This window comes from Luteitalea sp. (assembly GCA_009377605.1).
Classification (GTDB): Bacteria; Acidobacteriota; Vicinamibacteria; order Vicinamibacterales; family Vicinamibacteraceae; genus WHTT01.
In genome coordinates this window covers 1-57,671 of record WHTT01000022.1, presented here as the reverse complement: position 1 = coordinate 57,671, position 57,671 = coordinate 1, and the positions used below count along the sequence as shown (strand labels likewise).

At 64.6% G+C, this 57,671-nt stretch carries 44 protein-coding genes; 15 read left to right on the top strand and 29 right to left on the bottom strand.

Annotated features, from left to right (window positions below):
• Nucleotides 1-18 precede the first annotated feature (18 nt).
• The gene (locus GEV06_09690) at nucleotides 19-1,923 is read left to right on the top strand and encodes a CocE/NonD family hydrolase (protein MPZ18169.1); all 1,905 of its coding nucleotides are present in this window, start codon (nucleotides 19-21) and stop codon (nucleotides 1,921-1,923) included.
• Nucleotides 1,924-1,936: 13 nt separating this feature from the next.
• Here GEV06_09690 and GEV06_09685 read toward each other — a convergent pair whose 3' ends face one another.
• The gene (locus GEV06_09685; GenBank protein MPZ18168.1) at nucleotides 1,937-2,488 is read right to left on the bottom strand and encodes a response regulator; all 552 of its coding nucleotides are present in this window, start codon (nucleotides 2,486-2,488) and stop codon (nucleotides 1,937-1,939) included.
• Nucleotides 2,489-2,510: 22 nt separating this feature from the next.
• The gene (locus GEV06_09680; GenBank protein ID MPZ18167.1) at nucleotides 2,511-3,809 is read right to left on the bottom strand and encodes a sensor histidine kinase; all 1,299 of its coding nucleotides are present in this window, start codon (nucleotides 3,807-3,809) and stop codon (nucleotides 2,511-2,513) included.
• Nucleotides 3,810-3,932: 123 nt separating this feature from the next.
• Here GEV06_09680 and GEV06_09675 point away from each other — a divergent pair, with 123 nt between their 5' ends.
• Together GEV06_09675 and GEV06_09670 are read left to right on the top strand one after the other, a co-directional pair.
• Nucleotides 3,933-6,263, top strand: a complete 2,331-nt coding sequence (locus GEV06_09675; protein MPZ18166.1) for a TonB-dependent receptor — start codon at nucleotides 3,933-3,935, stop codon at nucleotides 6,261-6,263.
• Nucleotides 6,264-6,414: 151 nt separating this feature from the next.
• A complete protein-coding gene (locus tag GEV06_09670) occupies nucleotides 6,415-6,978 on the top strand; it encodes a Uma2 family endonuclease (protein MPZ18165.1) in 564 nt (187 codons plus the stop codon).
• 66 nt (nucleotides 6,979-7,044) lie between these two features.
• Here GEV06_09670 and GEV06_09665 read toward each other — a convergent pair whose 3' ends face one another.
• Entirely contained in the window at nucleotides 7,045-7,374 is a 330-nt protein-coding gene (locus GEV06_09665) for a PadR family transcriptional regulator (protein ID MPZ18164.1), read from the bottom strand.
• 259 nt (nucleotides 7,375-7,633) lie between these two features.
• Between GEV06_09665 and GEV06_09660 the strand changes: the two genes are divergently transcribed.
• The gene (locus GEV06_09660; protein ID MPZ18163.1) at nucleotides 7,634-9,850 is read left to right on the top strand and encodes an FtsX-like permease family protein; all 2,217 of its coding nucleotides are present in this window, start codon (nucleotides 7,634-7,636) and stop codon (nucleotides 9,848-9,850) included.
• 16 nt (nucleotides 9,851-9,866) lie between these two features.
• On the opposite strand, the gene GEV06_09655 is transcribed toward GEV06_09660, so the two are convergent.
• The 6 genes from GEV06_09655 to GEV06_09630 form a co-directional block, all read right to left on the bottom strand.
• Nucleotides 9,867-10,616: an SDR family oxidoreductase gene (locus tag GEV06_09655; protein MPZ18162.1), complete on the bottom strand. Its 750-nt coding sequence runs from the start codon at nucleotides 10,614-10,616 to the stop codon at nucleotides 9,867-9,869.
• A gap of 90 nt (nucleotides 10,617-10,706) precedes the next feature.
• Entirely contained in the window at nucleotides 10,707-11,942 is a 1,236-nt protein-coding gene (locus GEV06_09650) for an efflux RND transporter periplasmic adaptor subunit (protein ID MPZ18161.1), read from the bottom strand.
• Nucleotides 11,943-11,946: 4 nt separating this feature from the next.
• Nucleotides 11,947-12,183 carry a hypothetical protein gene (locus GEV06_09645; protein MPZ18160.1) on the bottom strand — a complete coding sequence of 79 codons (237 nt, stop codon included), beginning with the start codon at nucleotides 12,181-12,183 and terminating at the stop codon, nucleotides 11,947-11,949.
• A gap of 285 nt (nucleotides 12,184-12,468) precedes the next feature.
• Entirely contained in the window at nucleotides 12,469-13,206 is a 738-nt protein-coding gene (locus GEV06_09640) for an ATP-binding cassette domain-containing protein (GenBank protein ID MPZ18159.1), read from the bottom strand.
• Nucleotides 13,206-14,252: a TetR family transcriptional regulator gene (locus GEV06_09635; protein MPZ18158.1), complete on the bottom strand. Its 1,047-nt coding sequence runs from the start codon at nucleotides 14,250-14,252 to the stop codon at nucleotides 13,206-13,208. Before GEV06_09635 ends, GEV06_09640 begins: the two co-directional genes overlap by 1 nt.
• Entirely contained in the window at nucleotides 13,937-15,436 is a 1,500-nt protein-coding gene (locus GEV06_09630; protein MPZ18157.1) for a hypothetical protein, read from the bottom strand. Before GEV06_09630 ends, GEV06_09635 begins: the two co-directional genes overlap by 316 nt.
• A gap of 97 nt (nucleotides 15,437-15,533) precedes the next feature.
• Between GEV06_09630 and GEV06_09625 the strand changes: the two genes are divergently transcribed.
• A complete protein-coding gene (locus GEV06_09625) occupies nucleotides 15,534-17,933 on the top strand; it encodes a DUF1553 domain-containing protein (protein ID MPZ18156.1) in 2,400 nt (799 codons plus the stop codon).
• 18 nt (nucleotides 17,934-17,951) lie between these two features.
• Nucleotides 17,952-19,433, top strand: coding sequence for a DUF1501 domain-containing protein (locus GEV06_09620; GenBank protein ID MPZ18155.1), 1,482 nt, complete (start codon nucleotides 17,952-17,954; stop codon nucleotides 19,431-19,433).
• 13 nt (nucleotides 19,434-19,446) lie between these two features.
• Here GEV06_09620 and GEV06_09615 read toward each other — a convergent pair whose 3' ends face one another.
• The 8 genes from GEV06_09615 to GEV06_09580 all read right to left on the bottom strand — a co-directional run bounded on the left by GEV06_09615 (nucleotide 19,447) and on the right by GEV06_09580 (nucleotide 24,540).
• Entirely contained in the window at nucleotides 19,447-20,118 is a 672-nt protein-coding gene (locus GEV06_09615) for an FCD domain-containing protein (GenBank protein ID MPZ18154.1), read from the bottom strand.
• A 50-nt stretch (nucleotides 20,119-20,168) separates the two neighbouring features.
• Entirely contained in the window at nucleotides 20,169-21,479 is a 1,311-nt protein-coding gene (locus GEV06_09610; protein MPZ18153.1) for a hypothetical protein, read from the bottom strand.
• A gap of 325 nt (nucleotides 21,480-21,804) precedes the next feature.
• Nucleotides 21,805-22,008: a hypothetical protein gene (locus GEV06_09605; protein ID MPZ18152.1), complete on the bottom strand. Its 204-nt coding sequence runs from the start codon at nucleotides 22,006-22,008 to the stop codon at nucleotides 21,805-21,807.
• Between the two features lie 24 nt (nucleotides 22,009-22,032).
• Nucleotides 22,033-22,278, bottom strand: coding sequence for a hypothetical protein (locus GEV06_09600; GenBank protein ID MPZ18151.1), 246 nt, complete (start codon nucleotides 22,276-22,278; stop codon nucleotides 22,033-22,035).
• A gap of 229 nt (nucleotides 22,279-22,507) precedes the next feature.
• Nucleotides 22,508-23,251 carry a hypothetical protein gene (locus tag GEV06_09595; protein ID MPZ18150.1) on the bottom strand — a complete coding sequence of 248 codons (744 nt, stop codon included), beginning with the start codon at nucleotides 23,249-23,251 and terminating at the stop codon, nucleotides 22,508-22,510.
• A gap of 34 nt (nucleotides 23,252-23,285) precedes the next feature.
• Nucleotides 23,286-23,789, bottom strand: coding sequence for a hypothetical protein (locus tag GEV06_09590; protein ID MPZ18149.1), 504 nt, complete (start codon nucleotides 23,787-23,789; stop codon nucleotides 23,286-23,288).
• 192 nt (nucleotides 23,790-23,981) lie between these two features.
• Complete coding sequence (locus GEV06_09585; protein MPZ18148.1) at nucleotides 23,982-24,230, bottom strand: hypothetical protein; 249 nt, start codon at nucleotides 24,228-24,230, stop codon at nucleotides 23,982-23,984.
• A 79-nt stretch (nucleotides 24,231-24,309) separates the two neighbouring features.
• Entirely contained in the window at nucleotides 24,310-24,540 is a 231-nt protein-coding gene (locus tag GEV06_09580) for a hypothetical protein (GenBank protein MPZ18147.1), read from the bottom strand.
• Between the two features lie 1,005 nt (nucleotides 24,541-25,545).
• Between GEV06_09580 and GEV06_09575 the strand changes: the two genes are divergently transcribed.
• The 5 genes from GEV06_09575 to GEV06_09555 all read left to right on the top strand — a co-directional run bounded on the left by GEV06_09575 (nucleotide 25,546) and on the right by GEV06_09555 (nucleotide 33,765).
• Nucleotides 25,546-26,634: a hypothetical protein gene (locus GEV06_09575; GenBank protein ID MPZ18146.1), complete on the top strand. Its 1,089-nt coding sequence runs from the start codon at nucleotides 25,546-25,548 to the stop codon at nucleotides 26,632-26,634.
• A 119-nt stretch (nucleotides 26,635-26,753) separates the two neighbouring features.
• Nucleotides 26,754-28,211, top strand: coding sequence for an aldehyde dehydrogenase family protein (locus GEV06_09570; protein MPZ18145.1), 1,458 nt, complete (start codon nucleotides 26,754-26,756; stop codon nucleotides 28,209-28,211).
• A gap of 1 nt (nucleotide 28,212) precedes the next feature.
• Entirely contained in the window at nucleotides 28,213-29,556 is a 1,344-nt protein-coding gene (locus tag GEV06_09565; protein ID MPZ18144.1) for a glycosyltransferase, read from the top strand.
• 68 nt (nucleotides 29,557-29,624) lie between these two features.
• Nucleotides 29,625-30,311: an ATP-binding cassette domain-containing protein gene (locus GEV06_09560; GenBank protein MPZ18143.1), complete on the top strand. Its 687-nt coding sequence runs from the start codon at nucleotides 29,625-29,627 to the stop codon at nucleotides 30,309-30,311.
• Nucleotides 30,304-33,765 (top strand): FtsX-like permease family protein, encoded by a 3,462-nt coding sequence (locus GEV06_09555; GenBank protein ID MPZ18142.1) that lies wholly within the window; start codon nucleotides 30,304-30,306, stop codon nucleotides 33,763-33,765. The genes GEV06_09560 and GEV06_09555 overlap by 8 nt, the downstream gene beginning before the upstream one ends.
• Before the next feature lie 175 nt (nucleotides 33,766-33,940).
• Here GEV06_09555 and GEV06_09550 read toward each other — a convergent pair whose 3' ends face one another.
• On the bottom strand, nucleotides 33,941-34,414 hold the full coding sequence (locus GEV06_09550; protein MPZ18141.1) for a transposase: 474 nt from the start codon (nucleotides 34,412-34,414) through the stop codon (nucleotides 33,941-33,943).
• 22 nt (nucleotides 34,415-34,436) lie between these two features.
• Here GEV06_09550 and GEV06_09545 point away from each other — a divergent pair, with 22 nt between their 5' ends.
• The gene (locus GEV06_09545) at nucleotides 34,437-35,177 is read left to right on the top strand and encodes a PQQ-binding-like beta-propeller repeat protein (protein MPZ18140.1); all 741 of its coding nucleotides are present in this window, start codon (nucleotides 34,437-34,439) and stop codon (nucleotides 35,175-35,177) included.
• A gap of 80 nt (nucleotides 35,178-35,257) precedes the next feature.
• Nucleotides 35,258-36,553, top strand: coding sequence for a PQQ-binding-like beta-propeller repeat protein (locus tag GEV06_09540; GenBank protein ID MPZ18139.1), 1,296 nt, complete (start codon nucleotides 35,258-35,260; stop codon nucleotides 36,551-36,553).
• Nucleotides 36,554-36,560: 7 nt separating this feature from the next.
• Here GEV06_09540 and GEV06_09535 read toward each other — a convergent pair whose 3' ends face one another.
• Nucleotides 36,561-37,016, bottom strand: coding sequence for a hypothetical protein (locus tag GEV06_09535; protein ID MPZ18138.1), 456 nt, complete (start codon nucleotides 37,014-37,016; stop codon nucleotides 36,561-36,563).
• 128 nt (nucleotides 37,017-37,144) lie between these two features.
• Nucleotides 37,145-40,420 carry a TonB-dependent receptor plug domain-containing protein gene (locus GEV06_09530; protein MPZ18137.1) on the bottom strand — a complete coding sequence of 1,092 codons (3,276 nt, stop codon included), beginning with the start codon at nucleotides 40,418-40,420 and terminating at the stop codon, nucleotides 37,145-37,147.
• A gap of 41 nt (nucleotides 40,421-40,461) precedes the next feature.
• Between GEV06_09530 and GEV06_09525 the strand changes: the two genes are divergently transcribed.
• Nucleotides 40,462-41,787, top strand: a complete 1,326-nt coding sequence (locus tag GEV06_09525; protein MPZ18136.1) for an MFS transporter — start codon at nucleotides 40,462-40,464, stop codon at nucleotides 41,785-41,787.
• 108 nt (nucleotides 41,788-41,895) lie between these two features.
• Here GEV06_09525 and GEV06_09520 read toward each other — a convergent pair whose 3' ends face one another.
• The 9 genes from GEV06_09520 to GEV06_09480 all read right to left on the bottom strand — a co-directional run bounded on the left by GEV06_09520 (nucleotide 41,896) and on the right by GEV06_09480 (nucleotide 55,889).
• Nucleotides 41,896-45,060: a hypothetical protein gene (locus GEV06_09520; protein MPZ18135.1), complete on the bottom strand. Its 3,165-nt coding sequence runs from the start codon at nucleotides 45,058-45,060 to the stop codon at nucleotides 41,896-41,898.
• 189 nt (nucleotides 45,061-45,249) lie between these two features.
• Entirely contained in the window at nucleotides 45,250-47,448 is a 2,199-nt protein-coding gene (locus GEV06_09515) for a molybdopterin-dependent oxidoreductase (protein MPZ18134.1), read from the bottom strand.
• A gap of 9 nt (nucleotides 47,449-47,457) precedes the next feature.
• A complete protein-coding gene (locus GEV06_09510) occupies nucleotides 47,458-47,955 on the bottom strand; it encodes a 2Fe-2S iron-sulfur cluster binding domain-containing protein (protein MPZ18133.1) in 498 nt (165 codons plus the stop codon).
• 209 nt (nucleotides 47,956-48,164) lie between these two features.
• Complete coding sequence (locus tag GEV06_09505) at nucleotides 48,165-49,307, bottom strand: PQQ-binding-like beta-propeller repeat protein (GenBank protein MPZ18132.1); 1,143 nt, start codon at nucleotides 49,305-49,307, stop codon at nucleotides 48,165-48,167.
• A gap of 5 nt (nucleotides 49,308-49,312) precedes the next feature.
• Nucleotides 49,313-50,770, bottom strand: a complete 1,458-nt coding sequence (locus GEV06_09500) for a PQQ-binding-like beta-propeller repeat protein (GenBank protein MPZ18131.1) — start codon at nucleotides 50,768-50,770, stop codon at nucleotides 49,313-49,315.
• Complete coding sequence (locus GEV06_09495; protein ID MPZ18130.1) at nucleotides 50,742-53,081, bottom strand: PQQ-binding-like beta-propeller repeat protein; 2,340 nt, start codon at nucleotides 53,079-53,081, stop codon at nucleotides 50,742-50,744. Before GEV06_09495 ends, GEV06_09500 begins: the two co-directional genes overlap by 29 nt.
• 128 nt (nucleotides 53,082-53,209) lie before the next feature.
• The gene (locus GEV06_09490; protein MPZ18129.1) at nucleotides 53,210-54,571 is read right to left on the bottom strand and encodes a hypothetical protein; all 1,362 of its coding nucleotides are present in this window, start codon (nucleotides 54,569-54,571) and stop codon (nucleotides 53,210-53,212) included.
• Nucleotides 54,549-55,205 (bottom strand): response regulator, encoded by a 657-nt coding sequence (locus tag GEV06_09485; protein ID MPZ18128.1) that lies wholly within the window; start codon nucleotides 55,203-55,205, stop codon nucleotides 54,549-54,551. The genes GEV06_09490 and GEV06_09485 overlap by 23 nt, the downstream gene beginning before the upstream one ends.
• 9 nt (nucleotides 55,206-55,214) lie before the next feature.
• A complete protein-coding gene (locus GEV06_09480) occupies nucleotides 55,215-55,889 on the bottom strand; it encodes a hypothetical protein (protein MPZ18127.1) in 675 nt (224 codons plus the stop codon).
• A gap of 111 nt (nucleotides 55,890-56,000) precedes the next feature.
• Here GEV06_09480 and GEV06_09475 point away from each other — a divergent pair.
• Nucleotides 56,001-57,671 (top strand): hypothetical protein (locus tag GEV06_09475; GenBank protein ID MPZ18126.1); only part of this gene is annotated, 1,671 nt, incomplete at its 3' end.

Genomic DNA, 57,671 nt, shown 5'->3' with positions numbered 1-57,671 from the left:
ATCCATCAGGAGGACTGGATGACCATCCGGCGACTGCATCGTCTGTGGATCGCTTCGATTATCGCGTTGGTGCTCGGCGGTGGATTTGCCGCCCATCATGGGCAGCGCCCAGCGCTGGCCGCCCAGGGGCTGGAGGAGGTCAAGACCGACTACACGAAGCATGAGTACTACGTCCGGATGCGCGATGGCGTTCGCCTGTTCACTGTCGTCTACGCCCCGAAGGATCGGTCAGAGCGTTATCCCATACTTCTCAGTCGCACGCCGTACAGCGTGAGGCCCTACGGCGCTGATCGGTACCGCACGGAGATCGGTCCGTCTCCGCTCATTGCGAAGGAAGGGTACATCTTCGTGTACCAGGACGTGCGCGGACGCTGGATGTCGGAAGGTTCCTTCGATCATCTGCGGCCACACAAGGACGTGAAGAAGGGACCGCGCGACATCGACGAGAGCACTGATACGTACGACACCATCGACTGGCTGATCAAGCACGTACCGAATCACAACGACCGCGTGGGGATGTGGGGCATCTCGTATCCGGGCTTCTACGCCGCGGCGGGGATGATCGACGCACACCCCGCGTTGAAGGCGGCGTCGCCGCAGGCGCCGGTGGCCGATTGGTTCGCGGCGGACGACTGGCACCACAATGGCGCCTTCCTGCTCGCGCACGCCTTTGGGTGGTTCTCAGGAGCAGGATGGCCGTTCACGAAGCCGACGAAGGAGTACCCCGGGCCGCCCTTCGAGCAGGGGCTCGAGGACGGGTACGAGTTCTTCCTGCGTCATGGCACGGTGCGCAACCTGACCGCGCGGTTCTTTCAGGACAAGATTCCCTTCTGGAACGAGATCATGACGAACGACGCGCGCAACGAGTTCTGGAAGGCGCGTAACATCCGTCCCCACCTGAAGGACATCAAGCCGGCGGTGATGACCGTGGGCGGGTGGTTCGACGCGGAAAACCTGTTCGGGGCGCTCGAAGTGTATCGAGCCGTGGAGACGCAGAGCCCCAGCACCCAGAACATCCTCGTCATGGGCCCGTGGGTGCACGGCGGATGGGCTCGCGGCGAGGGAGACGAGTTGGGCGATGTTCGCTTCGATTCGTCCACCTCGAAGTTCTATCAAGAGCACATCGAGCTCCCGTTCTTCAATGCCATGCTGAAGGGAGACGGCAAGGACGGGCTACCAGAAGCGTACGTCTTCGAGACAGGCACGAACCGGTGGCGTCGCTTCGATGCTTGGCCGCCCATGGAGGCGGTGACGCGAGCGCTCTACCTGCAGGCGGACGGTCGCTTGTCGTTCGATCCTCCGGCCGAAGCCACCGCGGACGCCTTCGACGAGTACGTAAGCGATCCAGACAAGCCCGTGCCGTTCATCCCAGGTATCGCGCCTGGGATGGCGCAGCATTACATGGTCGACGACCAGCGCTTCGCTGCTCGTCGTCCCGACGTCCTCGTCTACGAGACGGAGCCGCTCGAGACGGATGTGACCATCGCCGGCCCGTTGATTCCGAGCCTCCACTTGTCAACCAGCGGCACGGATGCGGATTGGATCGTGAAGCTCGTCGACGTGTATCCAGACCGCTACCCAGACGGGGACGGGGAGGTGGACAACACGATGGGGGCTTATCAGCAGCTTGTGCGTGGCGAGGTCATCCGAGGCAAGTTTCGCAATAGCTTCGACAAGCCACAGCCATTCGAGCCCGGCAAGCCGACAAAGGTGGAGTTCACGGTGTCCGACACGTTCCACACTTTTCGGCGGGGACACCGCATCATGATTCAAATCCAGAGCACATGGTTTCCCCTCATCGACATCAACCCGCAGAAGTTCATGAACATCTTTCAAGCCCGAGAGGCAGATTTCCAGAAAGCCACGCAGCGTGTCTATCGTTCGAAGGCGCTGCCGTCATTGGTCAGCGTGGGTGTGCTCTAGCCCCGCAGGGACACTAGCGCGCGGTCGGATACTTGCCGAGCTTTCGTTGCAACGAGCGCCGGTGGATACCAAGGCGCCTGGCAGCCTCGGAGACGTTGCCGCCACAATCCGTGAGCACGCGGTTGATGTGTTCCCACTCCACGCGGGCGAGTGTGGGCGTGTCCACCGGCCTCCGGTCTCTCGACGGGTCGTTCGCATGCTCATCGAATGCCGCGAGGATGGCGTCCACGTCCGCCGGCTTCGTGAGGTAGGAATGGGCGCCAAGCCGCATCGCGTCGAGCGCCGTGGCAATGCTGCCGTAACCGGTGAGCACGACAATTCGTGTGGATACGTCCAGCTGCCTGATGTCGCGCACGACATCGAGGCCTGAGCGGCCCGGCATGCGTAGGTCGACGAGCACGAGCTCCGGTGACTCTTCCTGTGCCGCGGCAAGCGCGCTGTCGTAGTCGCGCGCTTCTCGCACCTCCAGCCCTCGAGCGCCCAGCGCGCGCACCACGCGCTCCCGAAACCGCGCGTCGTCATCAACGACCAAGATTGTGCGGGCGAGGTCGGCAGCGTGTGTCATGAGGAAGGGTTCGCGCCAACTGTCAGAGCGGCAGATCGAGCGTGGCGGTCGTTCCCGAGCCGGCCGCGGATTCGAGGCGCAGGGCGCCACCGAGCTGCTCTGCCAGGGCGCGCGTCAAGAAGAGCCCGAGTCCGAGACCGGCACCCGGTGGCTTCGTGGTGAAGAACGGCTCGCCCGCGCGAGCGAGCACGTCCGGTGCCATGCCGGCACCGCGGTCCTCCACGCGCAGGTGCAGCCGGCCATTGGCACTCGTGACTGCCAGCGTCACGTGTGACGAAGGCGGGCTCGCTTCCAAAGCATTCCTGAGCAGGCTCACGAGCGCCGTCACCAGGCTGCGACTCGGTACCCGGACGATGGCCGGTGCGGGAGGCGAGAGGACGTGGATGCGTGCGGCGTCCTCTCGTGAGAGCGTGGCGAGCGCCTCGTCGAGCAGCGCGTCCAACGGTAGTGCTGTAGGTGCCTCGCCGGTCGGCTCGCCGGCCTGCACGGCCATCCGATCGAGGATCGCACGGCACCGCTGCAGTTCGCCTTCAATGAGCCGTGCGTCCGAAGCCAGCGCCTCGCGCGCCGGGTGGGGAAGTTGGGCGATGCTCTGCTCCAGCTCGTGAGCGGCGACGGCAATCGTCGCCAGCGGCGTGCTGAGCTCGTGCGCCGCGCCAGCCGCCAGCGTGGTGAGCGCCGCCAGACGGGCATGGCGTGCCGAGCGCGCCTGGGCACGCGCGGCGTCACGCTCGCGTGACTCGAGGAGGCGAGAGAGGCGGAGCACGAAGTAAGCGGTGAGCGACGCTGCGAGCAGGAATGCCCACCACATCCCCTGGAGGTGCGACGACAGCCTGAGCGCCATGTGCCACTGCTGTGGCGCCTGCAGCGCTTGTAGGAAGAGCGAGCCATAGCCGAGCGCCGCGAGCGCGGTGATCGTCCATGTCCAGCGGGCGTCGAGGACGACGGCCGCCAGCGTGATGTAGACGAGATAAAAGATGCTGAACGGGTTGAGCGCGCCACCCGCCCAGGCGAGCATCACCGTCAACAGCAAGCAATCGAGCGCCAGCAGCACGCCTGCCACGCGGGGCCATGGCACGCCACCCCGTGAGAGATAGCGTCCCGCGAGCGCATTTGAAAGCGCCTCGATCCCGAGCAGCGAGAACAGGAGCGCCAGAGGCAGCCCGAAGCTGAGAAACGCGTGCGCGATGAGGATGGTGGCCGCCTGTCCGAGAACCGCGCCCCAACGAACCTTCAGCAGCCACGCCAGGCTGACATACGCGCGCGACGCTCCGGCCGATTCCGTGACCTCGAGAGGCAGCGTGTCCATTGAACGAGTCATGGCGCGAGTGGCCTTGCCCAAGCGTCGATCGTACTTCAGAAGGTTGCAGTGACCGGGTGCGATCGCAAGCCTGCGACAACATGCCGCACGCGGCCGGCTGTAGGGCGTTGGTAGAGTGGCGCGGTGGACCGCGTAACGGCCCTGGTCGGGTTCCTCCTTCTGCTGTTCGTGACACCTGTATTCGCCCAACCCAGCGCGGTCGTGGAGGGGCGTGTGATCGACGCGCACGGCGTGGGTGTTGCCGGCGTGAAGATTACCCTCCGCGACGCTGTAACCGCGCGGCGGATCGTGGCTGTCACCGACGATACCGGACGCTTTTCCGTGCAGGTGTCGGCGGTTCCAGCCGCCTACGATGTGACGTTCGAGATCGGCGAGCGAGAAGTGGCCGAACCGCGGCGTGTGTCGGTTGGCCCTGCACACGTGGCGCCCATCGACGTGCAGCTCGCCCTTGGCCTGACCGAGCAGGTGACGGTAACCGATAGCCGTGAGGAGCGACTGAAGAGCGAGACGCCTGTCTCGGTGGGCGTGCTCTCGCGCACGCGGATCGCCGACGTGAAGCCCACACATCCAAGCCAGCTCCTGGGTACGGTACCGGGAGTGTGGGTGAACACGACAGGTGGCGAAGGCCACATGACGGCCATCCGGCAGCCGCTCACCACGAGCCCGGTCTACTTGTATCTCGAAGACGGTGTTCCAATGCGCTCGACCGGGTTCTTCAATCACAACGCGCTGTACGAGGCGAACCTGCCTGCAGCCGAGCGTATTGAGGTCACCAAAGGCCCCGGATCGGTGCTCTACGGGAGCGATGCCATCGGAGGGATCGTCAACGTCACCACGCGTCCGGCGCTCGGGCCAGCCGCTCTCGAGGCGTCGCTCGAGGGTGGGCCGTTCGGCTGGCGGCGAGTGCTCGCGGGCGGCAACGCGAGCCGGGGCGCCGATGGCGTGCGCGTCGATGTCAATCTCACGCACACCGACGGCTGGCGCGATGCCACCGGTTACGATCGGCGTGGCGCATCGGTGAGATGGGATCGCGCGCTTGGGAGCGCGACGTTTCTGAAATCGCTCGTGTCGTACGGTCGCATCGATCAGCAGACCGCCGGCTCCTCGACCTTGTCACGAGACGACTACATCGAGAATCCGCGTCTGAATCTCACGCCGATCTCGTTTCGTGAGGTGGAGGCGCTTCGCGCCTCGACGGACCTGCGGCATGTGCAGGGCAGCACGCTGATCAATGTGATCGCGTACTACAGGAACAACCGGATGGCGTTGCTGCCGAACTGGAGCCTGACCTACGACCCGACCGTGTACGACACCGACAATCAGTCTTACGGCCTGTTGGCGCGCGTGCGGCGCGACCTGCCGGTGTGGCGGACGGAGATTGCCGCCGGGCTCGACGCCGAGGTCAGTCCAGGTGGTCGCACCGAGCGGCTGCTCTCCGTGCAGACGAGCACGCTTCCCGAAGGCCAGAGGGTGTTTACTGGCTACGGCGAACAGGCGCTCGTCTATGACTACGACGTCACCTTCCGACAGGTGGCGCCGTATGCTGCCGTCGCGGCATCCCCAATCGATCGCGTGCGCCTCGAAACCGGCGTGCGGTACGACCACGCAGCGTACCGCTATCGGGACCAACTCACGACACCGCCGCTGCCGCGCTATCAACGACCGCCGAGCACGACGCGCGACTACGACCGCGTGACGCCCAAGATCGGCGCGACCGTGCGTGTCAGTGACAACGTGAGCCTGTTCGCATCGCACCGTGCCGCGTTCCGTGTGCCATCGGAGGGTCAGCTCTTTCGTCAAGGCACCGCCCTCGACACGGTCGACCTGCGTCCCGTCCGTGCAACGAACCGTGAGGTTGGGGCGCGCTTCAGGCTACGCGGCGGCCTTTCGGCCGAAGTGAGTTGGTACGATCTCGTGAAGCGTGACGATATCCTCTCGTTTCGCGATCCAGTGGATGGGACGACGGAGGCCACCAATGCCGGGCGTACGCGCCATCGCGGCGTGGAGATCGGCGCGGAATGGAGACACGGACACTGGCTCGACGCCTCAGTGGCCTATAGCCATGCGCGGCATCGTTATGTGACCTGGCGCGTAGACCCAGCCGAAGGTCTCGACTACAGCGGCGGGGAGATGGAGAGCGCGCCGCGCGGGCTTTGGCACGCTGCGGTTACCGTCCGGCCGCGTGCGCGGATGACGCTCGGTGTCGATGTATCGCGCGTGGGTTCATATTGGATGGATGCTGCCAATACGCACCGCTACGAAGGACACACCCTGCTGAACATGCGAGGCGAGATCGCACTTGCTACGAGGGTGCGTCTGTATGCCAGCCTCCTCAACGCTACCGATGCGCGCTACGCGGAGACGGCTTCATATACGCTCTCGAGAGGCGAAGAGCTCGCTCCAGGATTGCCGCGCAGCGCGCATGTCGGCCTTAGCGTTGCGTGGCCCCATTGAGCGAGCCTTGCAGAAATTGACGATGTATCATCGTCTTCAGTCGCAGAATTCGCCACGCCAGTTTCGTGTGAGTGTCGAATTGCGGGGAAATCGACCGCTCGATTTCCGGCATGCGTTTCGCACTACGCCTGGACGTGGAGAGAGGTAGTCTATGGCCGTGGGAATCTCGCCTCAGTTGGTCACCGCCGACGAGATGCTGCGTATGCCGCCGGACGATGGGTTCCGTTACGAGCTCATCAGGGGCGCGGTAGTCAAGATGACGCAGCCAGGTTTTTCGCACGGAGTGTACGCTGCCCGGCTGTTGGCGGCGCTTCTCACCTTCGTCGAGGCACGTGGGCTAGGCTTCGTGACGCAGGAAGTTGGGTTCAAGTTGGAGAGTGATCCGGACACCGTCCGTGCGCCGGATGTCTCGTTCGTCTCGCGTGAGCGTATTGGATCGACGACGCTGCCTCGAGGGTATATCCAGGGCGCGCCAGACCTCGCCATCGAAGTCTTGTCACCCAACGACCGGCCTGGCCATGTGCGTCGCAAGGTGCACGACTGGCTCGCGCACGGCGCGCGCGCTGTCTGGGTCGTGGACCCAGCGCGTCGCACGCTCACGGTCTACACTCCCGATGGCCATGCGCGTGTGCTCAGCGCGGATCAGACGCTCGAGGGCGGCGATCTCCTGGCAGGGTTTCAGTACGAGTTGGCCCGCCTGTTCACAGATCTGTGAAGCAGCCCGAGCTGTCCTGTCGAGAGCATTCGACCAGGCTGAACCTTCTCTCCTCCCATCGGCTCGTTACGTCGGTCGTACGACGAGGGAGATCGCGGCCGACAGCCGTTCCCACTGCGCCGTCTCTTTGGCTAGCGTCTTTCGGCCAGCGCGCGTCAACCTGTAGTACTTCGCGCGGCGATTGTTCTCGCTCGGGCGCCACTCCGCCTCGATCCAGGCCTGTTGCTCGAGCTTGTGCAGCGCTGGGTAGAGCGAGCCCTGCCCCACCTTCAGCTCGTCGTTGGACATCTGGCGGATGCGTTGCGCGATGGCCCACCCATGCATCGGCTCCAGCGCGATGACCCGGAGAATGAGGAGGTCGAGCGTCCCTTGTACGAGATTCGTCGGTTTGCTCATCTGGTTCCCTTGGTTATCAACAAGAGGCTATCATCGGACCTGTCGGTAATCAAGGGGAATGCGTCTCGTTCGAGTCGTATCGTGCGCCCGCGCCTCGAAGAAGGTGCCGGTTCGACCCGTCGGCGTGGCGAGGCCTCGACCAGTGCGAGGCGACACGCGGCAAGCAACGGACGGCCGCTGTTGAGGGCCCGCGCTCCTGGACCCTTTTCGGAGGTCTGTGGCGCGGCGCGAGAGAAGGTGAGGCAATCGTTATGTTGCCATGTCCGCTCCAGACTTCCTGGACTATCGAGACGACGCCCGCTCGTTCGATGCGGCTGCCGTCTACCGCTTCGATTCGTTCAACCTGTCAGGCGGCGCCGCGCCAGAGCGGGTGCGTGGTATCCAAGTCTCATGGGATTTCTTCGATGTGGTGGGCGTTTCCGCCGCAGTGGGCCAGGGCTTCACGACAAGGATGGCGAGCGAGCACGGCGGCCGGCTTGCCGTTCTGGGACACGGCGTCTGGCAGCGACGCTTCGGCGGCGCCGCCGGCATCGTGGGTAGGTCGCTCACGCTGAACGACGAGCCGTTCGTAGTCGTGGGGATCATGCCGCCCGATTTCGAATTGCCTCGTGACTGCGAGATCTGGGTGACCGCGGCTGAGGAGGTGCCGGATCTGTCGTTCGGCAACATCGACAGCATGCGAAAGTTTCGGGGTGCGCGCTACTTGGAGATGATCGGCCGGCTGAAGCCGGACATGTCGATTGCCGCCGCTCAAGCGGATCTCGACGCAATCGAAGCTGACCTGAAACGCCAATTTCCAGACGACCACGCGAGATTTCGTCCGGAGGTCGTGTCGCTCCACGAGGATCTGGTTGGAAACATCCGTCCTGCGTTGTGGGTGCTCTTGGCAGCCGTTGGCATTGTCTTGTTGATTGCTTGTGCGAACGTCGCGAATCTCCTACTCGCGCGATCCGCAGCACGACAGCGCGAGATGGCGGTCCGCCTTTCGCTGGGCGCGAGCCGCACGCGGCTCACGCGCCAGCTGCTCGTCGAGAGTGTGGCGCTCGGCGTGGCCGGCGGCCTCGCCGGTCTCGTCTTGTTGCTGTGGGGATTCGAGCTGTTGGTCGGCCTGCTTCCCGAGGATCTCCCTCGGCTCGGCGAGATCCGGTTGGATTACGCCGTGCTCATATTCACGCTCGCGGTCTCAGTTGGTGCCGGTCTTCTCTTCGGCTTGACACCCGCGCTCTTCGCGGGCCGGTTGTCGGTGTACGAGGCGCTGAAGGCAGGCGGCGGGCGAACCATCGGTCATCGCGGCCATCGGCTTTTCCGGCATGCGATTGTCGTGGCGGAGCTTGCCCTCGCCGTCGTCTTGGTCGTGAGCGCGACGCTCCTGGTGCAAAGTCTCGTGCGCTTGACACGTGTGTCCCCCGGCTTCGATCCACACGGCGTCATGACGATGCAGATTGCCCTGCCTGAGGCGCGATACCGAACCGACGCGTCGCGTGCGGCATTCGTGAACCGGTTGCGCGACGAAATCAGAAGCCTGCCTGGCGCCGACGCCGTCTCGTCGGGATTCCCGCTACCGTACGGAGGCAGTAGTGGTAAGAGGAGCTTCAAGATCGAGGGAAAGTCCACTGAGCCAGGCCAGGAGCCATCGGTTGGCATCGCCTTTGTCAGCCCGAGATATTTCACGGCCCTGCGAATCCCTCGTGTCGCCGGGCGTGACTTCAGGGACGCCGATACGGCGGCCGCGCCCGCTGTGGTGATCGTCAGCCGCACGCTGGCAGACGAGCACTTCCCAGGGGTCGATCCGATCGGTCGGCGCATCGACCTCGAAGGGCCGGAGGACGGTCAACCGTATTGGGCGACGATCGTCGGCGTTGTGGGGGACGTGCGCCCGTTGGCCCTCGATCAGGAGCCAGAGCCGTGGCTCTACATGCCAGCAGCGCAGTCGCCGCTCCCATTTGTTGGGATGGTCGTGCGCGGATCGGGCCGCGCGGTGAGCGCCGAAGCGCTGCGCGCCGCGGTCAGTCGTGTCGACCCGACCCTCGCGGCCGCGAGCGTGGACTCATTCGACGCGCTTCTGAGCGACTATCTCGCGCCGCGTCGCTTCAACGTACAGTTGCTCGGGTTTTTCGGTCTCCTGGCGCTCACGCTCGCGATGATCGGCACGTACGGCGTACTGTCGTACGCGGTTGCGATCCGCCGCCCAGAGCTCGGCATCCGGCTGGCGCTCGGTGCAACGCCGCGGAGTCTTCTATGGCTGGTCGTGCGCCAAGGAATGACGCTTGCGAGCGTGGGCGTTGGACTCGGCGTGCTCTTGGCGCTCGGCGCTACGCGCGCGCTCGGCAGCCTGCTCTACGGCGTCAGCACATCGGATCCGGTCAGCTATGTCGTCGTGGCCGCGGCGCTGCTTCTGGTCGGCGCTGCCGCCTGCTACCTGCCCGCGCGAAAAGCAATGCGCGTCCAGCCAATGGGCGTGCTCAGGGTGGAATGACCGCGGCGAGCCCGACCTAGATAGCTGTCCAGCCGCCATCCACCGGTAAGACGACGCCGGTGATGAAGGACGCCTCGTCGGAAGCCAGAAACGCGGCAGCGTGGGCGACCTCGCGCGGCTGGCCGACCCGTCCGAGCATCGTATTGCGAAGTTGGTACTCGTAGAGCGGCTCGCCTGGCGCAGGTGAGATGCGCGTCTGAATGGGCCCTGGACAGATCGCGTTCACCCGAACGTTCTGTCGGCCGTAGTCATAGGCGGCGCTGCGCGTGTATCCCAGCAGGCCGGCCTTGACCGTCGTGTAGGCGACAGACGTAGGGCAACCCACCATCGCCTGGACAGAGACGATGTTGATAATCGATCCGTGCTGCTGCGGCAGCATCCAGGTGAGCGCCTCGCGTGTGCAATGATGGGTTCCCATCAGCGTGACGCCAATCGACCCCTGCCACTCGTCCTCGGTTGCCTGCATGACGTCGTGGAAGTCACCGATGAAGGCGGCGTTGTTGCAGAGAACGTCAAGGCGCCCAGACCGCTCGGCCGCCAGTCGGATGGCACGCGCCGCCTCTTCCTTCACGGAGACATCCGCGCGATGGAATGTGGCGTCACCGCCCCGCTCCCGGATTTGCTCCGCCACGTGATTGCCTGCCGCTTCGTCGATGTCGACGATCAAGACCGTGGCGCTCTCCTCGGCAAAGACCTCGCCGATTGCACGGCCGATGCCGTGTGCGCCTCCTGTCACCACCGCCACCTTGTGCGCGAGCCTGCCCATGCCTGGTCGAAATTCTCGCGGTGTGCTCCACGCAAGTCAACGCGCGATGTCGCTGGGGCGACGCTGCCGTTCAGCCTGTTGGACAAATGCTCACACGGCCCGCTGGGCCACCCGGCCGCCATCGGCCAGCGTGTCCGGCGGGTACAGCACGATTTGCTCGCGCTCGCGGAGACCGTCGAGCACCTGAGCTTCCGCGCCGTTGCGCTGACCGATCTCGATCGTTCGTAAACGCGCGCGTCCATCCTCGACGACAAACAGCGCCCACTGGTCCCCGCGTCGAAAGAGCGTGCCGGTTGGCACTTTGAGGACGTTGTCCTCCTGCCAGATGACCACGCGAACCTCGACGCGATAGCCGTCGCCAAGCGCGCGCGACGCCAGCTCTGGATCCTCGAAGTCAATGATCACGTTCACCCGCTGCTCCTCGACGCCGAGGGCCGAGACCTTCATGAAGCCGGACGGCTCGACCCGGCGAACGCGGCCGCCGAGTGTTTTGCCGCCGCCCCACTGCTCGATCAGCACACGGTCGCCGGTGTTGATCCTCACGGCGTCGGATGAGAGGAGATCGGCGACGATTTCGAGGCCGTTCGCATCTCCCACCTCCAACAACGGCTCACCTGCGGGTACGACGGTCTGACTCTGACGAAGACGTCTCAGGATGACGCCGTCGACGGGGGCCAGGAGCGGGATGTCGCCCGTGCCCAGGCTGTTGCCGCTGCTCTGCACCAGACGCGCGCGGGCCACGTCCACATCGCGCTGTGCCTGCGTGACCACGAAGTCGGCGGCCCGCAGTGCTTCCTCCGCCGTACGGGCGTCCGTCTCGCGCGCATCGAACTCGTCGCGGGAGATGGCGCCGCCTTCGATCAGATTGCTTGCACGCTCGAGTTGCTGCTTGGACCGCGCGAGCACCGTCGCGGCGCGATCCCGTTCTGCCTGAGCCCGCCCAAGCGTGGCTTCGGCCGCCTGCACGGCGGCTTGGGCCTCGGCGCGCGACCGCGCGTCGAGCGGCGTCGGCGCCGACGGTCGCACGGTCGCTAGCACCGTCTTGCCGCCGGTTACCGGATCGCCCGGCTCGAGATTGATCCGCAGCACCTCGCCCGCCACCGGCGAGGTGACCTCGAATCGCTGCCGCACCCGCGTCTCACCCTCCTCGTCGATCGTGACCAGGAGCGGGCCCTTCGTCACCGTCGTGAGATCAACCTCCATGGGCCGCGGCCACAGTGCGATCGTGAGCAAGACCGCAATGACCAACGCCGCCAGCAGCACCCGACGATTCTTCAAGAGTCCCACGGCGCCCCGAAAGGGCCGCGCTACCGCGATTTGCAACATCGCATTACTCCCGAGTCTTCAACACGCCCACGAGATCGAGCCGATCGAGCTGACGACGCACGACCAATCCGGAGACGGACGACGCAATGATGATGGTCAGCGCCGTCCACGCCATGACTTGCGGCGTGACGGTGAGCGGAAGGCGGAACAGCTCGGCTTCGATCGATTGCGCAATGAGCGCCATCAGGCCGTAGCCGAGCAGGGCGCCCAGCGGCAGCGCCAGCAGCGTCCAAGACGACATTCGAGACCACTCGAGTCTCGACCTGCGCCACGCCTGGTATCGCGGCAATGCGCTCCCTCAACTGCTCTGGCGCGCGCTTGAGCGAGGCAAACACGTCAGCGAACCGCTGCCGCTCGTAGTACGCCTGCTGCGTACGCCGGAGCGAGTCGAAGTTCGAGAGATAGGTCACGAACATCGTCATACCGGCTGCGATCACCAGCCCGATCGCCGTCGCCTGACCCTTCATCGCGAGCAGGTCGCGGAGCAGCTTACGGTTGAGTGCCGAGAGTCGCATGGTCTGGTCCGTTACCAAGACACGTCGCGCGGCGAGAGCTTGCGTGCGTTGCGCTCGACAGAGGCCACATGTCCATCGGCGAGCCGGACGACGGAATCGGCCATGCTCGCGATGGCGGCGTTGTGTGTGATGACGACAGTGGTCGTGCCCAGCTCGGCGTTCACTCGGGCGAGGGCCTCGAGGACGATGATGCCGGTAGTGACGTCGAGCGCGCCGGTCGGCTCGTCGCAGAGCAGTGCGGTGGGGCGCTTGGCAATCGCACGAGCAATGGCGACGCGCTGCTGCTCGCCGCCCGAGAGCTGCGAGGGAAAGTGGTCCAGACGGTGCTCGAGGTCGACCAGGCCGAGGGCTTCTTCAGGCGTGAGCGGTTGCTCGACGATCTCGGTCACCAGTGCGACGTTTTCCCGCGCGGTCAAGCTCGGGATCAGATTGTAGAACTGGAACACGAAGCCCACGTATTGCCTGCGATACTGCGTCAATGCCGCCTCGTCTGCCGCCGTGAGATCTTGGCCCCGATAGGTCACACGGCCGCTCGTGGGCACGTCCAGACCGCCCAGGATGTTGAGCAGCGTCGACTTGCCAGATCCGGACGGGCCCAGCAGAACGACGAACTCGCCTTCGTTGAGCTGCAGGTCGACCTGGCGCAGCGCCTGCACCTCGACCTCGCCCATCACGTAGACCTTCGTCAGGCCTTGGATGTCGAAGACGGGGGACCGTGCAGTCGCGACGTTGCTGCCATCGGACGGCATCACTCGACCTCCTGAGTCGCCGGCTCGAGCATGCGACGCGCTACACGGGACAGCAGATGCGGCAGCGTGTCGCGCTGCTCGCCCGTCAGCGCGTCCCAATTGTCGACGCACCAACGGTCCGACGTCGTCTTGAAGGCAAAGACCAGGGCCAACAGCAGATCAGTCGGGATGTCGCGACGCACACAACCGATCTCCTGACCGCGCTGGACGAGCGAGAGCTGGAGCTGTTGGACGAGCTCGAACTTGTCGGCGACGATCTGACGAACCGCGGGATCGTCGGGCGCATGGTAGAGATGGCGCCAGAGACCGACCCACCAAGGCATCGAACGGATCAACTCACGCGATTGTTCACCCATCTCCTCCAAGGATGGCCAAAAGGTATCCGCCTCGAGGCGGTTGAAGTCGAAGAGCGTGTCGGGCAGGACGCGTTGCCACGCCCAATCGAGGACCGTGCGAAAGAGATCAGCCTTGTCGTCGAAGTAGTAATAGAACTGTCCCTTGCTCAGGCCCAGCCGCTCGATGACCTTGTTCAGCGACGCCCGGTCGTATCCGTGAGCGGCGAACTCCTCGGCAGCGGCTTCGAGCAAGCGGTCGCGACGAGGTTGATCGAGATTGAGAAAGCGGGGACGCGGCACGGCGGACCTCGAGATCAGCCCGACTGCTGGTAGACCGAGCGGTCGAACCGATCGGTCTAATTCTGGCACGGCGCGTTCGGCGAGCGCGCCCGACCTCACCGCGCTGCGGCGTCGGGGGTGTTGCTCTTGGTCTCTTGGTCTTTCGACCCTTTGACGAAATCGCCTTCCGCCACAATCGTGCAGTTCGGGATCGCCGACGCGACGGTCTTGATGTCCCCCTCGGCGAGCAGTGTGCCGGAGAGGGTGAGGTGTCTCAAGGTGCCGAGCCTCGCCAGCGCGTGCCCGACCGCCGGATCCAGCGGCGTGCCAGCGAGATTCAGCGTGCGAAGCTGGGTGAGCGCGCGGAGTCGGTCCAGACCCCGGCCACGGATCTCCGTGAACGCGAGGTTCAACGTGCGCAGGTTGGTCCAGCCTGCCAAGGTGGCAATTGAGGCATCGGTGGCATCGGAGTGCGAGAGGTCAGCCTCGCGTACGAACGCGGCGAGCGGCGTGAGCGTTGCCAGCGCCCTATCGACGCCACCGCTCGTGAGGCTGAATGCGCTGACGCGGAGACCATCGCGTGCATCGCTGGAGACCGGCGTAATGACGAGCCCAGTGGCTCGCGCAAGCCTGGCGGCCTCCTCCAGCGGTAGTGGCCCAGTGGGTCCGGTACTGGTGGCGCGATCGAGCAATCGCGCAACTTCGCCAGGCGGGCTCTCGGCCTGAGCGAGCGTCACCGCCTCCGATGCGCCGGACGCGATCCACCAGCGCAGAATCGCTACTTCCTCCTCCTTGAGCGGCGGTCGCCCTTCCGCCGGCATCGCCTCTTCGTGATCCGGCGGCAACGTGACACGGCGGAGAATCTCGCTGTTGTCGACATCGCCGGCACGGACGACGGGCCCGTGCTCCCCACCCTGTTTCAATCGGGCGAAGGAGTCCAAGCGAAGCTCGCCCTTGACCTTGCTGGAGCCATGGCAGGTCGTGCAGTTCTTGCGCAAAACGGGCTGCACGAGCGCGTTGAAGATCCGGCTGTCCGGCCCAATCGGCGGCGGCGGCTCCTCACGGCGCCAGGGTGCGTGCTCGGTAAGGTACGCTTCGCCGTGCGTGAGCTGACCGCCCAGATGGCCGGTCCACACCGTGAGCAGAAGCGCCAGCGCGAGCGCCGCGCGCGAGCCGGCCAGCCAACGTTGGAGCATGCGCGGGCCGGACGCGTGTGCCGCCATCACGCGTAGCGCCGCGGCAATGAGCATCGTGGACACGACGCCACTCGCGGCCCAGTAATGGCGAGACAGAATGCTTCCCGTCGTGCCTTCGCCCCGCGCGAGCAGCACACCGAGCGTGAACGCCACCAGCGCGCTCACCGCCCCGAGCACGAGGAGGAGAGGCACGGCGACCTCGAGCGAGCGCGTACGCGCGGGCCGAGCGGCCACGAGGTCGAGCGCAAACGCCAGCGGCACCAAGACGACTGGGAAATGGACGAGGAGGGGGTGGAAGCGGCCCAGGAATGCCAGCCAACCGCCCGCCGCGTCGCCCGAAGGGGGCACGAAGAGCGGCAAGAGGGGGGGCATCAACGCGATGAGCAGGGCCGCAACGATGAGCCAACGTTGAGCGCGCATTTGGTTGGACCGGCGATGCTCCCGAGGATATCATTAGCTAATTAACGCAGTCTGAACCCCTTGCGCCGGGGGGCTGCTACTATCGATCGCTTGATCAATGCTGGGAGCGCGGAGCCTTTCGTTTGCAGGCCGGAGCCTTCGGGTTGGCGTGCTGAGCGCGACAGCCGTTGCGCTCGGCGGCGGCCTCTGGTTCGGCACCGATTTGTTGCGGCCCCGCCAGGAGGTCGACTTCAGTCGAGACATCAAGCCCATCCTCAACCAGAACTGCACGACCTGCCACGGCGGCGTCAAGAAGGCCGCAGAGTTCAGCCTGCTCTTTCCGGAGGAGGCACTGAAGCCCACCAAGTCTGGCAAGCCTCCGATCGTCCCAGGCGATCCTGATGAGAGTCTCCTCGTGAAGCGGGTCGAGGCGACCGATCCCTCCGAGCGGATGCCGCTCGATCATCCAGCGCTCGCGCCGGAGCAAATCGACCTGCTGCGGAAATGGATCGCGGAAGGTGCGACCTTCGAGCCCCACTGGGCCTTCGTGGCGCCCGACCGTCCTGCGCTGCCCGCGCTCGAAGAGGCGGCGTGGCCGAAGACCCCGATCGATCGCTTTGTGCTCGCGCGCCTCGAACAGGAAGAAGTCCGCCCTGCGTCCGAGGAAGCGCGACGCAAGCTGTTGCGTCGCGTCAGCCTCGACCTCACCGGCTTGCCGCCGACCGAATCCGAGCTCGCCGCCTTCGTCGCGGACAAATCGCCGGGTGCCTATGAGCGCCACGTGGATCGTCTTCTCGCCTCGCCGCGGTTCGGCGAGCGATGGGCGCTGTGGTGGTTGGATCTCGCACGGTACGCCGATACCAAGGGGTACGAAAAGGACATGCCGCACGACGCATGGCCCTACCGCGATTGGGTGGTGCGTGCGTTCAATGACAACATGCCGTTCGATCGCTTCACGATCGAGCAGCTCGCGGGCGACCTGCTGCCCGATGCGACGGACGACAATCGACTGGCGACCGCCTTCCACCGCATGACGATGACCAATGACGAAGGTGGGACCGATGACGAGGAGTTCCGTATTGCGGCGGTGCTCGATCGCGTCAACACGACCTACGAAGTCTGGCAGGGTATGACGATGGGATGTGCCCAGTGTCATAACCACCCGTACGATGCGATCCGACAGGAGGACTTCTATCGCTCGATGGCGTTCTTCAACAATACGGCAGACGACGATCGCGAAGACGAGCTGCCGACCCTCGGCATCTACGAGACCGAGAGCGATCGCGCCACCGGCAGGCCGCTCGAGCACCGCATCCGTGAGCTGACCTTGCAGCGTGAGGCGATGGTCGAGCCGGAGCATCCGACCGACCCGCCGCGCATGCTCACGGGCGCTCCAAAGCGCGAGTACGATCGCTTGGGCACGCAACTGAAGCGCCTGGAGAAGCAGCTCGAGCCGCTGAGCAAGGCGGCGCTGCCGGTGATGGAAGAGCTGCCGGCCTCGGCGCGTCGTGAGACGCACATCTTCGAGCGCGGCAATTGGACAGCGCCAGGCGCGCTCGTCACCCCTGGCGTCCCTGTCTCACTGCCAGCGCTCCCGCGCGGCGCCCCGGCGAACCGGTTAGGGCTGGCTCGATGGCTCGTCGGCCCCGATAACCCGCTCACCGCACGGGTCATCGTCAATCGCTTGTGGGATCAGATTTTCGATACCGGTCTCGTCCAGACCGTTGCTGATCTTGGCTCCCAGAGCGAGACGCCGAGCCATCCGGAGCTGCTCGATTGGCTCGCGGTGCACTTTCGCGACGACCTGAAATGGGACGTGAAGCGCCTGCTGCGGTTGATGGTGACGTCGGCGACCTATCGACAAGACAACAGACCGCGCCAGGACGTGGCGGATCGCGATCCGCAGAATCAGCTGTTGGCGCGAGGACCGCGCGATCGCCTGAGCGCGGAGATGGTCAGGGATCAGGCACTCGCGGCATCAGGCTTGCTCAGCGCGAAGATGTTCGGACCGGCGGTCATGCCGCCGCAGCCGGAAGGTGTCTGGCGATCGCCGTACAACGATCTCACCTGGGAGACGTCGCCCGGTGAGGACCAGTATCGGCGTGGGTTGTACACGTTTTGGAAGCGATCTGCGCCGTATCCCTCGTTCATGGCGTTCGACGCGCCGTCGCGTGAGTACTGCGTGAGCCAGCGGGAGACGACCAATACTCCGTTGCAGGCGCTCGTGACATTGAACGATCCGGTATATCTCGAGTGCGCGATCGCGCTTGCGGAGGAGATGCGCTCGTGGGACGCCGATTCGTCGAGACACTTGGCACGCGCGTTCAAGCGGTTGACGGCGCGCGAGCCGAAGCCGGACGAGCTTGCCCTGCTCGTCGACTATTTCAACGGGGCCAAAGCGCGATACACAGCGCAGCCGGAGCAGGCCGATGCGTTGGCCAACGGCGACGCCGAGCTCGCCGCATACGTGGCCACGGCGAGCGTGATGCTGAACCTCGACGAGGCGCTCACGAAATAGGCGGCGCGGAGAAGTACCATGCGACTCGATCTTCTGACAGAGGCACGGCTCGAAGAGGCGCGGCTGACGACGCGGCGGCACTTCCTGCGCCGCTGCGGCCTCGGCCTTGGCGGGATCTATTTGGCGGGCCTTGGTGAACAGGCGTGGGGTGCCTCCGGGCCCGCCGACATCGATCTCACCAATCCTCTCTCGCCACGGCCACCGCAGTTTGCCGGCAAGGCGAAGCGCATCATCTACCTGCACATGGCTGGTGCGCCCTCGCAGCTGGAGATGTTCGATCACAAGCCCAAGCTCAGAGAGCTCGATGGCCAGCGCTGTCCGGACTCATTGCTCGCGGGACGGAAATTCGCCTTCATTCGCGGTGTGCCGACAATGCTCGGGCCGCAGTACGAGATGAAGCAGTATGGCCAGAGCGGCGCGTGGGTCTCCGAGCTGCTACCGGACTTCGCGAGCGTGGTCGACGATGTGTGCTTCATCAAGTCGATGTACACCGGCGAGATCAACCACGCGCCGGCGCAGCTCTTCGTGCACACGGGCGCGCCGCGTCTCGGGCGTCCGAGCTTCGGATCGTGGGTCGTGTACGGTCTCGGCTCCGAGAACCAGAACCTGCCGGGGTTCATCGTCCTCGTGTCGGGTGGACACGCCCCGGATGCCGGCAAGAGCGTGTGGGGGAGCGGCTTCCTTCCCTCTGTGTATCAGGGGGTGCAGTGCCGCAGCGATGGCGATCCAATTCTCTACGTGAAGAACCCAGACGGGCTGTCGCGCGAGGAGCGGCGAAAGGCGCTCGACGTGCTGAACGCCCTGAACCGCAAGCAGCTCGCAGAGGTGGGCGACCCTGAGACGCTGGCACGTATCGCACAGTACGAGCTGGCGTTCCGCATGCAGATCAGCGTGCCAGATGTGATGGACATCACGAAGGAGCCGGCTTACATCCACGAGATGTACGGAAGTGAGCCCGGTGCCGAGTCGTTGGCGAACAATTGTCTGCTCGCCAGACGCCTCGTCGAGCGCGGCGTGCGCTTCGTGCAGCTCTTCGACTGGGGCTGGGATTCACACGGCGCCTCCGAGGCTGAGGCGCTCAACAGCGGCTTCGTGCGGCAGTGCCGCGTGATGAACAAAGCGGTTGGTGCGCTCATCGCCGACCTCAAACAGCGCGGCTTGCTGCAGGACACCCTCGTCGTGTGGGGAGGGGAGTTCGGCCGGACGCCGATGCAGGAGAATCGTGGCGGCGTGATCAACAAGTTCGTCGGCCGCGATCACCATCCCGAAGCGTTCACGATCTTTCTGGCGGGCGGCGGCATCAAGCCGGGAATCAGCTATGGCGAGACCGACGAGCTCGGGTACACAGTCGTACGAGATCCCGTGCACGTCCACGACCTCCAGGCGACCATGCTCGATCGCCTCGGGTTCGATCACACGAAGCTGACCTACGATTATCTCGGCCGGCCGTTCCGGTTGACGGACGTAGAAGGGAAGGTGGTCCGACCCATCCTTGCGTAGGGCACTGCCGCCGCTACTCTTTGAGATACCCCAGATACGCTTCGAGTGCCGCCTGATTGTGCTGGCGGACGAAGTCTTGAACCGCGGCGACGTTGCGGGCCCGCAGGGCGGCCAGGATCGCCCGATGCTCCTGCTGCGCCTGTGCCACGCGATGCACGAGCACACCCTGGAAATAGAAACGGCGGACCCGCCCCCAGCGCGCCAGCACACGCTCGCTCATCTCTTGGAGCAGCGCGAGCTTTGGGATGGCGCTGATGGTCTGGTGAAACCGTGTGTTCAAGTCGGCCCACTGCTCGTAGTGTCCTGCCACCACCGCTTCGTCCATTCGATCGACGAGCGCAGCCAACGACTCGAGATCCTCGGCGGTGGCCCGCTCGGCCACGAGCTTTGTCGCGACCGTCTCGAGTCCCTCGAGCACCGTGAAGACGTCTTGGATGGACTCACGCGACACGGGCGCGACCGTGGTCCCGACGTGCGGGACGTTCACGACGAGTCCCTCCGACTGCAGCATGTGGAGCGCTTCGCGAATCGGGATGGTGCTGACCTTGAGACGGCGGGCGAGGTCATCGATCACGAGCCGCTCGCCAGGTCGCAGCTCACACGTCATGATGGCGTCGCGCAGCGTCAGGTACACGAACTCCTGCTTGGTGCGATGCCTCGTGTCCTTGGGAAGCGCCAGCGGCATAGATAGGATCAGAGGGTCCGCGTCAGCGTACTGCGTGCGAACGTCTGGCGCTACGTGTTCGACGCTGTCTTTCCCGCGACGCGTACAGGTCTGCCTTGTTCGGCCGCTGCATCTGCGGCGAGGCAGGACGCGGCAGAGCGGAGCGCTCGCTGCGGCCCGCAGGCCAGCGGCTTTTGGACCCGGATCGCTGCGCAGAACCCGGAGATCTCGGCACGGTACGCTGCCAGCCGATCGACCTGCTGAGAGGAGCCGCCGCGTTGCGACGGTCTCCCGGCGGCGGCATCAGCCCGACGACTCTCAGAAGCCTCCAGCACCGGGCCGGTTCCCTTTTGTGTGACCTCGATACCCGTGGCCTCGCGACCTCCCGCCTCGTCGAACAGATAGGCTTCTGCCTCGCCGCGCAGGATCAACGTGCCCCTGGTGCCGAAGAAGGTCTCGTAGTAGTGGTCGAATGCGTTGGACTCGATGCTGGAAAAGACGGCCGTTCGGCCGTCCGGATACTCGAACGTCGCGTAAATGTGATCGGCGACTTCGCGGCCATCGCGGAAGCGGTACACGCCGCCTGACGCAAAGACCGTTTCGGGCGCCGCGTCGAAGAACCAGTTCACGACCGCCACTTGATGACTGCCGAGCTCGGCGAGCAGCCCCCTCGAGTAGCGCTTGTAGAGGCGCCAATTGAGTAAGTGCTCGAAGGTCGGGTACCCCCACTTCGAGGGATCGTAGTCGGCTGACGGAGGCTCGCCTTTCCGCCGCCAGTTGCCGTTGCGGTGCCACGCCGTTCTTGCGTGATACACGTCGCCGAGCACACCCGCACGGACGATCCCCTCGTAAGCCGCTTGGTAAATGGAGTTGTAATAGCGCTGATATCCAACCTCGAGCACGCGCCGTTGCCGAGCCGCAGCCGCCTGCATGCGCTCACAGCCGGCGACATCCCAGGCCATCATCTTCTCGCAGAGGACATGCTTTCCCGCTTCCAGCGCGCCGACAGCGATGTCGGCGTGTGTCCACAAAGGGGTGGCTATGACAACGGCTTCGAGCCCTTCGTGCTCGAGCATGTCGCGCCATTCGATGTAATGGCGGGCACGCGGCCGGTTCGTCTTGGCCAGGACCTCATCAGCCGCCGCGAGCTGGGCAGGGTTGATATCGCAGATCGCGCGCACATCGCCAAACGCCTGATCGGTTTGGCCCAGAAGCACCCGTCCCTCGCCGCCCAGGCCGATGAAGCCCACGCGTACGGGGCCGCCCGGGACCGGTCCTTTGAGGGCTGCGGCGGTTCCGAGACCGGCCAGGGCCGGGACGCCGGCAATTGCCTTGAGAAAATTGCGACGGCCAACAGCTTGCTGCTCAGGAGTCAGATGCACAGGCCCTCCACAGCTACTCGGGCTCAGTTACCCGTGAATACCCTCGTCTGCCAGGCGCCAAAGCGACGACGACAGGTCGTGTATTCGGATACGCACAATTACGACTGCAGGATGTGCATATGATATACGAAACGGGGGCGATACGAGAAGGTCGTCATTTGGCGGCGCGTTGGCGAATACGCCTACCGTGGTCGAGACACTTGCCGAGGTGTTGGACGGCGCGTTCGGCGAACGCGCCCTACCTACGATGGTCCCGACTTCCAGGCGGGGCTCCGGTGGCCGATGTTCGGTAGGTGAGCTGCTCGACCACGGTTACGTGTCGAGGTCACTCCATCTCTTCATCGGCCCAGGGCAGCGGTTGCGGGCCGGGACGAATGCCCGCAATGTCCGGATCTTCGTCTCCCTCGCGGGCAGGCGCCTCTGACCGGCGCACCTTCGTGGCCTGTCGCCGCGCGGCTTTCTGCCGTTGTCGGTCCATCCGCGCGCGTTCTCGTTCACGTTTGAGCTGAGTGGGTCTCGACCGAGCCATCCAGGTGTCCTCCTCGGGGGCAGGCTAGTCACGTGCTCCGGCCAACGGCTGCCCGGTACTCTTGGGCGTGGCCCGCTTGCGCTTGGCTGCCTTGCTCCGAGGTGGCGGCGCCGGCTCGTCGGTTGGCTCGAGCACGACGAGACTTGTCACGAAGGTGCGGAGGCCGTGCTGATCGAAGTCAATGACGGTGTGGCGCACATTGGCGTCGGTGACGGTACCGGGCCCATAGTTGGCCTGCGTGACGCGGTCGCCCTTGGCATACAGTCGCATAGAACTCCTTTGTGCGGAAAGCGGATCTCCGACCGGCAGGGCCTAGCCCGTGACGCCGAGGCTGGCTCAATCGACCCCGATGTGAGGCGGAGCGTGCGGGCTGAATCCGCAGCTCTTGGAAGTGTACATCATTGCGGCTCAGACCGAAAGGGAGCCCGGGGGGCGAAAAGTGAGTGGCGAGTGACTGGTCGAGGTGTCCGTCGCGGCGCGTTCGGCGCACGCGCCCGGCTCAGAGCGCTGGAGGCTCGATCTCAATCGGCACGTCGTATTCGTAGGCGACCTGTGACTTCATGTCGAAGAGGCCGGTGCGCGTCTCCATCTCGGCGCGTTGGGGGAGGCCGTCTTCCGTCCGAACCCAGGCCTTGCCCGTACCGTCGAAGATCAAGCCGAGCGCCTTCCACCGAAATCGGAATGTGTAAGTGGACGAGGGGGCGCCCGCCAGCGTCTCGGTGCCCGTCAGCTCGACGTCGGTGATCCCGCCGGAAAGCATCTGTGTGAGGTCGGCGGAGGGCTTTGGTGCGGAGGTGCGCTTACCGGCCTGCCATCGGCCGTTGGCCTGCATGTACGTCTTGTTCCCAACCGCAATGATCTCGCCCGAGAACTCGCCGCGCTTCCACGCCACCCGCGCCCGATCCGGTGCGGCGTGCTCGGAGATGCGCACCATCGGCTGAATACTGAGCCCAATGTTCGTGGTGACAGTCGATCTGTCCGTGAACCGGTAAGGGTAGGCCGTCTGCAGCTTGTCGAACGCGCGGACGAGCGCCTTGTGGGTCGGCTCGGCGGCCGCGGCGCGCGCCTCGGCCTCACTGGTTGCGCTGACGCCAGCCGATGCCGCCTGCGCGGCTCTCGCCGCAGATCGGACCGTTTCCGCGCGGTTCTCGCGCGGCTCCTGGCTGCAGGCGGACCACCACAGCAGGCCTGTCGTCAAGAAGAGCGCGGTGGCTCTCCCCCTCAGATCAACGGACAATCTCATGACCCGTTCCTGCGAAGACGAGCGCCTGGGCGCTTCAACGGAGCTGTGCCAAGATTTCGGCTTCCTGATCGGCCGGCAACTTGCCGATCCAGGAGTCGGTGACCTCGCCCTTGTCGTTGACCAGGATCAAGGTGGGAGTGCCAACGACGTTGAGGGAGCCCAGTGGCTGCTGCCTCACCTCCTTGAGCGGCACGTTGAGGGAGTCGAGATATTTGCGCCCTTCGCTGACCTCTTGAGGGAGCACGGCGATCAGCTGGACGTCGGTCCGAGCGCGTGTTTCCTTGATGAGCTGCTGATAGAAGGGCGCGCTCTCTGAACAGAACCGACACCCGACGGCGAGCGCGAGCACGAGCGTCTTCTTGCTCTTCTGCCAGTCGACCTGTTCCACCGAGACTTTGGTGCCCGCCTCGATCTCGCTCGGTCCGCCGCCTCGCGGACTGAGCACGAACATCTGCAGCAGAATCAGGCCCAAGAACAGTGCCACGACGACGATGGCGACATTGGCCACCACCTCGATCTTCTTCGCGAAACCACCCATATGTCCGTCCTGGGAGTTGTTGAGGTGTGTAAGTCTAACACGAGCAAGGAGCGTTCGGCGAACGCGGCCTACGAGACGCGGAGGATCCCGACACCTCGGCGAGGCATCCGCAAACGAGGCATCGCTCAGAGCGCTGACAAAGAACCCTTCGTCGGGCCCTGAGCGATGCCCACAGCTCTCACCGGTACGCGATTACCCGGTGATGATGCACAGAACGCCGCACAGCGTCGAGAGTACGGCAGCTCCGAATCCGCACACCAGCGAGCCGATGCCGCCGGGATTCGTGAGCAAGCAGTACTGCGCCTCGATGACCATCGCCTCGAGACACTGCGCACGGCAAATTGGCTGTTGGGCGAACACCGGAGCGGCAAAGAACGCGCCCATCAACCCAGCCAACACGAGCATCCGAAACACTAGCCCATTGATTCTCGCTTTGATCATTGTCCACCCCCGGGTTTAACCGGTGATAACAGGCTCATCATGAGCCTCTCGTGATCCATCACGACCCATGTGCTTTGGCTTACCAGCAGAATGCGTCACACAGAATCTCCTGGTTGTAGGCCTGCCACGAGCAGACTATCCCCATGAGACCGGTGGAGTTGCCCAGGGCACAGAACGAAAGAGCGACCTGATACTTCTGGATACAACCCTGGAAGCACAGTTCGCGCGATTGGGCGTACGCGGGCACCGTGTACACCGCGCCGACCAACATGACCAGCATTACCAAACGAAGCAACAGCGTTTTGGTCATTGTCATCCTCCTGTTGAGCTACCGGCGCGAGTCACACCTCGCTGGATCGCACGATCGAGACACCACGCCTCGACATGTCCAGCGCCTGCGACCCGGTGTAGGCGAACGCAGAACAGAACGCACGACCTCGTCCCGTACTGCGACGCCCGTGGAGAAGCCAACGCTGGTATCCTTCGCGCCGCGCTCGGCACGACGCGGGACCTGGACAGCATTGGGTGGCTCACCCAAGTGAGCCGGGCCTTGGATCGGTCGATCCCAGGCGTTTAGATCGGGAGCGTGCCGCCGAGCGCGCCGCCGAGCAGACCCGAGACGATTCCCAGGACGGGCTCCAATAGGCCAAAGACGAGAGCAAGAACGACGTCGAGTCCCATGGGTTCATACCTCCTTTTGCTGCGGGCTACCTGGAGCTCATGCACCCGCCATCCTTCAGGTTCGGCATCTCTGCCGTGCGGGTGGCCACCAGCGCCGAGCCTGGGGAGTTGCTCGAGTCACCGGCGTGACGAAATCTGGCGCGTTTTGGGGATCCGACACCACGTCACTGCATGAGCAGCGCGTAAGGTAACCCAGGCGGAGTATAGTGTCAATAGGGTCATTCCCCCTAGTGCGCCGGATGCGCGCGTAAATTCGAGAAGATGCGGCTCAGGGCTGTCTCAATCTACGCGAGAAGTGATGCGCAAGCGCACACGGTAGCGATATCAATAAGCTCATATTATACAGACATATAATAGAGATCATTCGCACTAGCATTTCCAGCCGCATCGACCCGCCATCGTTGGGCACTGACATACTATTCCAGAGATCACTATTGATGACGGATCCGCCGTGTTAAACGATCTTATACATGCTACTGCCGAGTATGTTATTGCTCGTATACCATCTCCGTCACCGGACATGACGGGAGGCAGAGCCGCTTGCCTGGTTATGCGACCTGCAGTGGCCGTCGTATACGAGCGTAGGGGCGATCGGACGATCGCCTTGCCTGTATGCGGTTTTACGAATGGTAAGATGCCTTCTCCGATGCCTGTTTCCACGGACGCTGTCACCGCTCAGCGCGAGGCGCTCGATCGCTGGACGCGCGAGATCGTGCAATGGCACTTCGATCCGGCCACGGGAACACCGTTTTGGCTGGAGTACGCGGCGCGCCTCGATTGGGATCCGCGCGTTGAGATCCGCTCCTACGAGGATTTGTCGAAGTTCGGTGCCTTTCAGGATGACTGGCTGCGCGGCGGACCGGTGCGCCGCTGGGTGCCGCACGCCTACGTCGGACGACCCGTGTCGCTCTTCGAGACCGGCGGCAGCACAGGCGTCCCGAAATCGCGGATCAACATCGAAGATTTCCGCATCGACTACGAGCAGTTCAGCGACACCTTGCCCGACAGCGGCTTTCCTCCGGGCAGCGATTGGCTCGCCATCGGCCCAACCGGGCCACGTCGTCTGCGGCTCGCGGTCGAGCATCTGGCCCAACATCGAGGTGGCATCTGCTTCATGGTGGACCTCGACCCACGCTGGGTCATCAAGCTGATCAAGAGACGCGCCTTCGAAGAGGCGGAGCGCTACAAACAGCACGTCATCGATCAGGCGCTCACCCTGCTCCGCGCGCATGACACCATCCGGTGCCTCTTCACGACGCCCAAGCTGCTCGAAGCGTTGTGTGAGAAGGTGTCGCTCCGCAAGATGGGCATCGTTGGCGTCTTCTGCGGCGGGACGGAGATGACGCCACAGTTCCATCGCTTTGCCGTCGAGGAGCTCCTCGACGGCGTCTACTTTGCGCCCACCTATGGCAACACCATGATGGGGCTCGCCGTGCACAAGCCCTTCGTGCCGGAAGACAACTACGCGGTGATTTACTATCCCCCCGCGCCCCGAGCGATGCTCGAGGTGGTCGAGCCGGACCAGCCCGATCGGCTCGTCGCATACGGCGAGACTGGGCGCGTGCGCCTCTCCACGCTCACCAAGGAATTCTTCATGCCACGATTGCTGGAGCGTGACGAGGCGGAGCGCGAGCCGCCATGCGAGCCCTATCCCTGGGATGGCGTGCGCAACGTGCGGCCCTTCTCGCGTTTTGAGGGGTCAGTGGTTGAGGGGGTTTACTAGTGGGAAGGGATCTAGGGATCTAGGGATCTAGGGATCTAGGGGTCGAGGTTTTATCCCTTGGCCCCTTGGCTCCTTGACCCCTTTATCCCTAGAAGAAAGCGAGCGAAGCGAGCTGATCGATGCTGCACATTCCCTTATTGAGACACGGCACTCCGTACAAGAGCTTGGACGAAGTTCTCGTGCCGCACCATCGCACGGCACAGCCGTTTGTGGCCGTGAGCCAGGCGAACGTGGGGCTCATCCGCCGCGACCTGTTGCCGGCAGGACAAGCGGCCGCCCGGCAGCGGCTCGCCGCGCTCTCGGTCGAGCGTCTCCTTGGGATCTGCCGGGAAGCAGCCGATCGGTTCCTCCATGGGACGCTGCCGCTTGGCGACGACCGTCAAGCGCCGCAGGACTACGTCGAGCAGGTGTCGGCGACCACCGGGCTGCCGTATGCGCTGGCACAGCGAAACATGGGCCGGATAGCCGACGTGCTCACCGAGATGCCGCGCGTCATCGATGGCCTGACACGTCGGCTCGACCTGCGTGTCCTCGATGTCGGCGTCGGCGAAACAGCGGGAGCGGTCTTGAGCTTCGTGGCCCGCACGCAGGCGCTTGGGGTCGTTCTGCCGAGTAATTCACCTGGCGTGCACGCCTTGTGGACTCCGGCGGTGCCGCTGAAGGTGCCGCTCGTCTTGAAGCCTGGCAGTGCCGAGGTATGGACGCCGTTCCGGCTCGCGCAGGCCTTCATCGCGTCGGGCTGCCCGCCAGAGGCCTTCAGCTACTACCCGTCGGATCACGCCGGCGCTGGCGAGATCGTTCGCCAAACGGGCCGTTCCATGTTTTTTGGTGATGCCGCCTCTGTGGGCATCTTCAGCGGAGACCCGCGTGTGGAGCTGCACGGTCCTGGGTACTCGAAGGCGCTCATCGGGCCGGACCAGATCGATCGCTGGACGGACCACCTCGATCTGCTCGTGTCGTCCATCGCCGACAACGGCGGCCGCTCGTGCGTGAACGCCTCCGGCGTGTGGGTTCCCGCGCGGGGCCGCGAGGTCGCCGAGACGCTCGCCGCTCGCCTTGCGGCGATCGAGCCGCGCCCGGCGGAGGATCCGGCGGCTCTGATCGCGCCGTTCACCGATCCCCGCGTGGCCAAATGGGTCGACCAACAGATCGAAGCGGGATTACGCGAGCCAGGTGCCATCGACGTCACGGCTGGCCGCCGTCAGGGGCCACGCTGCGTTGAGCAGGATGGATGCACGTACATGCTGCCGACGATTGTCTATTGCGACAGCCCCGCACACCCGCTAGCGAATCGAGAGTTTCTCTTCCCCTTCGCGAGTGTGGTGGAGCTCTCGCCCGACGAGATGGCGTCCTTGCCGGAGGCCATGGGACCCACGCTGGTGGCCACCGCCCTGACATCGGACCAAGCCCTGACCTCACGCCTCATCGCGTCGCCGCTCGTCGATCGCTTGAACCTGGGGGCCATCCCCACCAACCGGATCGCCTGGGACCAGCCGCACGAGGGCAACCTCTTCGAGCATCTGTACGCGCGTCGCGCGTTTCAGCAGGCCGCGTCCACGATCGGGAGCGCCGCCTGACGTGCAGATTCTCGCAATCACCGCGGGCGCGGGCGCGATGTATTGCGGGAGCTGCCTGCGCGACAACGCCCTGGCGGCCGAGCTCCTCGCGCGCGGCCACGACGTGGTCCTCGTGTCGGTGTACACCCCCACGCGGACCGATGAGCGGAACGTCAGCCGCCATGAGGTGTTGCTCGGCGGCATCAGCGTCTATCTCGAAGAGAAGATTCCGCTGTTTCGATACACACCGAAGGTGCTGGACCGGCTCTGGGATGCTCCAGGGGTGATCCGTGCCGCGACGCGGAGGGCGGTGAGCACTGACCCCGCGACGCTGGGTGAAATGACCGTGTCGATGCTCCGAGGCGAGCATGGTCCCCACCGGAAACAGATCGCCAAGCTCCTCGACTGGTTGCGCGATCAGGTGCAGCCGGACTTGACCATCTTGCCGAACTCGTTGCTGATTGCGCTCGCAGGGCCGATTGCCCGCGCGACGAGGCGGCCCGTTGGCATCACGTTGCAGGGAGAGGATCTCTTCCTCGACGGCTTGCGCGAGCCGCATCGGGCCCAGGCGCTCGATCTGATCAGGCAGCAGGTGGACACGGTCGACGCGTTCTTCGCCGTCAGCGAGCTCTACGCGCCGCACATGGCGCGGCTTCTCGCCATCCCGGCGGAGAAGATGCACATCGTGCCGCTCGGTATCAACGCCGACGACTTTCAGCGGCGTGGCGCGCGCGGCCGCGACCTGGTCCGCATCGGCTTCCTGGCCCGCATCGCGCCGGAAAAGGGCTTGCACGTCCTCTGCGAGGCATATCAGCGGCTACGTGCGCGCTCCCACGGCCTGCCGACAATGCGCCTCGAGGCGGCTGGCTACCTTGGCCCGGAGCAACGCGGTTATCTGGCCGGCATCGAGCGCCAGATGCGGGAAGCAGGACTCGCCGCGGAGTTCCGGTATCTCGGGGAGCTGGATCGCGCGGGGAAGGTCGAGTTCTTGCAGAGTCTCGATGTCTTCTCCATGCCGGCGACCTACGATGAGCCGAAGGCATTCTCCGTGCTCGAAGCCATGGCGAGCGGTGTGCCGGTCGTGCAACCGCGCAGGGGAGCGTTGTCGGAGATCATCGAGAAGACCGGCGGCGGTCTCTTGGTCGATCCGGAAGACGTGGACGCGCTCGCCGAGGGGCTTCGCCGCGTCCTGGGCGATCCCTCTCTAGCTGAGCGTCTGGGCGCGGCAGGTTACGCCGGTGTGCGCGATCACTACAGTACGGCGCGGATGGCAGATCGTGCGCTCGAGGCGTACACCGCCGTCATCGGCCGTAGATCAGACGCCCGACCTGAAGGTCGGGCCTACATGGCATCGTCCCTGGAGTGAGGTGTAGGCCCGACCTTTAGGTCGGGCATGCTCGGCGGGACCAATGCAGAATCCGCTACAAATGAGGTATGTCTGGACTGCAGGCTGCTGACGTCAGCAAGAGCTATCCCACGCCGCGTGGTGACCTCGAGGTGCTCTCGGGAGTTTCGTTGACGCTTGCTCCGGGAGAGGCCGCGGCAATCATGGGGCCGTCGGGCAGCGGTAAGAGCACGCTGCTGTACATCCTTGGTGCGCTCGAGTCACCCTCTTCTGGACAGGTGACCCTCGACGGGGAAGATCCCTACGGGCTTCCAGAGCCCGCCCTTGCACGGTTTCGTAACCAGAAGATCGGGTTCGTGTTTCAGGACCATCTCTTGCTCCCGCATTGCTCGGTGCTCGAGAACGTTCTGGCGCCGACACTCGTCGACCGCGGTCGTGACGCGGTGGCAGACCGCGCGCGTGCGCTGTCGTTGCTCGAGCAGGTGGGGTTGATCGACCGAATCGAGCATCGGCCAGCCGAGCTGTCGGGTGGGGAGCGACAACGTGCCGCCCTTGCGCGCGCGCTGATTCGCCGTCCGCGCGTCGTGTTGTGCGACGAGCCCACGGGTAATCTGGATCGTGCGGCGGCAGAGGCGGTGGTCTCGTTGCTCGTGGAGCTGCACCAGCGCGAGCAGGTCATCCTCATTCTCGTGACGCACAGCACGGCCGTCGCCGAGCGTGTTCCCGTGCGATTCGACCTGGTCGAGCGGCGTTTGGTGCGCCGCGAGCATGGGTGAGGCGATGACGTTCAGCACCCTCGCACGGCGCGCCTTCGTCTACTACCGGCAGACCAACGCAGCGGTCGTGCTCGGGATGGCGTGTGCGGTTGCCGTGCTATCTGGCGCGTTGCTGGTCGGCGAGTCGGTGCGGGAGAGCCTGCGCGAGCTGTCCGTGGGGCGACTTGGCCAAACAGATCTCCTGGTCACCTCCGAGCGCTTCTTTCGGGAGCAGTTGGCGACCGACGTCGATCCACAGGGCGCGGTTGCGGTGCCCGTGGTGGTTGTAGATGGGCTCGTTAGCGACGAGCGGAGTGAGCAGCGTTCCTCTCGCGTGGAGGTCTTTGGTGTCGACCGGCGATTCTGGCGTTTCCACGGGGTCGAGGCGCCCGCCCTCGACGCCTCGGATGCGTGGGTGAGCCCAGGCCTCGCGCGCGAGCTGGCCCTGGTGCAAGATGATCCGCTGCTCATCCGCACGCGGAAGCCGTCAGCCATTCCTGGAGAGTTCCTGCACGGCCGCCGAGACGAGGTCGGTCGGACGATGAGAATGCGCGCTGCTGGGATACTGGAGCGCGCACAGCTCGGCGAGTTCAGCCTGAAGCCGCAGCAGGATGATGTGCGAGCGGTGTTCCTTCCGCTGGAACGTCTGCAGCGGGACCTCGAGCAACAGGGACGTGTGAATGCGATCTTGATCAACTGCCCCGAGCCGAGCGAGAGCTCGGCGGACTGCGCGCGTCCCGTTCGCCAACATGCGACGCTGGAAGATCTCGGGCTCGTCGTGCGGCCGGTTGCGAGCGGCACCGCTCTGTCACTGGAGAGTCGATCTGGCCTTCTCGCCGAGCGTGTTGCCCGGGCGGCAACCGAGAGCGCCTCCGCGAGCGGCCACCATGCATCACCCCTGTTGACGTACGTCGCCAACGCCATTCGCTACGGCGATCGCGAAGTACCGTACTCGCTCGTGACCGCGCTCGACGAAAGGGATATTTTTCGGGCAGCTGAAGCGAGCGAGAGCCGGCTGCGGAGGCCGCCCCTGCTTTCGAGCGACGTCGCGACAGGCGCTGTTCCAGACATCGTCGTGAACACGTGGGCTGCGCGGGCACTCGGCGTCAGTGGAGGGGAGCGCGTCGCGCTCGAGTACTACGTGTGGGAGGGCTCGGGACGGCTCGATACCCGTGCCGCAGACTTCCGCGTGGCCGCCGTGGTGCCGATCACGGCGGCGGATCGTGACTTCGCCCCCAACTATGAAGGAATCAGCGACGCCACGAGCGTGGCGGAGTGGGAGCCCCCGTTCCCCGTGGATCTCGGGAAGATTCGGCCGGCAGACGAGGAGTACTGGGAGCGCTACCGGACAACGCCAAAGGCGTTCGTCCCGCTCGAAGCCGGCCAGCAGCTCTGGGGATCTCGGTACGGGCAGCTCACCGCGGTGCGCGTGCAGCTAGCGGCGGGAGCGAACGTGCAAGCGGCACGCGAGCAGTTCCAACGAGCGCTGCGCGCGAAGCTCGATCCGCTCGCCTCTGGGCTCGTCGTGCTTCCTGTTCGGGAGCAGGCGCTGCGCGCGTCCGTCGGTGCGACCGACTTCGGCGAGTACTTCACCTATTTCAGCTTCTTCCTTGTCGTGGCCGCGTTGCTGCTCGCGGCGCTGTTCTTTCGCCTCGGGATCGAGCAACGGATCCAGCAGGTTGGGGTGCTCCGAGCCGTCGGCTATTCATCCGCTGCCGTCCGTCGGCTCTTTCTTCTGGAGTCGGTCGGCCTCGCGCTCGCGGGTGGTGTCCTCGGCATGTTCGGTGCGCTCGCCTACGCCTGGCTCATCATGTTCGGCCTGCGCACCTGGTGGGTGGGCGCTGTCGGCACGACGCTTCTCGAGCTCCATCCCTCTCTCTTGACGCTGGGTGCCGGCGCTCTCGGCGGACTGCTGATTGGTGTGGCGGTTATTTGGTGGACGCTCCGCTCACTGCGACGAACAGCGCCGCGTGCGCTGCTTACGGGGGATGTCGCGTCCGCGTTCGGCGGACGATCGCCTCGCTCTTCAGGTCGCCTCCGACTCGCCGCGGGTGCCCTTGGTGTTGGGGCGGTGGCACTAGCCGCCGCTTCGGCGGCCGGTTTGATTGGCGAGACCGCTGGCTTCTTCGGTGCGGGAACACTCCTGCTCGCGGCGGCGCTGTCCGCCTTCAGCGCCTACCTCGCCCGCGGAAAAGGGAGCGAAACCGCGTGGGCCGTTGACGAACGCATCGGGCCGAAAACGGGGACAGTCCCCGTTTTCGCTCCCTATTCCGTGCCTCGGTTGGGCATCGGGTACGCAGGATGGCGGCGTGGCCGGAGTGTGCTCTCCGCCGCGTTGATTGCCTCAGCAGTGTTCCTCATCGTCTCCGTGGAGGCATTCCGGCGTGAGGGCACTGCAGACGCCGCCGACAAACGCTCTGGTACCGGCGGGTATGCGCTGATTGCCGAGTCGCTGCTGCCGCTCTTTCACGATCCGGAAGCCCCCGAAGGGCGCGACGCCCTGAACCTGATACCGGATTCGAGCTCCGATCCTCATGCCTCGTTTTCTCTGACGCGTTTGCGCCTGCGCTCTGGAGACGATGCAAGTTGTGTCAATTTGTATCGCCCTCAACGCCCGCGTGTGGTCGGTGCGCCTGCCGCGTTCATCGACAGCGGCCGGTTCGCCTTCGGTGCCACGACGGCGTCGACCGATGAAGAACGGCGCAACCCTTGGGTGTTGCTCCGTCGGCGTGATGCCGGGGGGGCAGTGCCGGCGATTGCGGACGCCACGTCGCTTCAATACGTGTTGCACGCCAGCGTCGGTGACGAGCTGGTCATCGATGAAGGGACAAACCCCATCCGTCTACGCATTGTTGCCGCGCTCGCGGACAGCGCATTGCAAGGAGAGCTGATCATCGACGAACGGCGATTTCTCGAGCTCTTTCCCGACGAGGAAGGCTATCGCTTCTTTCTGATCGACGTCGAGTCGACACCTGCCGGCTCGTCGGCGGGCGCGGCGGCGGTGACCAGCTTTCTCGAAGGCCGGCTCGACGATTTTGGCTTCGACGTCTCCTCGACGACGGAGCGGCTCGCTGCGTTCCACCGTGTGGAGAACACGTATCTCTCGACGTTCCAGGCGCTGGGTGCACTGGGACTGTTGCTTGGGACGATTGGTCTGGCAGCCGTCGCCGTGCGCAATGTGCTCGAGCGGCGACGTGAGCTTGCGCTCTTGCGCGCGATCGGATACCGTCGGCGCGATCTCACCACGATGATTGTCGCCGAGAATGCGATGCTGCTCGGCGTTGGACTTGGGGCGGGTGTTGCGGCCGCGCTCGTGGCGGTCGCGCCAGTCGCGCTCGAGCGCGGCGGGCGCCTGCCACTGCTCTCGCTCACAGCGTTGGTGCTAGCGGTCATTGCCGCCGGGCTGCTGTCCTCCGTTGCGGCGGCGAGGGTCTCCGCCCGCGCACCGCTTCTGGCGGCGCTGCGCTCCGAGTGAACGTAACGAAACACCGGCAGCTTCAGACCTGCCTGTGTTCGCGATGAAGACCGCCGTAGCGCAGGCCTTCAGGCCTGCCTGCGTGCGCGATGGAGACAGCCGTAGCGCCGGCCTTCAGGCCTGCCTGCGTGCGCGAATGGCTATCCGTAGGTCTTCGTGAACTTACGAATCGAATCTACGGTGCGAGGATCTCCTCAATCCGATAAACTTCTGATCCGCTGAACGGATAGCTTAGAGGGTCCTTCGTCAGTCCTGCCCGGACGGGGTTCCCGAGGATATACCGGATGACGTTCTCGGTCGCTTCATCGTCTCGAAGGATTCGATCGTGGTAGCTTGGTTGCCACAATCTCTCGCCGGTGCGTTTCTTGAAGGCGAATCCCGCCCGCTGCTTGAAGTCCTTCACGAAGCTCGGGCAATGCGACGCGTCACGAGCTCCCTCGGCCAGGACATGGAGGTGGTTAGGCATGAAGCACCATGCCAAAAGTTGCATTGAGAAACGAGCGGCAGATTGCCGTAAGTGCGACACCGTCTCCTCTACCGTTGCCGAAGCCTCGAAGTAACGCTGCCGCTTGCAGGTGCAACAGGTCAGCAAATATCGGTAGCAACCGAGATAGTCGAACGCGCGCAGGCGAGGACGACGCGGCAGCATGCGTTGAGAAGGCGCAAGGTCCGTGCCTGTGGGCAGGCCTAAAGGCCTGCGCTACGCCTGCGCTGTGTCTGCGCCGCGCGTGGAAACCGTCCGGCAGCGGACAGGCGCGGTTGCGTGGAAAAGACACAGCTTCAGCTTCGCACCGGGATCGCCCGTGCTCATCGACGTGGATGGCCAGCCGCAGCTGGTGGCATTCAGCGGCGACGAGGTTGCAGGGATCGACCCAGCGAACGGCGACCTGCTCTGGCGCCATCCGCACAAGACCGACTACGGCCTCAATATCAGTACACCGGTGTGGGGACGGGACAATCTACTCTTCCTTTCGTCGGCGTACAACAACGGCAGCCGCGTGCTGCAGCTCACCCGAAGCGGCGGCAAGACGAATGTCAAGGAGCTCTGGTTCAACAACCGGATGCGCGTGCACATCGGCACGGTGATCCGCCTCGGGGACCACGCCTACGGAGCGAGCGGCGACTTTGGCCCCTCGTTCATCACCGCTATCAACGTGAAGACCGGTGAGATCGCCTGGCGCGATCGCTCCTTCGCGCGCGCGCAGTTCGTGTACGCGGACGACAAGCTCATCATCCTCGACGAGGACGGCGCGCTCGGCATTGCCACGGTCTCGCCGAAAGGGCTGAAGGTGCACACCCGAGCGGACGTGCTGACGAAGATCGCGTGGACACCGCCGACGCTCGTTGGCACCCGGCTGTACGTTCGTGACCGGCAGAATATCGTCGCGCTGGACTTGGGAGGCAGCAGTTAGGATTCGGCGCGAAACGGCCGGGCGTATCTGGGCGTATCGTAGTGGGGGCCGAGCCCTCGTGTGAGATACCATCACAAGCGATGAAATCAGGAGCGTTGCGCATCAAGGAGGGAACTGTGCGTTGGGTGCTTACCTCGTGCGTGGCCGTGGTGCTTGCCGCCGGTGTCGTCGTCGAGGCCGAAAACTGGCCTCAGTGGCGTGGCCCGCAAGGAAACGGCGTCAGCTCCGAAAGTGGCCTGCCCGTGAGCTGGTCCACGACCGAGAACGTGGCCTGGAAGCTCACCATGCCGGAGTTCTCGGGCTCGACGCCGATCATCTGGGGTGAGCGAATCTTTCTGAACACCGCCGATGGTGACGAGCTGCAGCTCTGGGTCCTCGATCGGACGAAGGGCGACCTGCTCTGGAAGCAACCGCTCGGCGGTGGCAACTTCAAGATCCGCAAGCAGAACATGTCCTCGCCGTCGCCGGTCACCGATGGCCAGCACGTGTGGGTGATGACCGGCACGGGTGTCTTGACAGCCTTCGATCTCTCTGGGAAACAGCTCTGGACCCGTGACATCCAGAAGGATTACGGCGCGTTCGGCCTCAACTGGGGCTACGCGTCGTCGCCGTTGCTCCACGACGGCGCGCTTTTCGTCCAGGTCCTCCACGGCATGAAAACGGATGACCCGTCGTACGTGCTGCGTATCGATGCTCAGACTGGCAAGACCGTATGGCGTATCGAGCGGCCGACCCCTGCGATTCGCGAGTCACCGGACTCGTACGCCACACCGGCGTTGTTGCAGTACGGAGATGCCACCGAGATCGTCGTCGTTGGCGGTGATGTCGTCACCGGCCACGACCCGGCGAGCGGAAAGGAGCTGTGGCGTTCCGGCGGCCTGAACCCAGAGAACAATCCATTCAATCGCATTATCGCCTCACCGATCGTTGTGGACGACATCGTCTACGCGCCGTCGCGGGAGAAACCGCTGCTGGCGCTCAAGGCGGGCGGCCGTGGTGACATCACCGACACGCATCGCCTCTGGTCGTTCGACCGCGGGCCGGATGTACCAACGCCGGCGACCGATGGAGAATATTTCTACGTCGTGGACGACAAGGGAGTGGCGTACTCTCTCGACGCGAAGACCGGGAAGGTCATCTGGGGGCCAGAACGGCTCGAGCCGGGGACGTATAGCAGCTCACCTGTGGTCGCCGGTGGCAAGGTCTACGCCACCAACGAAGATGGCCTCACCAGCGTCTTCAGGGCCGGACCGAAGTTCGAGAAGCTTGCTGCGAACGCGCTCGACGACTATTGCCTTAGCTCGCCGGCAGTGTCCGACGGGCAGATCTTCCTTCGGACGACGAAGCACCTGTGGGTGATTGGCGAACGGAAGTAACGTTGAATCAAGCCTGTGGACGATAGTAGAGGACCAACGCCGCTCCAATCGACGCCAGCAGGAACCCGACGTACAGCATCGGGTTGGGTGCGGTCTTCGGCGGATGGATGGCGAGTGACACGAGAACATTGACGAGCGGCGCGCCACCAAAGACGAGCGGCATCACGTAGAACGGGAGACCGCCCGAGCGGAATGCATAGATGATGCACACCGCGCCAATGGCGCCGAGCACCCCAGCCACCAGCGCCGTCGTTACGCCGCCGGCGCTGAAGTCCCGCGCACCCAGAGTGCCTTGGTAGCTCAGGACCGCCAGAGGCACGACCACGCCGATCAAGAAGTACGCCACCCCTACGCAGAGTAGCGCTCGCAGGGGATTGCCAAGTCGAATCTGTCCCTGGTGTAGCAGCACACCATAGGTTCCCCACGAGAGAACCGCACCTCCAACGAACCAAAGCCAACTCATTTGTTCCTCCGCGTCTATCAATCCCTTACGGATACGGACGCCTCGGCGAGGCGTCTCTCTACCATGGTAGGGCGCGTTCGCCGAACGCGCCATGCTCGCGAACGGCCGCCTCGGCGAGGCCGCCCTACCTAGAAAACCAGCCGCACACCGAGCTGGATCTGCCGTGACGAGGTCACCGTCGAGGTGATGCGTCCGAAGGTCGGGAGCGGCGCCTCGTCGTCTGCCGCGCCCGCGAACGCCGTGAGGCTCGGCGGGCCGAAGTTCGTGTGATTGAGCACGTTGAAGGCCTCGATTCGCAGCTCGAGGCGCGCACCCGTGCCGAGCGCGCCGAGACGAGCCTGTTTCGTGAGTGAGAGGTCCAACGTGCGGAGATCCGGGCCGGTGAAGTCGCCTCGGCCGGTATTGCCAAACGTGCCAGCCGGCTGGAGCGCGAACGCGGCGGGATCGAACCACTGGTCAGGGCGCCCGAGGACCGCGTTCGATGCGTCGCGTCCTGGAGCGTAGCTGGCACGATCCTGCCCGATACCCGGTCCGAGCGAGGGGGTCCAGAGCGAGCGCGATCGGTTCTGCTGTACGAAGACCGTGAGCGGATTACCGCTCCGCATGGTGAGGATGCCTGCGAGCTGCCAGCCGTCGACGAGCGCCCTCGCCAGGCCTCCTGTATTGCGCGCGAACGGCAGCTGCCATGTCGCGCTCATCACCCAGCTGTGTGTCGCGTCGAAATCGGATCGCCCCTTGTTGTAGTCAGGGATGAACTCCGGAAACGCCGATGTCGTCCCGTTGGTCGCGTCCGAGAAGAAGGTCGACGCCTGCGTCGTGTCCTCGCTCCGCGAGAGCGTGTAGGAGGACTGCAGCATGAACCCATCTCGCCAGCGTCGCCGCAGGTCGATGACGAGCGCTCGGTACCAGGAGTCGCCATCGCTGCTCTTGATCTCGATGGTGGAGAAGCTCGAGTTCGGCCGCGGCGTGCCGGGCGGGATGAAAAGAGAGCCGTCCGGGAGCTGTTCCGGCGTCGGCACGTTCGCGTCGCTGCTGCGCAGGAGATGTTCTCCCCGAGATCCCGCATAGCTGACCGTAGCGACCATCTCCAAAGGGAGCGCGCGCTGAAGGCTGACGTTCCAGACGTGGACGCGCGGATTCTCCAGGTCCCATTGCACGGGGCGAATCGAGTTGCCCACGGCGCGGTCGAACGGCGGCACGGGGAAGGTCGGGTTGGAGATGATGACGCGCGGTGTGGCGGGCGGATTCGTCACCGTGACGATGAGGTTCTGCTGGTTGTTCGTGTTGAAGTAAAGGCCGTAGCCGCCGCGGAGGGACGTGCGACCGCTCCCGCCGATGTCCCATGCGAAGCCGCCGCGTGGCGACAGGTTGGTGAGCGTCGGATTTTGATAGAGCTGGCCAACGGTCGGCTCCTGATCGGTCAGATCGATGATGGTCGAGTCGCGCCCGTGGATGTCCTTCGGCATCGTGGTGAGCTCGTACCGCAAGCCGCCGTTCACCGTGAGATGCGGTGTGACCTGGAACTCATCCTGCGCGTAGAAGCCGAAGAGCGTGAAGCGCCAATAGCGGTCAATCTGCCCCTCGGGCATCAAGCCGATGAAGGTCAGTGGCTGGTTGGCCAAGAAGGTTTGCAGATTGGCGAATCGAAAGATACCAAGACTAAAGGTCGGGTTGACCATGTTGTCTTGATAGCGCTCGATGAGCGCCCCCGCCTTCAGGAGGTGCCGGCCGCGCGTGTGAATCAGATCGTATTGGAGACTGAACACGTTCTGCACGAGGCCGAGATTCGCGGAGGACTGCGGTCCGAACCTGCGGAGGCCGCCGATGTCGACGTCGCCAATGATGGACTGGCCGGGCACGAATGGCGTCAGCGGCTGCGACAGATTGGCCTGGACCGTTTGGCCGATGCGCGTCCGGCTGAAGCCGATCCGGAACGTGTTCAGCGTCCGGTCCGATGTGACCTGCCGGTACTCGCCCGTGAAGAACTGGTTGCGCGAGACGAACGCTCGCGGGAACTGTGGGTAGTCGGTCGGAAGCTGTTGGTCGGCATCGTCGAACGTGTAGCGCGCGAAGAGGTGATGATTGTCTCCGACGTGATAATCGACACGGCCCTGCGCGAAGTGCTGATCGATGGTCTGATTGAAAGGGAACGTGTAATCCGCCAGCCCGCCTCCCAACGAGGGCCCGTTTGCGACCGGAAACGCTTCCAAGTATGGTTGAACACCTGGATCGATTGGTACGGTGATCGTCCGGCCGGGAGTCGCGGGATCCGGGAGGACGCCGCGCCTCGCGTTGTCGTCCGGGACGACCGTGGAGATGGTTCGTCCCAACCGCTCCCGGAGCGCCTCGTATCCCACGAAGAAGAACGTGCGATTGTGCTGCAGCGGCCCGCCGATTGCGGTGCCGTATTGATTGCGGCGAAACGCGGGCTTCTCGTCGCGGTCGAAGAAGTTGCGAGCATCGAGCGCGTCGTTGCGATGATATTCGTAGGCGCTTCCCGTGATGTCGTTCGTACCCGACTTCGTGACCACATGAATTTGTCCGCCGGAGTTCCGACCGAACTCGGCCGCATAGGCGTTGGTCTCGACGCGGAACTCACGAATGGACTCCATGCCGAGCGCCGTGCCGGCGGCGCTGCCCGCCGGACCGTTCGTGAAGTCGTTTTGCAGGGTGCCATCGATCAAGTACACGTTCGAGCGCGGATCCTGTCCGTTCACGCTCATGCCAAGACCGTGAGCCACCACGGAGCCGCCGTCCCGGTGCGGGAACGGGTTGACGCCAGGCTGCAGCAGCGCGAGATCGGTGTAGTTGCGGCCGTTCAGCGGGAGCTGCTCGATCGTCTGCTGTGACACGAGATAGCTCAGCTCTGATGTGCGCGTGTTGACCGGCGAGGCGGCGCTGCTCACAGTGACCGCCTCGTCGAGGCCTCCCACCTCGAGCACGAGAGCGAGCACCGCGGGCTCGCCAACCACGAGGTCCACGCCAGAACGGACGAGCGGCTTGAAGCCGGCGAGCTCCGCCCTGACCTCATAGCGACCCACGGGAAGACCCACGAGAATGAATTGTCCGTCAGCGCCGGCAACCGCAGTGCGGGTCGTGCCGGTGTCCAGATGACGGGCCACGACGGTGACGCCGGCCAGGCGGCCACCGTTCACATCCTGAACCGTGCCGGTCATGGCGCTGAAGGTGGCTTGGGCGCTCGCGCGTGCGAGGAAGGGCGTGGCGAACGAGCCGAGGCTGACAAGGGCCATCAGAAAAGCGATGCTGAGATGTCGCACGCTGTGGAGGTCCTCCGGATGGCGACTGAGGGACAGATCGGACGAGATGCCTGTCGTCTCTCTTCTCGTGAAACATGTGAAAAAGATGACAGGCATCTTTTGCCATCTTTTCCAATGTTTGCACATAAGATTACGGTTTGCCCCCTGGTTCTGTTTCAGGAGCACGCATGATTCGCCAACGTCTCACGCCGGTGGAATGGGTGATTTGCGCGATTGCCGCCATCGGCTTCGCATTCGACATCTACGAGATTCTCATGCTGCCGCTCATCGTGCGGCCAGCGCTGATGGAGCTGACCGGGGCTACCCCCGGCACCGCGGCGTTCAACCACTGGGTCGGGCTGCTGTTCTGGCTGCCGGCCATCGCGGGCGGCATCTTCGGCCTGATCGGCGGCTACTTGACCGACCGCTTCGGCCGCCGCCGGGTCCTCGTGTGGAGCATCCTGCTCTATGCGTTCTCGGCGTGCGCCGCAGGCTATACGACCTCCATCGAGTGGCTGCTCTTCTTCCGCTGCACGACGTTCATCGGCGTCTGCGTGGAGTTCATCGCGGCCGTCGCCTGGCTCGCGGAGCTGTTTCCGGAGCCGAAGCGGCGTGAAGCCGTCCTCGGGTACACGCAGGCGTTTTCGTCGATCGGCGGCCTCATTGTGACGGGGGCCTACTACCTGGCCGTCACCTACGGCGACTCGCTGCCGGCCATTCACGGCGGCCACGCCGCGTGGCGATACACGCTCATCTCCGGTGTGATCCCGGCGCTGCCGCTCATCATTGTGCGTCCGTTTCTGCCGGAGTCGCCGATCTGGCAGGAGAAGAAGGCTGCGGGGACGCTTCAACGGCCCAGCATCGCGGAGCTCTTCAGGCCGCGTCTTCGCACGACCACGCTGGTGACCGCGCTGATGTTCGCGTGCAGTTACGGTGCGGCGTTCGGAGCGCTCCAGCATGCGCCGCGTATCGTGCCCGGCCTCGCGGAAGTGCAAGGCCTTTCCGAGGTCCAACAACAGCAAACGGTCTCGGCCGTGCAGGGGTTCCAAGAGACCGGCGGCCTGGTTGGCCGCTTTGCGCTCGCGTTCTTTGCCGTGCGGATCTTGGCGCGCCGGCCGCTGCTCAGGATGTTTCAAGTGCCCGGCTTGATTCTCATCCCGTTCGTCTTCCTCGCCTCGGCTGGCGGCGGCGGCCTGGAGTTGCTGAAGTGGGGCATCTTTGCAGCGGGCTTCTTCACGGTGGCGCAGTTCAGCTTCTGGGGGAATTACTTACCACGCGTGTATCCCGTGCATCTGCGCGGCACCGGTGAAGGGTTTGCCGCCAACGTGGGCGGGCGGATGGTCGGAACGTCGGCGGCGCTCGTTACCGCACAGCTCTCGAACGTCATGCCGGGCGACACGCCCTCCGAGCAGCTCGCGTATGCCGCCGCCACGGTCGCGCTGTTGACCTATGGCATTGGTTTTGCGGCCAGCTTTTGGCTGCCGGAGCCCAAGTCGGAGGCGCTTCCGGAATAGGGCTTGCAATAAAGGGCGTTGCGAGGGGTCTTTTTGACCCCTCGCCCACCGAACACGCCGTCCGGAAGCCGCGCCGAGATATCGGCCGCCTCGGCGAGGCGGCCCTACCTAAAACCAAAACTTCGCTGCGAGCTGCATTTGCCGTGGCGTACTGCGTGTCGAGTTGATGCGTCCAAATGTCTCGTCGCCAAAGACGGACCGCGGGTTACTGAACGTCGGTGTGTTGAACAGGTTGAACACCTCGATGCCGAGCAAGACGTTCAGTCCCTGATTGAGCGTAAAGTTCTTACGGAACGCAAAGTCCGTCACGACCATACCGGGGCCGCGTAGGATGTTCCGACCTGCGTTGCCGTAGGTGTATTGCTCCGGCTCCGCGAATGCGGATGCGGTGATGCAGTTCGTCAGACGGTCGGCGCCACAATCGGCGGTGGCCGTCCCGACGAGATCGGGCCGCTGGTTCGGTGAGCCGGTGTTGGCGATATCTCCGGCAATCGTCACGTTGAACGGCAGGCCGCTCTCGAGCGTCGTCACGCCGCTGGCTTGCCATCCCCCTGCGATGGCTCGCACGAACGCGCTGTCAGCCTCCCCGAAGAAGGGCAGGTCATAGGAATAGCTGATGACAAAGCGGTGACGCAGGTCCCAATTCGCGTTGCCGTAGTCGGCGTCCCAGTCGTACGGGTTCATCGGGCGGCCGCCGGCGTTGGAGTTGTTGGCCTGATCGAGCGTATGGGCCCAGGTGTACGACGCCAGGAAGCTGACGCCATTGTTCAACCGCTGGCGCAGGATGACGTTCAGCGCGTTGTAGTTCGAGATTGCCTCGTTGAAAATCCAGCGGATATTGCCCCACCGTGGGTTGGGGCGACGCGATTGGACGCTGCCGGGTCCCGGCAGGGGAGTGTTGTTGTAGAAGCTGGTGTCCAGGTTGCGAGACGAGGAGCCGAGATACTGCAGATCCAGCGCGGCGCCCGACCACAACGCGCGCTGCAGGTCGAGGCTCCACTGGCGCATCATGGCGGTTGGCCAGTCGGGACCGACGGTGATGACATCCGCCGCTGGTGTATCCGTCTCTGCTCCCGATGGGGTCGGATTCGCCAGCGTCACCGTTGGGTTCGTTGGGTCCGAGTCGAAGGTGAAGAAGTTCGAGAACGGAGGATTGAGGGACAGCAGCGTGTAGCTGTTCGTCTGGTTCGCGTTGTAGTACAGGCCGAAGCCGCCGCGAGCCACCCAGTTCTCGCCCATGCGGTAGGCAAAGCCAATTCGGGGCGCCCAGTTGTTGTGATCCGGATCGGTGAACTCGAACCCAGGTTGCGGTGCGTCCGCCGGAATCAGCTCGGTCTGCTCCGCGTTGAGGATCGTCGCGTTGCCCGTGGGTGTGGTTGGAACGGTTGGGATCTCGTAACGGAGGCCGAGATTCAATGTCAAGTTGCGGGTCAGGTCCCACTTGTCCTGGAAGAAGAAGGCGCCACGCCACTGTTGACCCGCGGAGGCGAGTTGCGGCGCGCCCGTGACGCTGCTTCGCGGCATCCCGAGGAGAAAGTCTGCGGCATCGAAGCCGCTGAGCTCACCGAAGCTGGTGAGCTCACCGGTGAAGTTGAATCGCCCACGGGCATCGTTGGCCGCCGTTCGATCCGTACGGAGGCGGGCGAACTCCATGCCCATCATGAATGTGTGGGCACCCTTGGTCAGACTCAGGTTGTTGCTGAACTGCCACGTCTCATCGCTCTGGAACCAGTTGGTGCCGCCTCCAATGTCGTTGTACTGCGAGAGGTTGAAGTTGGCCAGCCCGGGATCGTCGGCCCGTGTGAAGCCAAAGCCCGGGATGCCGATGTCCGTGATCTCCTGCTGTAGCTCGGGACGCTCGAAAAAGATGTTGACGGTGTCGGTCTGGACGGAGTTACGCCCGAAGCGGAAATCGTTCACCATCGATGGCGTCAGGATATGCGTATAGCCGACCAGAAAATTCGTTTGCGTGTTGGGGGTGAACGCGCCGCTGTAGGGATCGAGCGACGTCGAGCTGGGCCGGCCATTCAGGTACGAATACCGGAAGGACAGGCGAACATCGTCCGACACGTTCTCGTCAACGCGGGTGATGAGCTGATCCCAGTAATTTTGTGTCGAGTCGATATTGATGAAGTTGTCCACCGTGCCTGCGGCGTTGGGCAGCGGCATGAACTCGAGCAGCCGTAATGCCTGTGGCGACAACCTGTCCTCTGGGATGACGTTGCCCGGAAACAGCGTGCCGGGCCGGGTTGGATCCGCGAGGGGCGTCGCGACCTCGGAGAAATCGCCCTGTCGCATCTTGGGCGTGAGAACGCTCTGAATGGCGGTGGATTCGCTGCGCAGACGCAGGCCCTCATAAGAGCCCATGAAGAAGGTCTTGTTCCTTCCGTTGTACACGCCTGGAATAACCACTGGCCCATCGACCTCGACGCCGAATTGGTTCTGGCGTAGCGGATTCTTGGGGCTCTCCGGATCGTCGAAGTAGTCGCGCGCCTCCAAGGCATCGTTGCGAAAGTACTCGAACAGCGCCCCGTGCATCTGGTTGGTGCCGCTCTTGGTGACGACGTTCATGTGCACGCCCAGATAGTTGCCGTACTGGGCCGCGTAGGTCCCCGTCTGGACGTGCATCTCGGACACCGCTTCCGCCGACGGGCGGAAGTTCACCGTCGTGATCAGGTTGTTCATGACACTGATGCCGTCCAGCGACACGTCGTTCTGGATGTTGCGCACGCCGGCGCCCGTGAACGTCTCGCCGGGAGGCACCCCGTTGGGGCTGTCTCCGTTCAGTCTGACGCCGGCCGTCGTCGTCGCCAGCTTCAAGACGTCACGCCCGGTGAGCGGCAGCGTCGCGATATCTCGCGTGGTGAGCACCTCACTGACGCTGGGCTCATCGGTGGTAAGGAGCGGTTGGGTCCCGGTGACGGTGACCTCTTGCGCGACCCCGCCGACCTGCAGCGTGAAGTTGGTGCGGACGGTCTGGTTGGTCTCGACCAGCACGCCAGAACTGGCGGTCGGATCGAAGCCCGCCATCTCGACTGTGATCGTGTACGTGCCGATCCTCACGAACGGGAGCGTGTACGAGCCTTGAGCGTTCGTCGCGGCGGAGTACGTGTCCGTGGTCGCCTCGTTGACCGCCGTGATCTGGGCTCCAACGATCCCCGCACCGCTGTCGTCGGTGACCGTGCCTACCAATGAGGTCGTGGTTGCAAGCTGTGCGGCGGCTGGCGCCGGCAAAAAGAAGAGCGTCAAAGCAAGCGCAATTCGTCTATTCATGGCTCCGCGAACTCTGCATCAATCGAGGGCAGGGATGCAACGGGCCCTGTAACGCCCGCGCGACGTCATGCTATATCAAAATGCTTTAAAAATCTCGTGCGGAGGGGCGAAGAGCTTCACCACGAAGGACACGAAGTGCCCTTCGTGGTTAACCCTTCGGTTCTTCGTGGTGGTCGGGCTGCGGCGCGGCTATGCCCACTGCCATCCACTCTTCGAGAGGGGTAGCGACCGGATGCGCTCACCGGTTGCCGCGAAAATGGCGTTGCACACGGCGGGCGGCGCTGGCGGCAGCCCAGGCTCGCCGAGGCCGGTCGGTGGATGATCGCTCCGCAGGAAGTGCACCTCCACCGGTGGCACTTGCGTGTGGCGCAGCAGCGGGAAGTCGTTGAAGTTGCTCTGCACCGTCCTGCCGCCCTCGATTGTAATCTCCTGGCCGAGCAGCGCTCCCAGACCGTCGAGCACACACCCCTGTACCTGGTTTACGGCATTGCTGGTGTTGACTATCTGCCGACCGACATCGCCGGCCACCCAGAATTTATTGACCTTGAGCTTCTTGCCACTGTCCGCCGTGACCTCTGCCACCTCGGCGAAGTAACCGCGATGGCTGAAGTGGAAGGCCACGCCCATCCCCGTGCCCTTGGGGAGCGTGCGCTTGCCCCAGCCGGACTTCTCGGCCACGAGCTCGAGCACGCCGCGCATCCTGGCGGCATCGTAGCCGTCGCGTCCTTCGGGATCGCCCACGAAGCGCGGTTCACCGAGCAAATCTAGCCGAAACTGTACCGGGTCCTTGGCGGCCGCGTGTGCAAGCTCGTCGATGAACGACTGCATCACCCACGCGAGCGCGTTGCTGCCGGGAGCGCGTAGGGGCCCGGTCGGCACACCCAGCGGCATGACGGAGCTCTCGAGCGCGAAGTTCTCGATGAAGCGGGCCGGAAACTCGTGGGGCTGAATTCCCGCGCTGGGCGCAAACTCTTCCCCTTCGCCGAAGGTGACGAAATGATCGCGCCAGGCGACCAGCTTCCCCGAGTCGTCGACGCCGCCCTTGAAGAAGTGAAAGCCTGCGGGACGGTAGAAGCCGTGACGCATGTCGTCTTCGCGCGTCCACAACAGCTTCACGGGCGCGCCGGCGGCCTTCGAGATCCACGCAGCCTCGACCATGTAGTCGTTCTTCAAGCGCCGGCCGAATCCACCGCCGATGCGCGTCAAGTTGATGGTGACGGCGCTCTCGGGAATGCCGAGCGTCTTCGCCACCAACTCGCGGCCCGACTGTGGGGTCTGCGATGGCGCCCAGATCTCGACTTTGCCGTCCTGGAAGTGCGCGGTGCAGTTCTGCGGCTCGAGCGTGGCGTGAGAGATGAAGGGATAGACGTAGGAGGCTTCCACCACTTTGGCCGTCTGCAACGCCGCGTCGACGTCACCGTCTCGACGCAGGCTCCTCGCCGGCGGTTGCTTCGCGAGCTCGGCCGCGCGGCGGGCAAAGCCATCGCTGCTCTGCGACGCCGTTTCTCCCTCGTCCCACTTCACCTGCAGCTTCTCTCGCGCCGTCCGGGCCGCCCACCAGGTGTCCGCGACGATGGCCACGCCGCTGAGCAGGCCCTCGAGGTCGTCGCCCCCTTCCACCATGAAGGCCTGGCGCACGCCCGGCAACGCCTTTACCTCGTCGAGATTGGCGCTCACGGCCTTGCCGCCGAACACCGGGCACTTCTCGAATACGGCGTGGAGCATATCGGGCACCGTGACGTCGATGCCGAACAGAGGCTTGCCCGTGACGATCGCGGGATTGTCGACACCGGGGACCGCCGTGCCGATGATCTTGTAGTCCTTGGGATTCTTGAGCGAGACGGTCTCGAGGTCCGGTGGCGCGATGGTTGCCGCCTTCGAGGCGAGCTCGCCGTACCCCAGTGTGCGTCCGGTCGGGCGATGGTGCACCACGGCGGAGGCGGCGTAGCACTCCGACTCTGGGACGCCCCAGGTCTGCGCCGCGGCTGCAACGAGCATCTGTCGGCCCGCTGCGCCAACCTGGCGCAGCTCGTCCCAGTTGTTCGGCGTGGACGTGCTGCCACCGGCGACCTGGCGGCCGTACTTCTTCTCATCGCTCAGCGCCTGTTCGATCTGGACGTCCTTCCAGTCGACCTCCAGCTCCTCGGCGATGAGCATCGGGAGCATCGTCTTCACGCCCTGGCCGAGCTCGGGGTTCTTGGCCATCAGGGTGACCGCGCCGTCGGGCGTGATACGGATGAACGCGTTGGGCGTGAACGCCCCGCTGGCATCGCTTACCGCGGCAACGCCCTCACTGACGCGCTCGACGCAGGAGCCGAGCAACACACCGCCACCCGCGAGCGCGGTCACGCGAAGGAAGCAGCGACGATCAACAAGCAGACTGGTCATGACGCCTCCTTATTTGTTGGCGGACGGTTGATTGGCACTGGCCGTTTGCGTCACGACGTTGCCGGCCGCTTTGTGAATCGCCTCGCGGATACGCAGATACGTCGCGCAGCGACACAGGTTGCCGCTCATCGCGCGATCGATATCGCCATTCGTTGGCTTCGGTGTTTGCGCCAGCAGCGCTGCGGCCGACATGATCTGCCCGGCTTGGCAGTAGCCGCATTGCGGCACGTCCACGGCTTGCCAGGCGCGCTGCAGCGGATGGGAGCCGTCGGTCGAGAGGCCTTCGATCGTCGTGACCTCGGCGTCGCCGACCGATGAGACCGGGACCTGACAGGAGCGCACGGCCTTCCCGGCGAGATGCACCGTGCAGGCGCCGCACTGGGAGATCCCGCAACCGTACTTCGTCCCCTTGAGATCGAGGACATCGCGCAGCACCCACAACAGCGGGATGTCGGCGGGGACATCCACCGACGTGGACTTTCCATTGACCTTGAGTGTGAAAGCCATGAAATCACCTTCTCTTCGGTGTGAACCGTTTCCCCACCACACCGCGGTGCACGGCGAAGCCGACGAGACACTGCAGGAACGTTCTTATTCAACTAGAGTGCACCGTGAAACGCAAGTCCCGGCGAAATTGCTTGTAGCGCAGGCCTTTAGGCCTGCCAACGCCGCAATGAGCAGGCCTAAAGGCCTGCGCTACGTGTGGAGACAAGCGGTCACCGCGTCGCTTTGTCGCCTTCTTTCGCCCCTAAGCAGTAGAGCCGCCCATCTTGCGCGCCGATGACCAGCCGGCCCGCGGCAATGGCGGGCGACGCCGTAATTGGCGCTCCCGCCTCGAAGTCCCAGACCTTCTTGCCGCTCGCGGCGTCCACCACATACAACCGCCCGTCGTTCGAGCCGACGTACACGCGCTCCTTCGTCACGGCGGGTGACGAGTCGATGCGTGCGCGCGTCGTGAATGTCCAGCGTGCTTTGCCGGTCTCGGCGTCGATCGCGTGCAGCATCTTGTCCCGGCCGCCCACGTAGACCGTTGTTCCCTCGACAGCCGCCGACGAATAGAAGGGAAAGCTGCGATCAGGATGGCGATAACGCCAGAGAATCCGATGCGTCTCGAGGTCGACGGCCAACACCTCACTCTCGAACGTTCCATAGAACGCGCGCGACCCCTCCAACGCCGCAGAGGCGCCGGTGTACGCGCCGGACGAGACCGTGAACAGCTCCTTGCCGTCCGCCACGCGAATGGCGCGGAGGAACTCGTCGCAGCCCGCAATGTGGGCGACGCCGTCACGTAGAGCCGCCGTGGCATGTACAGGCCCGTCCGTTCTCACCTTCCAGGCCAGCTGTCCGTCCAAGCCGAGGCCATAGAGATGTCCGTCGTACGATCCGATGAGCACGCGGTCGTTGACGGCGACCGGCGAGGACTTGATCTCGCCCTCCGTCTTGAAGGTCCAGCGCGCCTTGCCGGTGGCGGCGTCGACGGCGTGCAACACGCCGTCGAGATCGCCGACGTACACAACACCACGACTCACCGCCGGTGACGACTCACCCAGACCGAGGTCCGAGGCCTTGTAGGTCCACTTGACCTTGCCGCTCGCCAAGTCGAGCGCCACGAGCACCCCTGGCTGGGCACCGACGTAGACCGTGCCGTCCACGATCGCCGCAGATGACTCGACCGACTCGCCAACGTCGGTCGTCCACAGGAGCTCGAGCGCCGGCGGCAGCTCGCTGGCCGTTCCGGTGAGCTCGGGACTCCCGCGGAACTGCGCCCAGTCGTCTCCGCGTGCCTGCTGCGGCTGAGCGGCGTCGGCCCAGGTCCAGCACGATAAGACGAGGGCGCTCACGACTGCCTGTTTTCTCATTGCTCCTACGGACCCGCCGTACGCGGGGCTCCCTTGCCGCTGAGCGCGAACAACTGGTTGCGGTTGTTGATGAACAGCACGTTGTTGGCTGGCACGGGCGTCGAGTAAACCGAGCTGCCCATGTTGCTCTCGCTGATCACCTTCAGCTCCTTGCCCGCTTGCAGCACGGTGACGTCGCCATCCTCGTCACCGAGATAGACCTTCCCGTCGAGCACGATCGGTGAGCCCCACACGGCGGCGAACATGTCGTGCACCCAGTACGGCTTGCCGGTCTTTGCGTCGAGGCAATGCAAGAACCCGCTGAAGTCCGCGTAATAGACGAGACCATCGTGCACGGCGGCTGTCGAGATCGACCGGCGGATCTTCTCGTAGTGCCAGACGAGCCCGCTCTTGGTAATGTCGCCTCGCTTGGTCGGATCGATCGCGTACAGATGCCCCACGCCTTCGCCGTGCTCTGGATCCTGGCCATTGGCGACGTAGACGATCCCGTCGGCGACGACCGCCGTGCTAATCACGTTGTTGCGGGTCTTCGGCCACACGGCATCCTTCGGATTCGTGTCGAACTCCCACAGCCGCTCGCCCGTGACCGCGTCGTTGGCGCGGACCCAGCCGTCGCCCTGACCCATGATCACCTGGACGGTCTCGCCGATCTCCGCCACCGCCGCTGCCGACCACTGCCCATGCAGAATGCGATCCTCGACGGGATTGTCCTCCCACACCAGCTCGCCGGTCTTCTTGTTGAGCGCGATGATCGCAGGCGCCTTCGGTGAGGGGATGTTGACGTGGCTCTCGTCCTGCCCGTTCGACGTGCTCACGTAGATCAGATCACCGTGAGACACGGGCGACGAGTTCGACATGTTGTGGGGGAACGAGCCGACTTCCTCCATCATGTCGAATTCCCAGAGGATGTCGCCATCCTGCTCGCTCGTGAGCTTCTCGTCGGTGACGGGACCGTCGTTGTTCCCATCATGGAAGCCGTCGAGATCGACCGCCATGACCACGCCGCGATTCGAGACGTAGTAGGCCACGCCGTTCTCCACCAGTGGGGAAGAGCACACCCCTTGATACGGCCAGTCGTTCGCGCGGCCCGAAGACAGCTTCTCGTGGGTGATTTGCCACAAGAGCTCCCCATCCTCCTCGCGAAAGGCCATCAGCACGCCCCGGTCGCCGTCCTGTTTCGGATCCTTCAGGGCCTCGTTGTTCGTCCCGACGAGCACGACACCGTCGGCGACCACCGGGTTGCCGTAGGTCTGCGATCCCAGCTCCGCCATCCACTTCACGTTCTCTTTGGTCTGGACGTCCCACTCGGTCGGGACGCCGGTCATCTTCGACACCATGTTGCGATCCGGCGTGCCGCCCCACATCGGCCAGTCGCCGGTGCCTGGATCGGAAGCGCTGAGAAACGTGCCAGTGCCGAGGAGGATGAGTGTTCCGCTAGTGAGAGCTCTTCTGAGGCGCATCATTGTTCCTATACACGTTGATATTGTCGAACGCCATGTCGGACAGCGCGTCGGAATACAACCCAGGGCTGCCCTCGCGGTGTCCGATTGGATCCATCTTTTCGACCAGCCACTCGGTCGGCTCCGGCTCACCCGTTGGCCAGGCCTTTCCTTGCACGCGCGTCACGCCATTTTCGAGGTTCTCGACGCGCAGCTTCACGCGATACCAAGTGTCCGGCTTCCACGCGAACGGGGCGCGGACCGTCATCTCGTCCGCGGCCTGCCACGGATGCAGCTCGATGCGCTGGTTGTTTCCGAACAGCACCAGCACGTAACGCTGCGCGATGACCCCGGCATCCCCCATCCGGCGCCGCTGTTCCGACGCCTGCACATCGGCTTCCACCGTGTAATCGGACCAGTCCGGCGGTCCCAGATACGCACGCACGCGACGGGCAACCACGTCGTTCGCCTCGCGGAACAGCGCCCTCGTGCCGGCGACGTCACGGACGATGAACCGGAACTTCCCACTCGCGTTGATCCAGTGCGACGGGGGCTCCGGTGCTTGCTGCGAGTCGAAGTCGATCGACCAGGGCAGTGGTGGAATGACCCGCACCCGACCAACGCCGGAAACCGACCCGAGCGTGGCCTTCACCGTGAGTGCATGTGGCCCATCCGCCGGCGCCTTATACGTGCCGTCGGCATCGATACCCCCGCCCCCCTCGACAGCCCACGTTGGCTTCTGCTCGCCGAGCAATCGACCATTTGCATCGTAGACCTGCGCGCGGAACGTCTCGGTCTCGCCCGGTGCAACACGCGCTTCGTACGGCACCACGAGAAGCGTGGCCGGCTCTCCCGTGGCGGCGGTCTCGCTGTCCGATCCTACAGGCTCTGGAGGCGCTGGCGCTGCCGTCTGGCGTGGCGCATCGCGTGGGCCGATCGCATAGGTCGCCTCCATCGAGGCTACGTAGACCCGCCCGTTCGACACGGCTGGCGATCCGATGATGGCCTCGGGATTGTCCGGTTTGCCCAGCCAATCCTCGTCGAGCACATCGACACCATCGGCCCGCGGCCTGAGAATGTAGAATCGCCCGTTCTCCGTGCCGACGTACAGCTTGCCGTCGGCCAGCACCGGTGAGCCCTTCTGGATGGTACCCAGCGTATGCCTCCAGAGCGCCTTCCCGGTCGCCCGGTCGAAAGCGCCGAGCACTGCGCTGTTGTCCATCTGGTAGAGACGCTCGCTATCCATCACCGGCGAGGGAAAGCCGCCGGCAGAGCCGTGCGTCACCCACTTGATCTGCTGCTTGCCGATTTCGCCCTGCGCCGCGCCGTCGATGGCGGCCACCATCCCCATCTCGGTGGTACCCGTATTCTCCTCGCTGTGGGTCATATAGACCGTCGTGCCGTCGACCAGCACACTGTTGTTGAGGGCACGCTTGGTGACGTGCCACTGCCACACTGGCTCGCCGGTACCGACCCGCAATGCGTGGACAACGCCATCCGTTCCGCCCACGATCAGCAAGCGATTTCCGTCGATCTCGGCCACCACCGACGTCGAGTAATTGGTGTCGTAATGCCACTTCTGCGGTGCGCTGACCCAGGTCGTCGCGCCCGTTACCTTGTCGAAGGCGAAGTAGCGATTGGTCGTGGCCGCGAGATCGCCCCAGCCTGCGTTCAACCCGCTGACCACGACCAGATCTCCGTCGATCACCGGCGACACCGTTCGCCCGCCGTGGGTCGTAATGACACCGAACTCTTCCGGCAGCGAGCGTGACCAGAGCAGCTTGCCGTCACGCGACAGGGCGGCGAGCTGTGCGGCAACGGTGTGGACGTAGACGTTGTCGGTCTGTGGGTCCACGCTCGGAGACGCCCAACCCGCACGATGCTCCGGGACATCGCTCAGGTAAATGCTGAACTTCTGCTCCCAGAGTACTTCACCCGTGTCCGCGTCCAGGCACATGACGCGCTCTTGTGCTGTCTTGGCATCGCCGGCGACATTCTGGAGGTACAGCCGATTGTCGTGGATGACCGGAGCCGAGCGGGCACCATACGGCACGCGCCAGGCGAGGTTCTCACCCTCTGGCGACCACTGCTCGGGGAGGCCGGTTTCCGTCGAGTGGCCATCGCGGGCCGGCCCACGCCACTCCGGCCAGTCGTTACTCTGCTGCGCCTCGGCCTCGGCACCAGCTGTCGCGGCCTGATCGCCCGCAGGCGCCGAGGAGGCAGCGGCAGAGAGGCACACGCCGGCGGCCAGCCCAGCAGCGGCACATACGAGCCGCTTTCCAAACCTTCGTCGTTTCGTCACAGCAGACCATCCTTGCACACGTGATGAGGACATCCCGTAGATCTTACGCTGCCATCCCGTCGAGTGTTGCGTGGACTTCTCTCACCATGGATCTTAGAGCGCGAGAGGACATTTTGCTGTAGCGCAGGCCTTGAGGCCTGCCAACGCCGCCCTGGGCAGGGCTAAAGCCCTGCGCTACGTGTTCTGGACGTGGTCGGAAGCTCAACGCTGAATGTTGTCCCCTCGTTGAGGACGCTCCGGCATGTAATCGTCCCGCCGTGCGCGTCGACGATGGCCCGGCTGATGGCCAAGCCGAGGCCCGCGCCACCATCGCGGGCCGCCCGCGCCGTGTCGGCACGCCAGAAGCGATCGAACACACGCATCGTCTCGGCAGGATCGATGCCACTCCCGGTGTTGGCGACCTCCATCCCGACCTTGTCGGGCGCCTGCGACAGGCGGACGTGCACCTGACCATGGGGCCAGTTGTAGCGCACGGCGTTGGAGAGGAGGTTGGACACCAACGTCCGAAGTTGGACTGGGTCGCCCTGGAGCGCTGCCGTGCCATCGACCTGGACGGTGATCCCTCGCTCGGCGGCCAGTGGTAGCAGCTCCGCCACTGTCTCGTCGGCGAGGTCGCGCAGCTCGACCGGCTCGCAGGTGGGCGCCAGCGTGCCCGACTCGAGCCGCGCGAGCGTGAGGAGGCTCTCGGCGAGATCCTTCATCCGGCGCGCCTGTCGAGCGCACACCTCGAGCGAGCGCCGGTATTCGTCTGGCGTCCTTGACCGGCCGAGCGCCCATTGCGTCTCCGCCACCAGCGTGGTGACGGGTGTCCTCAGCTCGTGGCTCGCGTCCGAGGTGAGTTGTCGCTCGCGTGCGAGCGCGCGCCCGAGCCGGTCGAAGGCCTCGTTCAGGGCGGTGGCCACGCCCACGAATTCCGTATCCACGCTGCCGGCATCGATTCGCGCCGGCTGGCCGGGCGCCAACAACCGCGCCGTGTGATCGATCTGACCGATGGAACGTGCGAGCTGCTGCCGGAGCCACACGGCCATCGGCAACGCGAAGACCGCTACGACGAGACTGGCGACGAGCAAGCTGGCGGCGAGGCGGCGGACATCACCGTAGAGAGGGGCGAGCGGACGGCCGACGACGACGCTGGCACCGCGTGGGCCGTCGACGAGCACTTCGCGATGCCCTTGGCGCACACGCGTCAGCGGGAGGCGCGCGCCTGAGGCCGGTCCCGCGGGAGCCATGCCATCGAGCAGCCGGCCCTCGGTATCGAACACCCCGTAATAGCCTTCGTCTGCCTCGAGGATCCGAACCACCTCGTCCGGGACATCGATGTTCAGCGTGTCCTCGCCGACCGTGACCTGCGTGGCGAGCGAGCGCGCCTCGTCGCCGAGCCGCACGTCGACCGCCCGCAGCGACACACGCCAGTACTGCCAGGAGGCGACGGTGCCGAGCGTGAGCCCCAACAGCGCCGCCCACAGCGCGGCGCGAATCGACAGCCAGCGAACGAGCGACCTACTTCTCGATGATGTAGCCATGGCCGCGGACGGTTTGGATCACATCCGAGCCCAGCTTGCGCCGGAGACCCGCGACGAACACCTCCAGCACGTTGGACATTGTCTCTTCCGAATCGCCGTAGAGATGATCGAGAAGCTCACTCCGCGAGACGACGCGGCCACGATGTAACGCCAGGTACTCGATTAGGCGGAACTCCCGTGGTGTCAGCGGCACATCCACTCCCGTCCGTCGAACGCGCCGCCGCGGTGTGTCGATCTCGACGTCGCCGACCATCAGGATTGGCGCCCTTTGGCCCGCTGCGCGACGTACGAGCGCGCGGCAGCGTGACACCAGCTCCGCAGGCTCGAATGGCTTGATGAGGTAGTCGTCGGCGCCGCTATCGAGCAGTTTGACCCGGTCGGTCACGGCGTCACGCGCGGTCAGCACGAGCACGGGAACCTGCTGGGCTCGGGCACGGAGCTCCCCCAGGAGCCGCTCACCCTGGAGCCGGGGCAGCATCAAGTCGAGAACGATGAGGTCGTAGGGGGCTTCGAGCGCAAGATACAAGCCCTCCTCGCCATCGTACGCCACATCGGGCGAGAACCCCGCGTCGGCCAGCAAGCGTTGCACCGCCGACGCGAGGTCCTCTTCGTCTTCAACGATGAGCACGCGCATTATTCCCGATCAGTCCCGGTCCACCTGCTCGTACCAAAGCCGCTCGAAGTGCGCCGTCGAGTCACCGGGAAGCCAGAAGGCGAGCGCGCCTGGTGAGTGGAGACTGTTGTCGCGCTCGCTGGCGACAGGAATGTCATTCAACCAGACCCGCAGCCGTTCGCCGACGTGCTCGACAAGGATCTCGTGCCACTGGTCCCGCTCCAGCCGAAGCCGCTCGAGTCGTTCCAGGCGGACGCGGTTGCCGCCGACGAACTTGTAGACGATGAGCTCGTGATCGTTGATGTCGAGCCGTACGGCATAGTAGTTCTCCGCGTCCTGCACGCGCCACGCCAGGCCGGCTGCCTCGTCACCCTTGCCAACCCGCAGGCGAACACCGGCGCGAAAGTGCTCGATTCGCATGTCCTTCAATGCGGCCAGCCGGTAGCCCCGGTCGCCGATGGTGGTCTGACTCAAGACCGGCCGGCCATCGATGTGCTGCACCGTCCATGTTCCCGCCTCTTCATCGCTCGAGCTCATCGTGCGAAACAAGTCGGGCAGGGTCCCGCTCTTCGCCTGATCGAACGTCACGACGGTCTCTTCGTCCGAGCCCGCAATCGAGTGGAGAGGCAGGACGGCGAGCACGACGGCAAACGCGCAGAGGGATACCCATGCTTCGCGGGCGCACATGTGACCAGTCTGTGCCATGAAACCTGAAGAACGCGTGAAAGCCGTCTTCATCGTCGGTTCAGGTCAGAGATCGTAGCCTTCCTACAGACGCCATGCACGCGGTTTTGCCACGCGCGCATCGCTTTCATCATGATCATCACCATCCGCTGGTCGAGAGTCGTCTGCCTTGGAATCCTGGTGCTGCTGTGGCCGGCCGACGGCCGCGCTAGCACGGGTGGCCCCGGAGCCGCCGCAGTATCGACGACGCAACAGACTGATACGGGGAGTCTGATGGTGGAGGTGAGCGACGTCCTGGCTGGGGTGCTGCCAGGTGCGACGGTGACCGTTGTTGGTCCATTGCCCGGCACGGCCACCATCTTCGACGTGACGAAGGGGCGAGGCGAGATTGTCTTCGACGGCTTGGCGCCCGGCCGCTATCGGCTCCGTGTGGAGATGCCAGGCTTCGAGGCGAGGGAGGTGGAGGACGTCGAGATACGGGCAGGGCGGCGCGCGCAGAAAGCGGTGGAGCTCTCGCTCAGTCGCTTCACCGAGGAGGTGGTGGTTGGCCAGGATGAAGCCGAGCGGCGCCTGACGGACAGCTTCACGGAGACGATGTCCGACGAGGAGATTGAGCAGCTTCCAGACGACCCGGAGGCGATGGCGACCCTGCTCCAGGAGCTGGCTGGCCCGGACGCCGAGCTGCGTGTCAACGGGTTCGAGGATGGCGAGCTGCCGCCCAAGTCGCAGATTCAAGCCATCCGCGTTCGTTCGGATCCATTCTCGCCGGACGTGCATGGCGCCGGGCGGCCGCGCGTGGAGATCATCACCAAGCCAGGCTCGAGCACCTGGGAAAATCGCGTGGACTTCGGGTTTCGGGACGAGTCGCTGGACGCACGCAATTACTTCGCGTCGGAGCGCGGCGTGGGGCAGACCCGCAGGTGGCGGTGGAACGTGAGCGGCCCGCTCATCAAGGACAAGATGTCGATTGCGCTCGATGTTCGGCGGACGACGGCCTCTGACGCGCAAACCATCGTTGCGACGCGGCTAGACGACAACGCGAGCGACATCGTGAGTCAAGAGTTCGGTCGTCTGGACGTCGGTCTGCGCCTCGAGCATGGGCTCACCGATGCCCACACCCTGCGCTTCGAGTATCAACGACGGACCGGCGACCGCAATAATCTCGGCGTGGGCGAGTTCGACTTGCCGGAGCGTGCTTACACGAGCGAGGACTTCCGAAACATCCTGCGGGTGTCGGAGATGGGGACGTTCGGCAAGAAGGCGTTCAACGAGCTCCGCGTCGAGTACTCCTGGGATGGGGAGGACGTGCACTCCGGCAGCGACGCCGTCACGATCGACGTCCAGAATGCGTTCACGTCTGGCGGCGCGCAGCGGGGAGGTGGGTCACGCGAGCGGGAGCTGGAGATCGAGAACGACCTCGAGCTGGCGCTGAGCGATCGATACAAGATGCGGGTGGGGTTCGAGGGGGAGGTCGGTTGGTCACGAACCGACGAATGGGAGAACAACAACGGCACATTCGAGTTTGCAAGCCTGGCAGACTACGAGGCTGGCCGGCCTCTTCAGTTCAGCCAGCGCGTGGGCAATCCCTTCATCGAGTACTCGCGGTACGAATTGGGCTGGTACATCCACAACGAGCTTCGCTTACGCGAGAACCTGCAGCTCGGTCTGGGGCTGCGGCACGAGTTCCAGTCGCACCTGGACGACTGGAACAACTTCGGCCCGCGAGCGAGCGTGGCCTGGACGCCCGGCGGCGACGAGGGGAAGACGACCATTCGCGGCGGATTCGGTATCTCGTATGACTGG

Excerpts from the sequence above, each read along its gene's own strand:
- GEV06_09690 (MPZ18169.1), top strand. The coding sequence starts at position 19 with ATGACCATCCGGCGACTGCATCGTCTGTGGATCGCTTCGATTATCGCG.
- GEV06_09685 (MPZ18168.1), bottom strand. The coding sequence starts at position 2,488 with ATGACACACGCTGCCGACCTCGCCCGCACAATCTTGGTCGTTGATGAC.
- GEV06_09680 (MPZ18167.1), bottom strand. The coding sequence starts at position 3,809 with ATGACTCGTTCAATGGACACGCTGCCTCTCGAGGTCACGGAATCGGCC.
- GEV06_09670 (MPZ18165.1), top strand. The coding sequence starts at position 6,415 with ATGGCCGTGGGAATCTCGCCTCAGTTGGTCACCGCCGACGAGATGCTG.
- GEV06_09665 (MPZ18164.1), bottom strand. The coding sequence starts at position 7,374 with ATGAGCAAACCGACGAATCTCGTACAAGGGACGCTCGACCTCCTCATT.
- GEV06_09660 (MPZ18163.1), top strand. The coding sequence starts at position 7,634 with ATGTCCGCTCCAGACTTCCTGGACTATCGAGACGACGCCCGCTCGTTC.
- GEV06_09655 (MPZ18162.1), bottom strand. The coding sequence starts at position 10,616 with ATGGGCAGGCTCGCGCACAAGGTGGCGGTGGTGACAGGAGGCGCACAC.
- GEV06_09650 (MPZ18161.1), bottom strand. The coding sequence starts at position 11,942 with ATGTTGCAAATCGCGGTAGCGCGGCCCTTTCGGGGCGCCGTGGGACTC.
- GEV06_09645 (MPZ18160.1), bottom strand. The coding sequence starts at position 12,183 with ATGTCGTCTTGGACGCTGCTGGCGCTGCCGCTGGGCGCCCTGCTCGGC.
- GEV06_09640 (MPZ18159.1), bottom strand. The coding sequence starts at position 13,206 with ATGCCGTCCGATGGCAGCAACGTCGCGACTGCACGGTCCCCCGTCTTC.
- GEV06_09630 (MPZ18157.1), bottom strand. The coding sequence starts at position 15,436 with ATGCGCGCTCAACGTTGGCTCATCGTTGCGGCCCTGCTCATCGCGTTG.
- GEV06_09625 (MPZ18156.1), top strand. The coding sequence starts at position 15,534 with ATGCTGGGAGCGCGGAGCCTTTCGTTTGCAGGCCGGAGCCTTCGGGTT.
- GEV06_09620 (MPZ18155.1), top strand. The coding sequence starts at position 17,952 with ATGCGACTCGATCTTCTGACAGAGGCACGGCTCGAAGAGGCGCGGCTG.
- GEV06_09615 (MPZ18154.1), bottom strand. The coding sequence starts at position 20,118 with ATGCCGCTGGCGCTTCCCAAGGACACGAGGCATCGCACCAAGCAGGAG.
- GEV06_09605 (MPZ18152.1), bottom strand. The coding sequence starts at position 22,008 with ATGGCTCGGTCGAGACCCACTCAGCTCAAACGTGAACGAGAACGCGCG.
- GEV06_09600 (MPZ18151.1), bottom strand. The coding sequence starts at position 22,278 with ATGCGACTGTATGCCAAGGGCGACCGCGTCACGCAGGCCAACTATGGG.
- GEV06_09595 (MPZ18150.1), bottom strand. The coding sequence starts at position 23,251 with ATGAGATTGTCCGTTGATCTGAGGGGGAGAGCCACCGCGCTCTTCTTG.
- GEV06_09590 (MPZ18149.1), bottom strand. The coding sequence starts at position 23,789 with ATGGGTGGTTTCGCGAAGAAGATCGAGGTGGTGGCCAATGTCGCCATC.
- GEV06_09585 (MPZ18148.1), bottom strand. The coding sequence starts at position 24,230 with ATGATCAAAGCGAGAATCAATGGGCTAGTGTTTCGGATGCTCGTGTTG.
- GEV06_09580 (MPZ18147.1), bottom strand. The coding sequence starts at position 24,540 with ATGACCAAAACGCTGTTGCTTCGTTTGGTAATGCTGGTCATGTTGGTC.
- GEV06_09575 (MPZ18146.1), top strand. The coding sequence starts at position 25,546 with ATGCCTTCTCCGATGCCTGTTTCCACGGACGCTGTCACCGCTCAGCGC.
- GEV06_09570 (MPZ18145.1), top strand. The coding sequence starts at position 26,754 with ATGCTGCACATTCCCTTATTGAGACACGGCACTCCGTACAAGAGCTTG.
- GEV06_09560 (MPZ18143.1), top strand. The coding sequence starts at position 29,625 with ATGTCTGGACTGCAGGCTGCTGACGTCAGCAAGAGCTATCCCACGCCG.
- GEV06_09555 (MPZ18142.1), top strand. The coding sequence starts at position 30,304 with ATGGGTGAGGCGATGACGTTCAGCACCCTCGCACGGCGCGCCTTCGTC.
- GEV06_09550 (MPZ18141.1), bottom strand. The coding sequence starts at position 34,414 with ATGCTGCCGCGTCGTCCTCGCCTGCGCGCGTTCGACTATCTCGGTTGC.
- GEV06_09540 (MPZ18139.1), top strand. The coding sequence starts at position 35,258 with ATGAAATCAGGAGCGTTGCGCATCAAGGAGGGAACTGTGCGTTGGGTG.
- GEV06_09535 (MPZ18138.1), bottom strand. The coding sequence starts at position 37,016 with ATGAGTTGGCTTTGGTTCGTTGGAGGTGCGGTTCTCTCGTGGGGAACC.
- GEV06_09530 (MPZ18137.1), bottom strand. The coding sequence starts at position 40,420 with ATGTGCAAACATTGGAAAAGATGGCAAAAGATGCCTGTCATCTTTTTC.
- GEV06_09525 (MPZ18136.1), top strand. The coding sequence starts at position 40,462 with ATGATTCGCCAACGTCTCACGCCGGTGGAATGGGTGATTTGCGCGATT.
- GEV06_09520 (MPZ18135.1), bottom strand. The coding sequence starts at position 45,060 with ATGAATAGACGAATTGCGCTTGCTTTGACGCTCTTCTTTTTGCCGGCG.
- GEV06_09515 (MPZ18134.1), bottom strand. The coding sequence starts at position 47,448 with ATGACCAGTCTGCTTGTTGATCGTCGCTGCTTCCTTCGCGTGACCGCG.
- GEV06_09510 (MPZ18133.1), bottom strand. The coding sequence starts at position 47,955 with ATGGCTTTCACACTCAAGGTCAATGGAAAGTCCACGTCGGTGGATGTC.
- GEV06_09505 (MPZ18132.1), bottom strand. The coding sequence starts at position 49,307 with ATGAGAAAACAGGCAGTCGTGAGCGCCCTCGTCTTATCGTGCTGGACC.
- GEV06_09500 (MPZ18131.1), bottom strand. The coding sequence starts at position 50,770 with ATGATGCGCCTCAGAAGAGCTCTCACTAGCGGAACACTCATCCTCCTC.
- GEV06_09495 (MPZ18130.1), bottom strand. The coding sequence starts at position 53,081 with ATGTCCTCATCACGTGTGCAAGGATGGTCTGCTGTGACGAAACGACGA.
- GEV06_09490 (MPZ18129.1), bottom strand. The coding sequence starts at position 54,571 with ATGGCTACATCATCGAGAAGTAGGTCGCTCGTTCGCTGGCTGTCGATT.
- GEV06_09485 (MPZ18128.1), bottom strand. The coding sequence starts at position 55,205 with ATGCGCGTGCTCATCGTTGAAGACGAAGAGGACCTCGCGTCGGCGGTG.
- GEV06_09480 (MPZ18127.1), bottom strand. The coding sequence starts at position 55,889 with ATGGCACAGACTGGTCACATGTGCGCCCGCGAAGCATGGGTATCCCTC.